Source organism: Desulfofundulus thermosubterraneus DSM 16057, assembly GCF_900142025.1.
Classification (GTDB): domain Bacteria; phylum Bacillota; class Desulfotomaculia; order Desulfotomaculales; family Desulfovirgulaceae; genus Desulfofundulus; species Desulfofundulus thermosubterraneus.
This window is the reverse complement of the sequence record NZ_FQZM01000007.1, coordinates 57,672-103,593: the sequence shown is the minus strand read 5'-3', so window position 1 is coordinate 103,593 and position 45,922 is coordinate 57,672. Positions and strand designations below refer to the sequence as shown.

At 53.1% G+C, this 45,922-nt stretch carries 44 protein-coding genes, 1 pseudogene, 1 riboswitch and 1 other annotated feature (1 of these 47 running past the window's edge); of the genes and pseudogenes, 9 read left to right on the top strand and 36 right to left on the bottom strand.

Annotated elements, in window-relative coordinates:
* The 5 genes from BUA65_RS03495 to icmB all read left to right on the top strand — a co-directional run.
* Positions 1–365 (top strand): acyl-CoA dehydrogenase family protein (locus BUA65_RS03495; RefSeq protein ID WP_278246262.1); only part of this gene is annotated, 365 nt, incomplete at its 5' end.
* A 47-nt stretch (positions 366–412) separates the two neighbouring features.
* On the top strand, positions 413–952 hold the full coding sequence (cobO, locus tag BUA65_RS03490) for a cob(I)yrinic acid a,c-diamide adenosyltransferase (RefSeq protein WP_072867376.1): 540 nt from the start codon (positions 413–415) through the stop codon (positions 950–952).
* A gap of 11 nt (positions 953–963) precedes the next feature.
* Positions 964–1,908: a methylmalonyl Co-A mutase-associated GTPase MeaB gene (gene meaB / locus BUA65_RS03485; protein ID WP_072867375.1), complete on the top strand. Its 945-nt coding sequence runs from the start codon at positions 964–966 to the stop codon at positions 1,906–1,908.
* Complete coding sequence (locus tag BUA65_RS03480; protein WP_072867374.1) at positions 1,905–3,566, top strand: acyl-CoA mutase large subunit family protein; 1,662 nt, start codon at positions 1,905–1,907, stop codon at positions 3,564–3,566. The genes meaB and BUA65_RS03480 overlap by 4 nt, the downstream gene beginning before the upstream one ends.
* A 69-nt stretch (positions 3,567–3,635) precedes the next feature.
* Positions 3,636–4,034 (top strand): coenzyme B12-dependent isobutyryl CoA mutase small subunit, encoded by a 399-nt coding sequence (gene icmB / locus BUA65_RS03475; protein ID WP_013822304.1) that lies wholly within the window; start codon positions 3,636–3,638, stop codon positions 4,032–4,034.
* A 67-nt stretch (positions 4,035–4,101) separates the two neighbouring features.
* On the opposite strand, the gene BUA65_RS03470 is transcribed toward icmB, so the two are convergent.
* On the bottom strand, positions 4,102–5,280 hold the full coding sequence (locus tag BUA65_RS03470; protein WP_072867373.1) for an aminotransferase class V-fold PLP-dependent enzyme: 1,179 nt from the start codon (positions 5,278–5,280) through the stop codon (positions 4,102–4,104).
* Positions 5,281–5,491: 211 nt separating this feature from the next.
* A complete protein-coding gene (locus tag BUA65_RS03465; protein WP_072867387.1) occupies positions 5,492–7,084 on the bottom strand; it encodes an ASKHA domain-containing protein in 1,593 nt (530 codons plus the stop codon).
* Positions 7,085–7,269: 185 nt separating this feature from the next.
* On the opposite strand from BUA65_RS03465, the gene BUA65_RS03460 reads away from it, so the two are divergent.
* A complete protein-coding gene (locus tag BUA65_RS03460; protein WP_072867372.1) occupies positions 7,270–7,671 on the top strand; it encodes a YckD family protein in 402 nt (133 codons plus the stop codon).
* A gap of 169 nt (positions 7,672–7,840) precedes the next feature.
* Here BUA65_RS03460 and BUA65_RS03455 read toward each other — a convergent pair whose 3' ends face one another.
* The 3 genes from BUA65_RS03455 to BUA65_RS03445 all read right to left on the bottom strand — a co-directional run bounded on the left by BUA65_RS03455 (position 7,841) and on the right by BUA65_RS03445 (position 11,658).
* On the bottom strand, positions 7,841–9,466 hold the full coding sequence (locus tag BUA65_RS03455; protein ID WP_072867371.1) for a sensor histidine kinase: 1,626 nt from the start codon (positions 9,464–9,466) through the stop codon (positions 7,841–7,843).
* Positions 9,463–10,149: a response regulator transcription factor gene (locus BUA65_RS03450; protein WP_072867370.1), complete on the bottom strand. Its 687-nt coding sequence runs from the start codon at positions 10,147–10,149 to the stop codon at positions 9,463–9,465. The genes BUA65_RS03455 and BUA65_RS03450 overlap by 4 nt, the downstream gene beginning before the upstream one ends.
* Before the next feature lie 108 nt (positions 10,150–10,257).
* Positions 10,258–11,658, bottom strand: coding sequence for a phage-shock protein (locus tag BUA65_RS03445; RefSeq protein ID WP_072867369.1), 1,401 nt, complete (start codon positions 11,656–11,658; stop codon positions 10,258–10,260).
* A 326-nt stretch (positions 11,659–11,984) separates the two neighbouring features.
* On the opposite strand from BUA65_RS03445, the gene BUA65_RS03440 reads away from it, so the two are divergent.
* Positions 11,985–12,635, top strand: coding sequence for a GNAT family N-acetyltransferase (locus BUA65_RS03440; protein ID WP_072867368.1), 651 nt, complete (start codon positions 11,985–11,987; stop codon positions 12,633–12,635).
* Between the two features lie 51 nt (positions 12,636–12,686).
* Here BUA65_RS03440 and guaB read toward each other — a convergent pair whose 3' ends face one another.
* Positions 12,687–14,144, bottom strand: a complete 1,458-nt coding sequence (guaB, locus tag BUA65_RS03435; RefSeq protein WP_207543845.1) for an IMP dehydrogenase — start codon at positions 14,142–14,144, stop codon at positions 12,687–12,689.
* Between the two features lie 237 nt (positions 14,145–14,381).
* Here guaB and BUA65_RS18980 point away from each other — a divergent pair, with 237 nt between their 5' ends.
* Positions 14,382–14,702 carry an alpha/beta-type small acid-soluble spore protein gene (locus tag BUA65_RS18980; RefSeq protein ID WP_072867366.1) on the top strand — a complete coding sequence of 107 codons (321 nt, stop codon included), beginning with the start codon at positions 14,382–14,384 and terminating at the stop codon, positions 14,700–14,702.
* Positions 14,703–14,789: 87 nt separating this feature from the next.
* On the opposite strand, the gene BUA65_RS03425 is transcribed toward BUA65_RS18980, so the two are convergent.
* From BUA65_RS03425 to BUA65_RS03315, 22 genes and pseudogenes are all read right to left on the bottom strand, one after another.
* Positions 14,790–15,014, bottom strand: a complete 225-nt coding sequence (locus tag BUA65_RS03425) for a helix-turn-helix domain-containing protein (RefSeq protein WP_013822292.1) — start codon at positions 15,012–15,014, stop codon at positions 14,790–14,792.
* A 152-nt stretch (positions 15,015–15,166) separates the two neighbouring features.
* Positions 15,167–16,429, bottom strand: a complete 1,263-nt coding sequence (gene eam, locus BUA65_RS03420) for a glutamate 2,3-aminomutase (RefSeq protein ID WP_072867386.1) — start codon at positions 16,427–16,429, stop codon at positions 15,167–15,169.
* A gap of 136 nt (positions 16,430–16,565) precedes the next feature.
* Positions 16,566–16,742: riboswitch (cyclic di-AMP (ydaO/yuaA leader) on the bottom strand.
* Between the two features lie 72 nt (positions 16,743–16,814).
* Complete coding sequence (locus BUA65_RS03415) at positions 16,815–17,612, bottom strand: sporulation protein (RefSeq protein ID WP_072867365.1); 798 nt, start codon at positions 17,610–17,612, stop codon at positions 16,815–16,817.
* 37 nt (positions 17,613–17,649) lie between these two features.
* The gene (locus tag BUA65_RS03410) at positions 17,650–18,918 is read right to left on the bottom strand and encodes a (Fe-S)-binding protein (protein WP_084062008.1); all 1,269 of its coding nucleotides are present in this window, start codon (positions 18,916–18,918) and stop codon (positions 17,650–17,652) included.
* Positions 18,915–20,297 (bottom strand): FAD-binding oxidoreductase, encoded by a 1,383-nt coding sequence (locus BUA65_RS03405; RefSeq protein WP_072867364.1) that lies wholly within the window; start codon positions 20,295–20,297, stop codon positions 18,915–18,917. The genes BUA65_RS03410 and BUA65_RS03405 overlap by 4 nt, the downstream gene beginning before the upstream one ends.
* A gap of 145 nt (positions 20,298–20,442) precedes the next feature.
* Positions 20,443–20,760 (bottom strand): hypothetical protein, encoded by a 318-nt coding sequence (locus BUA65_RS18040; RefSeq protein WP_131821453.1) that lies wholly within the window; start codon positions 20,758–20,760, stop codon positions 20,443–20,445.
* Positions 20,761–21,500: 740 nt separating this feature from the next.
* The gene (ileS, locus tag BUA65_RS03395; RefSeq protein WP_072867362.1) at positions 21,501–24,296 is read right to left on the bottom strand and encodes an isoleucine--tRNA ligase; all 2,796 of its coding nucleotides are present in this window, start codon (positions 24,294–24,296) and stop codon (positions 21,501–21,503) included.
* A gap of 66 nt (positions 24,297–24,362) precedes the next feature.
* Positions 24,363–24,604, bottom strand: a binding site (T-box leader).
* A gap of 170 nt (positions 24,605–24,774) precedes the next feature.
* Entirely contained in the window at positions 24,775–25,935 is a 1,161-nt protein-coding gene (locus BUA65_RS03385; RefSeq protein WP_084062006.1) for a M20 family metallopeptidase, read from the bottom strand.
* 2 nt (positions 25,936–25,937) lie between these two features.
* The gene (locus tag BUA65_RS03380) at positions 25,938–26,786 is read right to left on the bottom strand and encodes a carbon-nitrogen hydrolase family protein (RefSeq protein ID WP_207543844.1); all 849 of its coding nucleotides are present in this window, start codon (positions 26,784–26,786) and stop codon (positions 25,938–25,940) included.
* Between the two features lie 38 nt (positions 26,787–26,824).
* On the bottom strand, positions 26,825–27,769 hold the full coding sequence (locus BUA65_RS03375) for a methyl-accepting chemotaxis protein (protein ID WP_072867359.1): 945 nt from the start codon (positions 27,767–27,769) through the stop codon (positions 26,825–26,827).
* Positions 27,770–28,022: 253 nt separating this feature from the next.
* On the bottom strand, positions 28,023–28,457 hold the full coding sequence (locus BUA65_RS03370) for an acyl-CoA thioesterase (RefSeq protein ID WP_072867358.1): 435 nt from the start codon (positions 28,455–28,457) through the stop codon (positions 28,023–28,025).
* A 29-nt stretch (positions 28,458–28,486) separates the two neighbouring features.
* Positions 28,487–28,618 (bottom strand): annotated as a pseudogene (locus BUA65_RS19415) (porphobilinogen synthase); the annotation flags it as partial.
* Between the two features lie 171 nt (positions 28,619–28,789).
* Complete coding sequence (locus BUA65_RS03360) at positions 28,790–29,569, bottom strand: enoyl-CoA hydratase/isomerase family protein (protein ID WP_278246261.1); 780 nt, start codon at positions 29,567–29,569, stop codon at positions 28,790–28,792.
* Positions 29,570–29,632: 63 nt separating this feature from the next.
* Positions 29,633–30,475, bottom strand: a complete 843-nt coding sequence (locus BUA65_RS03355; protein WP_072867356.1) for a 3-hydroxybutyryl-CoA dehydrogenase — start codon at positions 30,473–30,475, stop codon at positions 29,633–29,635.
* A gap of 33 nt (positions 30,476–30,508) precedes the next feature.
* Complete coding sequence (locus tag BUA65_RS03350) at positions 30,509–31,690, bottom strand: thiolase family protein (protein ID WP_072867355.1); 1,182 nt, start codon at positions 31,688–31,690, stop codon at positions 30,509–30,511.
* Positions 31,691–31,823: 133 nt separating this feature from the next.
* On the bottom strand, positions 31,824–33,149 hold the full coding sequence (locus tag BUA65_RS03345) for an MFS transporter (protein WP_072867354.1): 1,326 nt from the start codon (positions 33,147–33,149) through the stop codon (positions 31,824–31,826).
* 79 nt (positions 33,150–33,228) lie between these two features.
* Positions 33,229–33,483 carry an SDR family oxidoreductase gene (locus BUA65_RS19160; RefSeq protein WP_207543843.1) on the bottom strand — a complete coding sequence of 85 codons (255 nt, stop codon included), beginning with the start codon at positions 33,481–33,483 and terminating at the stop codon, positions 33,229–33,231.
* A gap of 144 nt (positions 33,484–33,627) precedes the next feature.
* Positions 33,628–34,392 (bottom strand): SDR family NAD(P)-dependent oxidoreductase, encoded by a 765-nt coding sequence (locus tag BUA65_RS03335; RefSeq protein ID WP_072867353.1) that lies wholly within the window; start codon positions 34,390–34,392, stop codon positions 33,628–33,630.
* A 117-nt stretch (positions 34,393–34,509) separates the two neighbouring features.
* A complete protein-coding gene (locus tag BUA65_RS03330) occupies positions 34,510–35,823 on the bottom strand; it encodes a phenylacetate--CoA ligase family protein (RefSeq protein WP_072867352.1) in 1,314 nt (437 codons plus the stop codon).
* Positions 35,824–35,940: 117 nt separating this feature from the next.
* Positions 35,941–36,276 (bottom strand): hypothetical protein, encoded by a 336-nt coding sequence (locus tag BUA65_RS03325; protein ID WP_072867351.1) that lies wholly within the window; start codon positions 36,274–36,276, stop codon positions 35,941–35,943.
* A 5-nt stretch (positions 36,277–36,281) separates the two neighbouring features.
* Complete coding sequence (locus tag BUA65_RS03320; protein WP_072867350.1) at positions 36,282–37,727, bottom strand: 4-hydroxyphenylacetate 3-hydroxylase family protein; 1,446 nt, start codon at positions 37,725–37,727, stop codon at positions 36,282–36,284.
* A gap of 244 nt (positions 37,728–37,971) precedes the next feature.
* Entirely contained in the window at positions 37,972–39,960 is a 1,989-nt protein-coding gene (locus BUA65_RS03315) for a sigma-54-dependent Fis family transcriptional regulator (RefSeq protein ID WP_072867349.1), read from the bottom strand.
* A 208-nt stretch (positions 39,961–40,168) separates the two neighbouring features.
* On the opposite strand from BUA65_RS03315, the gene BUA65_RS03310 reads away from it, so the two are divergent.
* A complete protein-coding gene (locus BUA65_RS03310; RefSeq protein ID WP_072867348.1) occupies positions 40,169–41,017 on the top strand; it encodes a flavodoxin family protein in 849 nt (282 codons plus the stop codon).
* 91 nt (positions 41,018–41,108) lie between these two features.
* On the opposite strand, the gene BUA65_RS03305 is transcribed toward BUA65_RS03310, so the two are convergent.
* The 8 genes from BUA65_RS03305 to phoU all read right to left on the bottom strand — a co-directional run.
* Positions 41,109–41,402 (bottom strand): DUF167 domain-containing protein, encoded by a 294-nt coding sequence (locus BUA65_RS03305; protein ID WP_072867347.1) that lies wholly within the window; start codon positions 41,400–41,402, stop codon positions 41,109–41,111.
* Between the two features lie 15 nt (positions 41,403–41,417).
* Entirely contained in the window at positions 41,418–42,152 is a 735-nt protein-coding gene (locus BUA65_RS03300) for a YlmH family RNA-binding protein (RefSeq protein ID WP_072867383.1), read from the bottom strand.
* 72 nt (positions 42,153–42,224) lie between these two features.
* Entirely contained in the window at positions 42,225–42,488 is a 264-nt protein-coding gene (locus BUA65_RS03295; protein ID WP_072867346.1) for a YggT family protein, read from the bottom strand.
* A gap of 12 nt (positions 42,489–42,500) precedes the next feature.
* Positions 42,501–43,331, bottom strand: coding sequence for a pyrroline-5-carboxylate reductase (proC, locus tag BUA65_RS03290; protein ID WP_341349599.1), 831 nt, complete (start codon positions 43,329–43,331; stop codon positions 42,501–42,503).
* 5 nt (positions 43,332–43,336) lie between these two features.
* Positions 43,337–43,768, bottom strand: coding sequence for a cell division protein SepF (locus tag BUA65_RS03285; protein ID WP_072867344.1), 432 nt, complete (start codon positions 43,766–43,768; stop codon positions 43,337–43,339).
* Complete coding sequence (locus tag BUA65_RS03280) at positions 43,746–44,468, bottom strand: YggS family pyridoxal phosphate-dependent enzyme (RefSeq protein ID WP_084062018.1); 723 nt, start codon at positions 44,466–44,468, stop codon at positions 43,746–43,748. Before BUA65_RS03280 ends, BUA65_RS03285 begins: the two co-directional genes overlap by 23 nt.
* Positions 44,469–44,486: 18 nt before the next feature.
* Complete coding sequence (locus BUA65_RS03275; RefSeq protein WP_072867343.1) at positions 44,487–45,413, bottom strand: biotin/lipoyl attachment domain-containing protein; 927 nt, start codon at positions 45,411–45,413, stop codon at positions 44,487–44,489.
* Between the two features lie 107 nt (positions 45,414–45,520).
* Positions 45,521–45,922 carry the 3' portion of a phosphate signaling complex protein PhoU gene (phoU, locus tag BUA65_RS03270; protein ID WP_072867342.1) on the bottom strand. It continues 258 nt past the right edge of the window, so only the last 402 of its 660 coding nucleotides appear in the window; its start codon lies beyond the right edge, outside the window; its stop codon occupies positions 45,521–45,523.

Sequence of the window (45,922 nt, the reverse complement as noted above, 5' to 3'; positions counted from 1 at the left end):
ACGTGGCCTTGGAATACTCCAAGCAGCGGGTGCAGTTTGGCCGTCCCATTGCTGAATTCCAGGCCATCCAGTTCATGCTGGCCGACATGGCCACCCGGATTGATGCCGCCCGGCTGCTGGTTTACCGGGCCGCCCGGCTGAAGGACAAGGGGCTGCCCCACTCCAAGGAAGCCTCCATGGCCAAGATGTACGCCACGGACACGGCCATGTTTGTCACCACCAACGCGGTACAGATCCTGGGCGGTTACGGCTACTGCAAGGAGTACCCTGTGGAGCGGTACATGCGCGATGCCAAGATCACCCAGATCTACGAGGGCACCAACCAAATACAGCGGCTGGTCATTGCCAAAAACCTCCTGAAATAGGAACGACTCCCACCAGCGAAAAATTTATTTTAGAAAGGAGACATGCTATGAACCGCCGGCGACTGGAGAAAGGATTCGTGCACGTGTACACCGGCAACGGCAAGGGCAAGACCACCGCCGCCCTGGGGCTGGCCCTCCGGGCCATCGGCCACGGCTACCGGGTGTTCATGCTTCAATTTATGAAGGGGAGCAAGGAATACGGCGAGATTAAGGCGGCTGAAAAGTATTTACCCGATCTGACCATAGTGCAATCGGGCCTGGAAACTTTTGTGGATAAGGAAAATCCTTCTCCGGAAGACATCGCCCTGGCCCGGCAGGGTCTGGATATGGCTCGCAAGGTGATCATGGAAGGTAATTATGACCTGGTTATCCTGGATGAGATCAATGTGGCTGTTGATTTTGACCTGATCCCTCTGGATGCAGTTTTAGACCTGATTCGAAATAAGCCGCCCCACGTGGAGTTGATCCTCACCGGCCGGTATGCCCATCCCAAAATCATCAAGGCGGCCGACGTGGTAACCGAAATGCACCTGATCAACCATCCCTATTATGACGGCGTTGAGGCCCGGAAAGGCATTGAATACTAGGAGGGGATCCCATGAACAACCTGGTAGAAAAAATGCTGCAGGGCGACCGGCGCAGCGCGGCCAAGCTAATCACCTTGATTGAAAATGATGCACCGGAAAAAAGGGATGTTTTAAAGCAAATATATCCCCATACCGGCCGGGCCCATGTGGTGGGTATCACCGGGTCCCCGGGGGCAGGCAAAAGTTCCCTGGTCGACGAACTAACCAGGGAAATCCGCGGTGAGGACCTGAAGGTGGGCGTGATTGCGGTGGATCCCACCAGCCCCTTCTCAGGTGGAGCCCTTCTCGGAGACCGCATCAGAATGCAGGAACATGCCACCGACCGGGGAGTGTTTATCCGCAGCATGGGCACCCGGGGCAGCCTGGGAGGGCTGGCCGAGGCCACGCGGGATGCGATCAGGGTGCTGGACGCCTTTGGATGCGACGTTATCCTGGTGGAAACGGTGGGGGTTGGCCAGTCGGAACTGGACATAATGCACCACGCGGATACTACCCTGGTCGTCCTCACCCCCCAGGCGGGAGATCACATCCAGACCATCAAGGCCGGGATCATGGAAATTGCCGATATTTTCGTGATCAACAAAGCCGACCTTGAGGGGACCCGTAAAATGGTCACCGATATTGAAGCTATGCTGGACTTAAGTCCGCTGGTGAACGGGTGGCGTCCTCCGGTGGTGACCACCATTGCCATAGACCACCGGGGCATCCCGGAACTGTGGGCTACCATTAAAAAACACAGGGCCTGGCGTAAGGGTAACAAGGGCGAAACAAACAGGGAAAGGGTGCGCCGGGAGCTGACGGAAATAATTCAGCGCCAGCTTGCGCACCTGATTTCCCGAAATCTGGACAGGCATTACGAACACCTGGTGGAAAAAGTGGCCGCGCGCCAGCTGGATCCATACTCGGCAGCCATGGATATAATTAGACAATCCTGGAAAGGAGGATTAACGCAATGAACGATCAACCGAAAGGGATCAAGGAGGGCCTGGAAAAATGGCGGGAATGCCGCTGTCAGATGAAGGACCGGGACTTCCGGTTTGAAACCGTTTCCGGCATGGAAGTTAAAGACCTCTACACTCCTCTGGACATCGAGGATCTTGACTATGAGCGGGATCTGGGGTTCCCCGGTGAATACCCCTTTACCAGGGGGGTTTACAGGAATATGTACCGGGGCCGGCTGTGGACCATGCGCCAGTTTGCCGGCTTTGCCACGGCCAAAGAATCCAACAAACGCTATAAGTATTTGCTGGAAAAGGGGCAGACAGGGTTAAGTGTAGCCTTTGACATGCCCACCATCATGGGTTACGACAGCGACCATCCCCGGTCCCTGGGTGAAGTAGGCCGGGTGGGCGTGGCCATTGACTCCCTGCAGGATATGGAAACCCTTTTTGACGGCATCCCCCTGGATAAGGTGAGCACCTCCATGACTATCAATGCCCCGGCTGCCGTCATCTGGTGCATGTATATTGCCACCGGGGAAAAACAGGGCGTGCGACCGGAAAAGCTTACCGGCACCATCCAGAATGATATTTTGAAAGAATACATCGCCCAAAAGTCCTGGATTTTCCCGCCGGAACCCTCCATGCGCCTGATCACCGACATATTTGCCTATGCCAGCCGTCACGTCCCCAAATGGAATACCATCAGCATCAGCGGCTATCACATCCGGGAAGCCGGCTCCACAGCGGTGCAGGAACTGGCCTTTACCCTGGCCGACGGTTTTGCCTACGTGGAAGCCGGCATCAAGGCGGGGCTGAATGTGGATGACTTTGCCCCCCGCTTGTCCTTCTTCTTTAATGCCCATATCGATTTCTTTGAGGAGATCGCCAAGTACCGGGCCGCCCGGCGCATCTGGGCACGGCGGATGAAGGAAAAATACGGCGCCAAAGACCCCCGCTCCTGGTTGTTGCGTTTCCACACCCAGACGGCTGGTTGCAGCCTGACCGCCCAGCAGCCGGAAAACAACATTGTACGCACCGCCTACGAGGCCCTGGCTGCCGTGCTGGGAGGCACCCAGTCCCTGCATACCAATTCCATGGACGAGGTACTGGCCCTGCCCACGGAAAAGGCGGTACAGATTGCCCTGCGCACCCAGCAAATCCTGGCCTATGAGACTGGGGTGGCCAATGTAATTGATCCCCTGGCCGGTTCCTATTACGTGGAAGCCCTGACCAACAAAATGGAAGAAGAAGCGGAAAAATATTTTGAAGAGATTGAAAAGCGTGGCGGTGTCCTGGCCTGCATCGAACAGAACTTCTTCCAGCAGGAAATTGCCGACGCCGCCTACCGTTACCAGCGGGCTCTGGACAGCAAGCAGCGGATCCTGGTGGGTGTAAATGAATTTGTCAATCCCGATGAAAAGCTGGAGATCGAAATCTTAAAAATCGATCCCAAAATTGAACAGGAACAGGTGGCCCGGTTGCAAAAGCTGCGCCGGGAGCGGGATAACATCCGGGTCAGGGAAACCCTGGAGGCCCTGCGCCGGGCTTGTGAGGGGACGGAAAACGTCATCCCCTACATCCTGGACTGCGTGCGGGCCTATGCCACCGAGGGGGAAATAATCCAGGTCATGCGGGAAGTGTTTGGGGAGTATAAAGAGAAACCAACGTTCTAGCAGGAGGCAACAAGGCAATTTTCCTTTCAACCCATACCGAATACTTGACTGGTGAAGGAGGGCAAGTAAATGGCCAGAAAGATCAGAGTGCTGGTTGCCAAACCAGGCCTTGACGGCCACGACCGCGGTGCCCGTGTTATCGCCCGGGCGCTGCGGGATGCCGGTATGGAGGTAATCTATACCGGTTTGCACCAGACACCGGAACAAATCGTAGAGGCCGCAATCCAGGAAGATGTGGACGTGGTTGGTTTAAGCATTCTTTCCGGGGCCCATATGACCCTTATTCCCAGGGTGACACAGCTGCTCAGGGAAAACGGTGCCGATGATATCATTGTCATTGGAGGAGGTACCATCCCCGAGGACGATATAAGGGCCCTTAAGGAAGGCGGTTGGGTTAAGGAGTTGTTTACTCCCGGCACCCCCCTGGAAGCCATCGCCGAATGGATCCAGTCCAATGTAAAGGTTTAATTTATCATAAATGTTCAGTTAAACCGGGGGAACCATACATTTTACGGTCCCCCCTTTTCGATGTCCACTAGCACCCGCAGCCACTGCTGCCTTCGGGCGCTGGTATGTCTTTTTCCACAATCTCCAAAAGACACCTGAGGGCATAATCCACCTCGTCAGGCCGGTTAAAATACGAAAAGCTGAAACGGACCAGTTTTTGTTCAAAAGTACCCAGTGTCCGGTGGGCGTCGGGGGCGCAGTGCAGCCCGGCCCGGCAGGCAATGTTATACTTTTGGTCCAGAATGGTGCCAATATCCCCCGCCGGCCGATTTTTTACGGCAAAGGAAACCACCGGAACCTGGCGTGCTGCATCCCGTGGTCCGTATACCCGTATGCCTTCAATTTTCTTGAGTCCTTCCAGGAACTGCCCGGTCAAATCCTGCTCGTGCCGCCTGATTTTCTCTATACCCTCCCGACGGATAAATTTAACCCCCGCCCCCAAACCGGCCAGGCCCACCGTGTTCAGGGTGCCGCTCTCGTAGCGCTCGGGCAGCACCTCCGGCTGGCCTGGCACATCCGAGTGGCTGCCGGTCCCCCCTTCTTTTAACGGCGTCAGTTCCAACCCCCCGGCCACATACAATCCCCCCGTCCCCGGCGGGCCGAACAGGCTCTTGTGGCCGGGAAAAGCCAGTAGGTCAATATGCATCGCCTCTACGTCAACATCCAGCACCCCCGCCGTCTGAGCGGCATCCACAATGAAGCGCAACCCCTTTTCCCGGGCCAGGCGGCCGACTGCGGCCACGGGCATGATGGTTCCGGTCACATTGGAGGCATGGGTCATGATAATGGCTACGGTATCAGGCCGAATAGCGGCGGCCACATCTTCCACCCGGATGGCCCCGGTATGGTCGCAGGGCACCTTGGTTACCTCCACCCCCCGCCCCTGCAGGACATGGAGGGGGCGGGTAACCGAATTGTGTTCCATGGAGCTGGTAACCACATGCTGCCCGGGCTTTAGCAGCCCCTTGATGGCCAAGTTCAGGGCTTCGGTGGCATTTAAGCCAAACACGATGCGGTCGGGATCCCGGATGTTGAACAAAGCGGCCAGTTCCTTCCTCGTTTCATCCACCAAGCGGTTGGCTGCCAGGGCCAGTTTGTGCCCCGCCCGCCCCGGGTTGGCCCCCACTTCCCGCAGGCAATGCTCCATGGCCGCCAGCACTTCCGGCGGCTTGGGCCAGGAGGTGGCCGCGTTGTCGAAGTAAATCAATTTATTTTCTCCCCCTTTTCCCCCCTGGTGAAATGGCCTTGCTTTTTTAATATAGCCGTTTTACTGACCAGTATATGCAATAACCCTGGGGCAAATAGGGGGCAGGGAATTACCCATCCTTACGCCTTAGCCCGCATCCCGCAAGTAGCGTTACAGTCGTGTTCGAAAAGCAAAATAACATTAACAAAAAACGAACCGGCGGATTTCACATCTAACCTTCCACCAGCCCCCGCTCAATTAACTTTGCCTTTACCGTGGGGTAATAGTCAAGGTTGGTGTGGGGTAGAAATTTGCTCCCGATGAATTTATTCATAAAGACCTGGTTGGCGTTGAGCTCGAAATAAGTGATGTTGCGGGCAATGGCCTCAGCCTCCGCGCGCTTCCGGTTGGAGAGCAGCACCAGCCGCGCCCCTTCTCCCGAAGCGTTGCCCAGGCGTACCATTTTATCCCGGGGCAAATCGGGGTAAAGGCCGATGGTGATGGCCGACTCCAGGTGCAGGTACTGGCCAAAGGCGCCGGCAGCATAGAAGCGGCTGATGTCGGAAAGATCGCAGCCCACACTTTCCAGCAACAATTCCAGGGCAGCATTAACCGCCCCCTTGGTGCGCATGAGATTGTTGATGTCCACCTGGGTAACCACAATGTCCTTGCCGGTAGCCGATTCCGACGCGGGCACCACCACGAACTCCCTGCGCCCGTCCTTGAAACGCCCCGCCCGGTCGACGATACCCACCAGCAAAAGTTCCGCCAGGCAGTCCACCAGCCCGGAGCCGCAAATGCCCATGGGGGGCGCACCGCCGATGGTTGTGTAGCGGACCTTGCCACTTTCGGGATCGATAGACACGCTGTCTATGGCCCCCGGCTCAGCACGCATGCCGCATTCCGCCACACCACCCTCCAGGGCCGGCCCGGCGGCCCCGGCGCAGCCCACCAGCCAATCCCGGTTGCCCAAAATAATTTCCCCATTGGTACCAATGTCTACAAACAAAGAGAGCTCCGGCTGCTGGTGCAAACCACTGGCCAGTACGCCGGCAATCACATCCCCGCCCACGTAACTGCCCACGGAGGGGAGGCAGTAGACGGGCGCCAGGGGGTTAATTTCCAATCTCAGCTGCCCGGCAGGTATAAGGCCCGGGTTGTTTACCACCGGAATGTACGGGGCCATGCAAATGCGGGAGGGGTCCAGCCCCAGAAACAGGTGAACCATAGTGCTATTGGCACCTACGGCAACGGCGCTGATCTCGCGCCCGGCCAGTCCATGCTCGCCAGTTAACCGCCTGATCAAACCGTTCAGAGTATCGAGGATGGCCCGTTGCAATTGCTCCAAGCCCCCGGGCGTGCCCGCCAGGTATATGCGGGTGAGGATGTCCTCCCCCAGGCCAACCTGCCCGTTGTAATCCGCTGCCGTGCCCATAATTCGCCCGTCGTGCATGTTCACCAGGTAAACCACCACGGTGGTCGTGCCGATATCTACGGCCAGGCCGTAATGGCGTTTGACGGTATCTCCGGGCTCCACATCCACCAGGTTCCATACCCCGGGAGCCCCCGCCCCTACTGTGACTGTTACCCGCCAGTCCGCATCCCGCAAAACAGTGGGAATGCGGCGCATTGCCGCCAGGGGCACAACTACCGGCCCCAATAACTTCTCTAAAGCCGCTGCCAGCCTGTCCACATCGGCCCGGTTATCTTCCAAACTTGGTTCCGGGAGCTCCAGGTAAATTTTCCTGGTCAGAGGATCTAAAGCGATCTCTTCCCTGGACACACCGCCAGTTAAAATCACCACTTTGTCCGCCACGTTATACACCTCGTTTAACCACTCTGATGCCAGAATTATAACATAACTCTCTTGGGAAGAATGATTTCTTTTCTTGATGTTGATCATTAGATTTGTTCTTTGTAACAAAATCGTAACAGTTTCCCAACTACTTTGTGATAATTGAAGGGTATAATAAACCCAGATAAGAATTCCAGCTCAAGGAGGTGAATCCCATGAAAAAGAAACTGGTGATCATCCTAGCCACCATCCTGGTCCTGGCCATGGCCGTCCCGGCCCTGGCAGCCACGGTATCCGCCGCCCTCACTCCGGAGCAGGCCAAAGAGTTGAGCGCCCTGCATCAGCAAATAATCAACCTGAGAAAGCAAATGATAGACAAGTACGTGGAATATGGCCGGCTCACCCCGGAACAGGGGCAGCAAATTAAGGCCAACCTGGACGCCAGGCAGAAATTCTTTGCCGAAAATCCCGACCGTTTTGCCGGGTACGGCCCGGGCGTCTGCCCTGGTTTCGGCCCCATGGGCGGGAGGGGCGGTTGGGGGAAGGGTCCCGGCTGGGGGATGATGGGCGGTTACTGGAACAGTAACCCCAACCCCGCACCCTCCACCGGCAGTTAATACCGGAAATAACCAAGGAGGGCTGGTACCTCAAAGGTACCGGCCCTCTTTTTTCATGTACCGGAATCCCCCGGTCCCCGGTTGTCCCTTGCTGTAAAAGAGCTCTCCAGGATAACGGCCTGCATATGCAAGTTATGGGTCCGGCGAAGAACCTTTAAAACAGCATTTTTCATGTATCCATCAGAGCGGCTTCCAGGGCGATGGTAAAGGTAGCCCCCTGCCCCGGTTCGCTATCTACCTTGATTTCCCCGCCATGCAGGTCGATGATCTGTTTGGCAATGGCTAGGCCCAGGCCGCTCCCACCCCCAGCACGCCGGCGGGAGGGGTCACCCTTATAAAACCGTTCCCAAATGAGAGGTATTTCATGGGCGGGAATCCCCGGCCCCGTATCTTTTACGGCAATTTCCACCTTGCCGGCCACCTGCCGGGCCGCAACTTCCACCCGGCCACCGGCAGGCGTAACCCTCAGGGCATTATCAATCAAGTTATATAGCACCTGGGCCAGGCGATCGCCGTCGCCGCAAACCGGCGGCAAGTCATCCGGCAAATAAACTTCCAGGAGTGTACCCTTTTCCCCGGCCACGCCGGAAAACCGTTCCACCACTTGGTTAACGAGCGCTTTTATATCCACCGGCTGTTTGCGCAGGGTGATCCGCCCTGATTCCATGCGACGAAGATCCAGGAGGTCATCCACCAGGCGACGCAGGCGTAAAATTTCTTCCAATATGTTTTGCAGGTATTCCCGGCGCTGGCCTTCATCCCGAGCCAGGCCGTCCAGGATGGCCTCGGTATAACCCTGCATAATGGTCAGGGGTGTGCGCAACTCGTGGGAAACGTTGGCCACAAATTCCTTGCGTGCGGCATCGAGCTTTTGTAAAGCGGATATTTTTTCCCGCAATTCCCGGGAAAGGGTGTTAAGTGATTGGGCCAGGGCCCCGATTTCGTCCCTGGAACGTACCGTCACCTGGCGGGTAAAATCTCCCCGGGCCATGGCCTGAGCAATCCGATTCATTTCCACCAGAGGCCTGGCCAGGGTGCGGGAGAGGAGGAGGCCGAGCAATGTAGCCATTACAGCCCCCAGGGCCAGGGCATAAAAGCTGGATTGCTGTAAGGCCTTAAGGTTTGCGGCTAGGGGAGCCACCGGAGCATGAATAAACAGCGCTCCAAAGACCTGTTTTCCCTTTTGCAGGGGAATGCCGGCTACCACCACATCGGCATTAAAAAAGGGGTTATATTCCCGGCGCACAACCCTTTCACCGGCCAGCACCCGTTGGATCTGTTCCCGGTCAAAGGGCATCATGGCGGCCAAACCCCCCCCTTCACCGCGACTGACAGGCGGTGTGGGGCAGGGCACACCATTCATTGCCTCTTGGCCAAACCGGAATTGAAAGGATTGCTCCTTACCCGGAGATGCCCCGTCGCTTGCTCCACCTCGCCAGGGCGCTCCCTGACCCCGGCCACCCCCGGACCAGGGGGCTCCCCCCATGTGGGGCATCATGTGGCCCATGCCCATGGCCTGCCAGTGCTCGACGTAGCCCCGCGGGTCAACCACCATCACGCTGGCATTCATCAACCTGGCCAGTAAGTCCACCTGCCGGGCGGCCAGGTAGGGATCCTGCTGTTCTACCAGGATCTCCGCCAGTCTTTCCCCTTGTACCACCAACCTGGCCGTTTGCTGTTCGTAATAGATTTTTTCCAGAATACCGGCCTGGATCAGCGCGGATAACCCCAGAACCCCTACCACCAGGACCAGCATGGCCAGCCAGAGTTTCCCTACAATTCCCCGTACCTTCATTTGTTCACCTCGAATTTATATCCCACACCCCATACGGTGACAATGTACTGGGCTGCTCCTGGAACCCGGGATAACTTTTCCCGGAGCCTGGTTATATGGGTATCCACCGTCCGCATTTCACCAAAAAAATCATAACCCCAGACCTTTTCCAGCAACTGTTCCCGGGTAAAGACACGGCCTGGTGATAGGGCCATCGTATAAAGCAAGTCGTATTCCTTGGGAGTAAGGTTCACCACCTGTCCGTTTACTTCTACCTTGCGAGAAGAGGGGTCGATGGTCAACCCGTCATAAACGAGAACCTCCGGCTCGTTTTTTTCCCCGCCAAAACGGCGCAAGACCGCCTTCACCCGGGCCACCAGTTCCCGGGGGCTGAAAGGTTTAACCACATAATCATCGGCCCCCAGTTCCAGCCCCAGCACCCGGTCAATCTCATCCCCCCGGGCGGTGAGCATAATGATGGGCACCGGGTTATCCTGTTTGCGGATCTCCCGGCATACCGTCCAACCATCGGTATTGGGCATCATAAGATCAAGAATCACCAAATCAAAATGTTCCCGGGCGAGGTAATCCAAAGCGGAGGCTCCATCGGTGGCCTCCGTTACTTTAAACCCTTCCTTTTCCAGATACATACGCACCAATTCTCTGATCTTAGCCTCATCATCGGCTACCAGGATTTTTTTCATTTAGATCCCCCCGGAAACAATATAACATAAAAACATTTAGGCATAAAACTAAGGCATAAAACTAAGGCATAAAATTGGGGCCCACCACTTCCGGTGCGGCCCCGGGCTTTAAATCGGCTGCCCTGTCGGTCCCCCAAACCAGGAACAAAAACGGATGACCAGCCTAACCAGGGGATTTTTCAAACTACCCTGCAGGCGACGGTATTGTTCCTGGCAGCGCTGCAGTTCCTTCTGGGTAAAGCGCAGGGAACGTTGTGCTTCTTCCCCCTTTTCCAGCGCCTCTTTCAAGTCGTTGCTTAAAAGGCTGATTTCTTCCCGCAGCTGTCTTTCCTCCTGTAAGGCCATTTCCTGAGCCCGCTCCAGTTTTTGCCTGAGTTCGACAATTTCCGTCTGCAGCTCCGCCACCCTGGTGGCATGCTGTTCCTTGAGCTCAGCTAATTTGCTCTTGTTTTCCCGGTCCCGCTCTTTATATTGCTGCAGCTTGGTAAACATGGTTTCCAGACTGGCCTGGTTCTTGGCCAGCACCTGGCGCAACTGGGTGATTTCCTGTTCGCCGTCCCGGGCCCTTTTTACCCAAAGGCGGCATTGATGCAGAATACTGTTGGCCTTGGCCTCCAGCTTGTTGATGTGCTCCCGGTAGCGTAATATTTCCTTCTTGCGCAGGGAAAGGAGCAAATCCTTTTCCGCCATCTGGGTCACCAGGTATTCATGATGGGCCACTTCCTCTGCCCGCTGGGCAAGGGCCGCCGCTGCCTCCCGGTAGGCGGCATTGACCTCTTGCAGTTGCTGCTCCAGCGTGCTGATCTTTCTGCGCCAGCGCTCCCGGTCCCGGTGCCAGCGTGCCTTTTGACGGTTCAAAGCGGCCAGGTAGCGTTTCGTCAGGGCCTCGTAGGCCGACTGTACACCGGGGTTGTAGGTCCATACCCCTTCCCCCACCAGCTCGAAATAGGGAAACTTCCGGAGCACCCCCTCGATGGCTGTTACCGTGGTTTGGCGCCAGGCATTGACCACTTCATAAATCTGCTGCAGGCTTAAACCCTGAGGATGGGTTTTTAGAGCCTTGATCACCAGATGTTTCAGGGCGTACTGCCCGGCCTCCACCTCCCATTCGGTCAGCCCCCAGTAACCGTTGTCCAGCTGAATAAAGCGCCCATCGGAAATGAGGCTGGCTTCCTCGGCCACCAGGCGCTTGTTTTTCTTGTTTTTACCCCAAGCGGCACCCTTGAGCTCCTTTAAACTCATGGGTTTCTGGCGCTTGAGCAGCAGGGCGTAAAAAGCATCATTTTCCCGGTTCCCTTCCAAATCCAGGTGCCAGGCGTTACGGTTATCCACAAAAAAACAGGAATGTTGACGCAAACAAAGCACGACCTTTTCTTCCACTTGAGAGAGGGTGTAATCGCGCATCATCCGCTTGTGCACGTAGGGAGTTAATTCCGCTACGGTTAAGGAATCAAAGAAAAACAGTGTCTTCTTTAAAACATCGGTCAGGGAATAGAGTTTTCCTTCCATGGCAAAAAGACCACCTTCCTCCTAACTTCTCTAGAAATAATGGATCTATTCCCTGACGCATATTGTTTCCCCTGCAAAGATATGCCACTTTTTACCACTTTTTTCCTGCACAATTCTACAGAAAAATTTCTGTTGTCAGCTAGACGACAGGTAGGTTATAATTGGATCAAGCAAACGGTTGAATTAAGGGGCTGAATGGTCAAATACAACCCTGAACGTTTTCGAGCATGATAATCTCCACCCACTGGTTTTAGGACTGAATGGTCAAATACAATCCTGAATGGCTGGATGGTCATTCCGGGCAAAAAACATCGGAGGTGAACATCATGTGCACCGCCTGTGCGGAGACAGTAAATACGTTCCAGGTAATTATTCCCCACGGGGTAGCCGTTTTAGAAGGACCTGTAAGCGGTGATTACCTGGGCACATTAACCTTCGATGAAAAATTAAATAATTTTCGCCAGCCGGAAAAACAAAAAGCTGCTCTGAAGGAAATAGCCGATCTGCCGGAAGGCATGGTTTACATTGTGCGCGTAGGATCAAAGGTCGTCGGTTATGTCACTTTTCTGCCGCCGGACCGCCATAGCCGCTGGAGCAAGCACCCGCGGGTGTTGGAGCTGGGAGCTATTGAAGTCAGCCCGGACTGGCGTGAATATAAACTGGCCCGGAAGCTTTTAGAGTTGGCCTTTTCTAACCCGGTAATGGAGAGCTATATTGTCATTACCATAGAGTTTTGCTGGCACTGGGATCTGCGGAACACGGGCCTTGACGTGTGGCAGTATCAGAAAATGCTGGCTAAACTTTTTGGCTCGGCAGGAATGCAAAAGGAACTCACCGATGATCCCGATATCCTGGAACACATAGCCAACGTGCTCATGGTTCGCTACGGAAAGCGGGTACCCCAGAAAGATATTGAACTATTTAAGGAAATGCTCTTTATGCGGCAAGGGGTGTTCTTCCGGGAGCAGTGTAAATAAAGGTTAAAAAAGAGTTAAAACCTCTCCCGCTGGTGGAAGAGGTTTTTTCGTTTACTTAAGGCTGTAGTTGGGAGCTTCCTTGGTGATAACCACATCGTGGGGATGGCTTTCCCGCAAGCCGGCCGGTGTGATGCGCATGAACCGGGTTTTGGTTTTGAGTTCGTGGATGTTCCGGCAACCACAATAGCCCATGCCGGCCCGCAAACCTCCGATAAGCTGAAAAACAGTTTCTGACAGGGGTCCCCGGTAGGGAACGCGCCCCTCCACTCCTTCCGGAACCAGTTTGAGCTGGTGCTCCTGAAAGTAACGGTCGCTGCTGCCTTCTTTCATCGCCCCCAGGGAACCCATGCCCCGGTAGACCTTATAGCTGCGTCCCTGATAAATTTCAATTTCCCCCGGGCTTTCTTCCGTTCCGGCAAACAGGCTGCCAATCATCACCACGTCCGCCCCGGCGGCGATGGCCTTAGTAATATCCCCGGAATATTTAATCCCGCCATCGGCAATAATGGGCGTATTGTGCGCCATGGCCTCCTGGGCGCATTCATAAATGGCGGTAATTTGGGGTACTCCCGCACCGGCCACCACCCGCGTAGTGCAGATGGAACCGGGCCCGATGCCCACCTTGACCGCATCGGCGCCGGCCCGGATTAAATCCCGCGTTCCTTCGGCGGTGGCCACATTACCGGCAATCACGGCCACCTCGGGATATTTGCGCTTGATTCTGGCCACGGTTTCCAGCACCCCCTTGCTGTGGCCGTGGGCGGTATCCACCACAATGGCGTCCACACCGGCACGAACCAAAGCATCTGCCCGTTCTTCCGTATCGGCGCTGACGCCCACCGCCGCCGCCACCAGAAGCCGTCCCTTTTTGTCCTTGGCCGATAAAGGATACTGGCGCGCTTTTTCGATATCCTTGATGGTTATTAGCCCCCGCAGATTAAAATCCTCATCGACAATGGGCAATTTTTCCACCTTGTGCCGTCGTAAAATTTCCTTGGCCTGCTCCAGGGTTGTCCCCACCGGAGCCGTGACCAGGTTGTCCTTGGTCATTACTTCCCCTACCGGTTTACTGAAATCCCGCTCAAACCGGAGGTCCCGGTTGGTCAGAATACCTACCAGTTTACCGTTGACAGTGATCGGTACCCCTGAAATGCGATAACGTTCCATTAACAGCAGGGCTTCACTGATGGGGCTTTCCGGGGACAGGAAAATGGGATCGGAAATTACTCCGTGTTCCGAGCGCTTGACCCGGTCCACTTCCAGGGCCTGCCGTTCAATGGACATATTTTTATGGATTACCCCGATCCCGCCTTCCCGGGCAATGGCAATGGCCATGCGGGATTCGGTCACCGTATCCATGGCAGCGCTCATCAGGGGGATATTTAGCTTAATATCCCGGGTGAGGTAAGTGGTGGTGTCCACATCCCCAGGCAATACCTCGGATTTTGCCGGAATAAGCAAAACATCGTCAAAGGTAAGGCCGAACTTGGCAAATTTTTCTGGGTACAGCATAAATCCCTCCTCAATTCTTGCCCTTTTTATATTCGTTTATTATAGCACAACCCGTCCTTTCTGTGCGAGAAAGTATAGTTAAATTTTTTTACATAAAATACCATGGTCCTGGGTTGACTTTATTATAGACCCAGGACCTTTTTTAAAGAGGGCTCTAATTTGTAATTCTCCCTCAAATTGACAGGATGATCGTCTATATGGACGGAAACAATAAGGTTGAGGAGGTGTTGCCGCATGCCAAACCAGAACCAATTATTGGTACCGGCAGCTGACTTCCGCCTGGATGCCTTGAAATATGAGATAGCCAATGAACTGGGGTATCCGTTGCATGTTGGTGAGCGCGTGGCCACTCCCCAGAACTGGAACCGCATTTTAGATCAAATGAAGTACGAAATCGCTCAAGAATTGGGACTCACGCCACACATTAAAAACGGTTACTGGGGAGACTTGAGCTCCCGGGCCTGCGGCGCCGTAGGTGGACGTATCGGCGGCAAACTGGGCGGCAATATGGTCCGGCAGATGATTCTGTTTGCCGAACAAAACCTGCTCAAGTAGTTGTTGGCCGGGGAGGTGGCCTAACCACCTCCCTATTCTCTTCCACAATGGAATCTGTTTGAAGAACAGAAAAAACAAAATCTGGTCCTAATCCTGCCCCATAATGGAACCAATACCATACCGTTCGAAACGGTCGCGCAAATGATAAATAAGTTTTTCGGTCACCCCAAATTCAGCAGCCATTTCCGCATCGCTCTTGCCGTCTTTCAACCCTTCGATGAATTCATCAAAATCTATGCCCACTTCCCCGGTCTTTGTTTTAAGGCTTGGTTCGGTACTCCATGGGACGCGGGAACGGATGTATTCCTCCATGGCCATCACTCCTGGTTGCTTTTTTATATTGTCCCATGGGTGATGTTTTTTATTACTATAATAAATTTAAGCCGCCCAAATTTTGTGGAATCCGAAACCTAATAACTATACTATAAGCCGGCACGGTAAACCCGTGCCGGCACGTTTTTCCCCTAGTGGCGGTTGGGGTAAGAAATGATCTTTTTTTCCCAGGTGCGAAAGACCACCTGCTTGTCGTCCCGGAACACCATATACTTGGGTAACACGGGTGTTTTCCCTAGGCCACCCGGGGCGTTGATGATATAGGTTGGTACGGCCAGCCCGGAGGTGTAACCCCTCAGTTTTTCCATAATCTCAATTCCCTCATCCACGGAGGTAATAAAGTGCCTGGTTCCTTTGACCTCTTTGGCGTGAAAGATGTAATAGGGACGGACGCGGATGCGCAAAAGGGTTTGGTTCAGTTTTTTCATCACATGGGGATTATTGTTGACCCCTTTCAGCAATACGGCCTGGTTACCCAGAACCACACCCGCCTTAACCAGGCGATCACAGGCCTCCTTTACTTCCGGTGTGATCTCCAAGGGGTGATTGAACTGGGTGTTGATGTATATGGGCGGGTGCTTTTCCAGGATGGTACACAGCGCGGGCGTAATGCGCTGGGGCATGGTCACGATGGCCCTGGTCCCGATACGCTTTATTTCCACGTGGGGGATGGCATCCAGTTCGCTCAATAACCAATCCAGGCAACGATCACTTAAAAGCAGGGCATCGCCGCCGGTAATCAGCACGTCCCGGATTTCCGGATTAGCCCGGATGTAATCCAGTGCTGCCTTGAGGACTTCCCTGGGCTGGTGCCGGTCTATTTCCCCGATATTGCGGCGCCGCTGGCAGTGGCGGCAATACATGGCACACTGATTGGTTACATTGATAATCAGGCGGTCGGGGTAACGGCGGGTAATGGCCGGTGCCGGGTTGGTAAAAGCCTCGGCCATGGGATCTTCACTGCCACCACTATCGTTTAACTCGGCCTCCTGGGGCACTGACTGCAGCCAGATGGGGCCACCCGGACGGTCAACGGCCAGCAGGCTGGCGTAGTAAGGAGAAATGGCCCACCGGAAACGTTTTCCCACTTCAGCAACACTCTGCCGTTCCTCAGGTGTTAAGTCCACGATCTGGCTCAACAGCTCTACATTGGTAATGCGGTGGGCCATTTGCCAGTGCCAGTCTGCCCACTGCTCTTTCCCGGCATTGAAAATAGCCAGGATTTTTTCCCGGGCTGCTTCCAGCGGTTCTGCCAGATCAAGACCGGTTAATATCTTATCTTTAACCTGCAGGTAATCGCGAATACGCTCTTTTAGCTCCCGGGCCCGTTCCAGGGAGATGCGACGTTTTTCTTCGGAATCAAATCCAGCCGGAGGCATTGGAAAAATTGCCATTTTTAACCCCTCCTTATGCAAAGTTTTACCAAACACGTAAAAAACCCCCAGGAATTTTTCCTGGGGTGGAAGACAGCAAGCAAATACCCAGCTCCGGCACACAGGCACAGAAAAAGCCGTGCGCCAGCCCAAGCACATGTCCTCCCTTCCACGCTTACGAAGTTAGCTGACGGGTTCGGGTTGAAAGGATAACCCTACCCCCGGGAAACTTGGTAAAACGCCACGCATCACGGGCGCCTCGTTTCCAGGGGGATTCACCCCAGGAAAATGGGTCCTCCGCTTCTTTGAGTAAAGAATTAAGCGTTCAGGACATAAAATATTTAATTGTTAATTTCCTTAAATTGTATCATCTTTAGAACAAATTGTAAATAGCTTTTGAGTATAATCAGCAACTGGGTTCCTTTCCGGTTAAGTGGCTCTTGCCCACCGGCCTCAAAGCGTCCCATAAACGCCGGATAATCCTTTCACCAATACACTGATGAGCCGGCGTACCATCGAAACGGAACATTTCCTGATAGGGAATGAAAAGGGTGAAATAATTATCGGCATCAAGATTGCCTAACAGGTCAACCTTTGCCTTCATGTGAATGCGCAGTCCGTCCTCTTCGTTTACAAAAATCATTTCAACGTGTTCAATGTGCCGAAAATCGGTGGGTGTACCGGGACCGGAACAAAATTTAAATGCCTGCTGCCGGGAGGTAGAGGTAAGGCCACAGGAGGCAAAACCCAAATGCCAGGACAAGGCTTCCCATACGGCAGTGATGGCCGGGGAAGGCCTTATGGTCAGTTCGATCATGCGGGTGACATCGGGGGCAAAGGCAATCACCACCTGCACACGTAAAAAACAACGGTGGTGATCACTGCTGATGGCCAGGTTCAAGGGCAGGTGCAAGGTGAAAGGCAATTCCAATACTTTGCCCGGATCTACGGTCACTTCCCTGGCCAGGTCCATTTTGGCCGCGGTTTCCCTTTGCCGGTGACGTCTCTTCTCCCCTTCCTCTCCCTCATGCCATTCCTCCAATAATTCCAGCTGTATCCCCTTGATGCGCCGGGAAGTTTTTACCGCTTTCAAAAGAACTTCCCCTTGTATCGTCCCTCCCTGGACATACTCCAGGGACGGCAAACGCACATCCAGGGAGAGATCGGGGAAAACTTTCCTTTTTAAGTTATCCCATAAACTCAAAAACCCCCACCCTCCCCCCCAGTAAATTGGCCATCTGCTAATTATTCGCTGTGGGGGCAACTAATTCCTGCCGTTGGCAAACAGAAGGTAAGGAAAGGGAGGCGTCGGCCAGGCCGTAAACCCGGCTCAACAATTCCACCGTGTGCATTACGGGAATAAAAATACCCGCCTGGTTCAGGCCGTACTCAATTTGCAGGCGGCAGGAAGGACAGCCCGTAACCACCGCTTGGGCACCGGTAGCCTTGATGTTTTCTACTTTACGCTTGAGTATTTTCATGGAAAGCTCGTAATGGGTAATGCCGAAGGAACCCGCCGAACCACAGCACCGGTCGCTCTCAGCCATTTCTTTGAGGGAAAGCCCCGGAATTGCGGCCAGAATTTTTCTCGGTTCCGACGAAATGCCCTGACCCCGTTTCAAATGGCAGGGGTCGTGGTAGGTGACAACCAGGGGTAGTTTTCCGGCAGGTTCCCGGAAGCCGACTGTATGCACCAGAAAATAAGATATATCCTGGACTTTGTAGCTAAAGTCCCCTGCGGCATCTTCCCCAAGCAACTCTCCGTAACTTTTCAACATCTCGCCACAGGTAGGGCAATCAGTAACGATGCAATCAACACCCGTTTTCATAATACTTTCCACATTGCGCCTGGCCAGTTCGCGCACTGTCTGGCTGTCTCCGGCAGTCAGGGCAGGCATCCCGCAGCAGTACTGCTCGGGAAGCACCACCTGGACGTTGTTTTCGGCTAACACGTCCAGCACGGCCAAACCCGTCTGATGATACACGTACTGGGTCATGCAGCCGGTGAAATAAGCAACCAAAAGTGAAGGTTTTTCCAGCTTTTTTATTTGCACCAACCGCCTGAAAGGGGCTACACGGGCAGGCGGCAAAAGGCCTTCCTTTTTGGACAAACGCAGGCCCGTTGCCCGGTAAGCCGCTAAAACCCTGGCTAATAGTTCGAGCCTGTGATTGTAGCGCAAAACGTTGCGCAGAATTGACTTCTTGATGAAAGGCAGCCCTTGTTTGTGCGCCGCCTCCTGCCTGGCCCAGAGGACAAGCTTATCTACTCTTACGCCGTTCGGACAGTGAGCAACACAGGCCTTGCACAGTAGACAGCTTTCCATAATCTCCCTAAACCGCCGGGAAAAATCAATTTGACCTTCTATAGCAGCATTGGCCAGCTGCACCCTGGCCCGGGCCACCCAGGACTCGCTCCCCATCTCGGAAAAAACGGGACACACTTCCCGGCACGACCCGCATTTACTGCAGCGGTTTATCTGGTATTTGGCGGCGCCAGCATCGTCGTTCAACTGCTGATCCCTCCAAAGATTTTGCCCGGGTTTAGAATGCCCAGAGGATCCAGGGTTTCTTTAATCCGTCGCATCACTGCTACACCCGCTTTGCCAAATTCCATTTCCAAAAAGGGAGCCTTGAGCAGGCCTATTCCGTGTTCACCGGACAGCGTGCCGCCCAGGGAAAGGGCCAGCTTGAACATTTCCTCAATAGCTGCTTCCGCCCGTTCCATTTCCTCCGGGTTGCTTTTATCTATTAAAAGATTGGGGTGCAAATTGCCGTCTCCGGCATGGCCAAAAATAGCAATAACCAGGTCGTGTTTCCTGGCAATCTCCTTGATACCCCTGATCATAGCCGGGACATTGCTCCGGGGGACGGTGGCATCTTCGGAAATTTTGGTAGGCTTGACCTGCACTACAGCCGGGGAAACGGCCTTCCTTGCCCTCCACAGTTCCGCCCCTTCCGCTTCTGTTTCGGCTACCTTCACCCTGGCAGCACCGTGCTGCCGGCACAGGGCGGCTATGGTCTTGACCTGGCCGGGCAGGGATACCGCCGGGCCGTCCACCTCCATCAAAAGAATGGCTTCCACATCAAGGGGCAAACCAATATGCAAAAAATTTTCCACGCAGCGAATGGTCACATCGTCCATTATTTCCAGGGCAGCGGGAATTACCCCGGCGCCAATTATGGCGGTTATGGTCTTGGCCGCATCTTCGATGGTTTTAAAGTCCGCCCGGATGGTTTGCCTGGCCTGTGGTTTCGGGAGCAGGCGCAAGTTAGCCCGGGTGATAATGCCCAGCGTACCCTCGGAACCCACGAAAAGACCGCGCAGATCGTATCCGCAGACATTTTTTACTGTCTCGCCCCCGCACTGAATTACTTCCCCGCTGGCTAGAACCACCTGGACACCCAACACATAATCCCTGGTCACGCCGTATTTCAACCCCCGGGGGCCCCCCGCGCACTCGGCAATATTGCCCCCAATGGTAGAAACATTGGCACTGGAGGGATCGGGTGGGTAAAAAAGTCCCATATTTTCCACCGTTTTGTGCAGGTGGGCGGTAATGACACCGGGCTCCACCACGGCCAGCATCTCAGCGGGGTCTATTTTAACAATCCTGTCCATGGCCGTCAGGTCAATGACCAGGCTCCCTTCCAAAGGCACGGCACCACCGCTCAAACCGGTTCCAGCCCCCCGGGGTACCACAGGAATTCTCTCTCGAGAAGCCAGTTTCACCACCGCCGCCACCTCTTCGGTTGACGAAGGGCGTACCACCACCCCGGGAACACCGGTCTTAAAAGTGCCATCGTAGGAATAGCAAAGGCAATCTTCCGGGGAGGTAAAAACCTTTTCTTTGCCCAGGATCCTTTTCAGGTGTTTAGCAAGATTTTTCATGCTCCTATACCTTTCCAGCAGGTAAAGTCCCCATTACCCCATTCCCATAACCAATACGATGTCACCCTACCTTATCCTGCTTTTTTCTTTTTCTTAAAGCATCTTGAAACAAAAAAAACCTGCCGGGAAGGCAGGTTTAGTTCGGTTAAGCCGTCACCCGGAATGAGCGGGTGGATTCCAGGGGTTCTACCACCGTCACCCGAGAGCCGTGTTCGGCCGCCCAGAGAATCTGAGATACGAGGGTGCCCACGTCTCCTTCCCAAATGATCTTGGCAGGCAAGGCCAGGGGAAGGCAGAACTCCGGGCGGTCGCCATAGCGCAGGCACACTTGCATGTGCAACCGCTCCCCCACGGAACGAAGCGGAGCAACGCGCGTTATCCGCCCATCCCGGGACGACAGTTCGTCCTGGACCTGAGCCAGCAGGGCATTCAGGCTAGAGTCCCACAGACTACTGCTGTACATAAAAGACACCTCACTTACTACTCTGGGCTTTTTTTATTATATTAAGAGAGCCACGGCGGGTAAATTTTCTAAAGGCCAACAACCAAAATGAAGCACCTAACTGACATCAGAAAAGCTAAGTGGTAAACTTTGAGGGGGCCTGGCCGCAATAGTCTCTTCTTTTGCCATTCAACCGGCTTTAAGGCAGTTTTAAAGGAAAAAGGTAATTTGGTTTTATTTACCATTGAAGTAGTTGCATATAACCTGATGAAAGGGTAATAATACGAACAACAGGGTCGGTAATGGCCGAGCCAAGACTGCTACAGGGTCGCAAATGGCTCTGTAGCAGTCGGCCAAAGGTTGATATCGGGTCGCATAGGCTCGATATCAGCCGGCGGGCAGATCAATGGATGTTCCGGCAGGCTCGGTAGCAGTCCGAAGGATTGCTACCGGGTCGTAAGGGATATCCCCTGATCGAGCTAAGATCAGTACAGGTGCCGGAAGTATTTTTGTCGGTTTACGACCAAAATAGTGAGGTCTGGTGCAGTCGAGAGATTGCATCCGGCTTCCCAGGTATCTGTACTGGTCGAGCAAAGGTCATTACGGGTTCCGTAATGGTCCGCGGTAGCCGAAAGGTTACCGTAGGCTATGCAGGGATGCGTAATGGCTGTAGCGCAGGTCATTACCGGCTCGAAAAAGAAACCCTTCTCCAATGGAGAAGGGTTTCTTATTTGAACTAATGCCGGTACGCTGGTCTCCGCTCACACCAGTGCTCCGCCCCGGCTCCTCAGGACCTTCACACAACGGGGGCACAAGGTGGGATGCTCCTGATCCCGGCCAACTCCAGGATGATACATCCAGCACCGCTCACATTTTTCTCCCGGCGCCCTTTCTACCACTACCGCCAGCCCCGGGATTGTTTCAGAAACCACCGCCTTTTCCGGCAGGTCCCCGGTCCACTTTTTCAGCTCCACGGCCGAAACGATGAAAATTGTAGGCAGATCCCGGGCCCTGGACAGAAAATCGTACATTTCCTCCCGGGCGTACAGGACCACTGCGGCCTCTAAGGAGTTGCCAATCACTTTTTCCCGCCGGGCCGCCTCCAGGGCCCGGGTAACCTCTCCCCGCACCGCCAGCAGGCGCTCCCATTTGGCTTCCAGTTCCACATCCAGATAATCCTCGTTCACCTGGGGCATGTCGGTTAGCTGGACACTTACCGGCGCATCCTTTTCTTTCGGGGCATAGCGCCAGATTTCCTCCGTGGTAAAGGCCAGAATGGGTGCAAGCAAACGTACCAGGGCATGTAATACCTGGTAGAGCACAGTCTGGGCCGCCCGGCGTTCCGGGGATTGGGCGGGGGTGGTGTAGAGCCGGTCTTTAATCATATCCAGATACAGCGCGCTCATATCAATGGTACAAAAGTGATGAATGGTATGGAAAACCACGTGGTACTCGTAATCCCTGTAGGCAGCTAGCACCCGTTCCATCATCCGGTGCAGGCGCAAAAGAGCCCAGCGATCCATCTCGGGAAGCCGGTCATAGGGTACCTGGTCGCCGGGTCCGAAGTCATACAGGTTCCCCAATAAAAACCGGCAGGTATTGCGGATCTTGCGGTAGGCTTCGGTCATTTGCTTGAGAATGTTCTGCGATACCGCCAGATCACCCCGGTAGTCGGCAGAGCTCACCCACAGGCGCAAAATATCGGCACCCATTTGATCGATAATCTTCAGGGGATCGATAACATTACCCAGGGATTTGCTCATCTTGCGGCCCTGCTCATCAACCACAAAACCGTGAGTGAGCACAGCCCGGTACGGGGCCCGACCCCGCACCGCCACCGCCGTGGACAGGGAACTGTTAAACCAGCCCCGGTGCTGGTCGCTGCCTTCCAGGTAGAGATCCGCCGGCCAGCGCAGTTCCGGCCAGATGTCCGGTTGCTCCAGCACGCCCACGTGGGAAGTGCCGCTGTCAAACCAGACATCCATGATATCGGTTTCCTTGGTAAACTCGCCGGCTCCGCAGGACGGGCATTTGAACCCCGGGGGAAGCAGTTCCACTGCTTCCCGCATAAACCAGATATCCGACCCGTGCTCCTTAAACAACTCCTGCAGGTTGGATATGGTTTCTTCGGTAATAATTTCCTTACCACAACCGGTGCAGTAAAAGATGGGTATGGGTACGCCCCAGGTCCGCTGCCGGGAAATGCACCAGTCGCCGCGGTTGGCCACCATATTGTAAATGCGCTCTTCTCCCCAGGCCGGGATCCAGCGCACCTGGCGGATGGCCTCCAGAGCTTTCTGGCGAAAGCCCTCAATAGAAGCAAACCATTGTTCCGTAGCCCGGAAAAAGACCGGTTTTTTACAGCGCCAGCAGTGGGGGTACTGGTGGTTTATGGTATCGCTTTTGAGCAGTTTACCCCTGGCCCTTAACTCGGCAATGATACCCTCGTTGGCGTCCGTATAAAACTGCCCGGCAAACTGCCCCGCTTCCCCGGTAAAACGCCCCCGGCCGTCAATGGGAGACAGGATGGGCAAACCGTAGCGCTGCCCCACCAGGTAGTCTTCGTGGCCGTGGCCCGGAGCAGTGTGCACGCAACCGGTACCGGCATCCAGGGTAACGTGATCCCCTAAAATGACCAGGGAATCCCGTTCAATAAAGGGATGCCCCAGAACCACGCCCTCCAGGTCGCTGCCGGCAAACTCTTCTTTAATGGTCCAATCATTGAGTCCCACAGCCCGGGCAAAAGAAGGCAGCAGTTCTTTAGCCACCACATATTCCTCTTCCCCGGAGGCCACCAGAACATAGGTAAAATCGGGATGCAGGCAAACGGCCACGTTGGCAATTAACGTCCAGGGGGTGGTAGTCCAGATGACCACCTGGCTGCCCGCCGGCAAACGCCCTTTTCCATCCTTTACGGGAAAACGAACATAGATGGACGGGGACTTTTTATCCTGATATTCCACTTCCGCCTCAGCCAGGGCCGTTTCACAGGTGGCACACCAGTAAACGGGTTTTAAGCCTTTGTAAATGTAACCCCGGCGGGCCATTTCCCCGAAGACGCCAATTTGCGCCGCCTCATAGTGGGGCATCAGGGTGAGGTAGGGATGCTCCCAGTCTCCCCGTACGCCCAGGCGCTTAAACTCCTGCCGCTGGACGTCCACAAATTTCAAGGCGTATTCCCTGCACTTGTGCCGGAACTCCACCGGGTGAACGGCATGCCGGTTTAACCCCAGGTTTTTAATGGCCTGCTGTTCAATGGGCAACCCGTGGGTATCCCAACCGGGCACATAGGGGGCATCGTAACCGGCCATGGAATGATACTTGACCACAATATCCTTGAGTACCTTGTTCAGGGCAGTTCCCAGGTGGATGTGCCCGTTGGCGTATGGCGGCCCGTCATGCAGAATAAACTTGGGCCGGCCGGCATTTTTTTGCTGCACCAACCGGTAAATATTAATTTCATCCCAGAACTTTAAAATTTCCGGTTCCCGCTGGGGCAGATTGGCCCGCATGGGAAAATCGGTTTTGGGCAGGTTTAAGGTCTGGCTGTAATCCATCAGTAACCACCCCAGTTTACTTATAATAGTTCAAGTGTCTCCGGCTAAAATAGAAAAAATCCCGCCCCAAGGGACGGGATCTTCCCGCGGTACCACCCTTATAGACAGGTTAACGTTCCCTAACCTGTCCCCTCGTTTTGCCGGTAACGGCGGCCAGCCGTCCGGGCCTACTAAACGGGGATAACCCCGCCGTTCAGCCGGCACCTCCCGGGTGATTTTCGCCATGGCTTCCTGTACCCGGTTTCCAGCTTCCCCGGGCTCTCTGCAACAGGAGGGACCTGGCTACTCGTCCCGTTCACAGGCTTTGCAACATAAGCTTTTGCAACATAAACAAGAAGTATTATACACAAAAAATAGGGGTAAGGTCAACATGCCTATTCCCCAGTAGAATCTCCAAGTTTTGGTCAATGGCCTAACTTTGCTCCCACCGTTTATATGGACCTCGTACTTCAATGCTCATCCTTGGATTCTGAATTTTTTATCTCAAGTATTCAATAGCAAAATTACAATAAAAACTTATTGCCTCCAGGAGCTTTGAAATTTCTATATACTCATTTGGCTGATGTGCCAGCCTGGCCTCTCCCGGCCCGAATATGAAGAAGGGTAGTTTTGTGGGAGGAATTAAGACTGCCGCATCAGTATAGTAGCTAACCCCCTCTATTGCAACTTCCCTCCCCAAGGTCTGGCTGGCAACTTTTTCTCCCATCTTTACAAGTTCATGGTTCATAGGGGTATCAACGGAAGGCCTATCATTTATAATTTCTACTTCAGCTTCAAGACCTTGTTCTTCCAATATGTCCTGTATGTCCCTCAGTATTTCCTGATGAGCCATTCCCGGTACAGTACGTATATCCACCGTCAGCACACACTTATCGGGAACAACATTGGTTTTTATACCGCCGGAGATTGTCCCTATATTTAACGATGGTTTACCCAATAAAGGATGCTCCATGAATCTGAAATTATATCGTTGTAGTTCGTTAATCAAAGTGTTCATCATCAGGATGGCGTTTTTCCCTTCCTCAGGCATAGAGCCATGGGCGGTCTTACCGTAGGTAGTTATCTTTAACCACAAGGCCCCTTTCTCCGCAACATAAATATTGTTATTGCTAGGTTCACCAATTATTACTGCCCCTACTTTATTCAAAACACCGCTCTGCAGGAGACGCTTGGCGCCCACGCTATCCACCTCTTCGCCAGCGGTGCCGGCCACAATGAGATCTCCAGCCAGTTCAACCCCTGCTGCTTTGAGTATACCGGCAGCCATGATCATAGCCACTAAGCCACTCTTCATATCAGCGGCTCCCCGCCCGTAAACTCTATCCCCAACAATTTGACCAGACAGTGGATCATATTCCCATCCTACGCCCCCCGTAGGAACAGTATCCAGATGGCCGTTATATAAAAGTGCCGGTTTATCTCCTCGCCCCTTCAGTACCCCTACTACATTGGCACGATTTTTTTCTAGGGACTCGACCATAACTTCTAGACCTATCCTCCTCATTTGTTCGGCTAGGTACAGGGCGAGGGGTTCTTCATTTCCGGGAGGGTTTACGGTATTTATTTGTATAGATTTTACTAGAACATCGAATATTTTTCCCTGGTCCATGTATTCACTAGCCAAAATGTGTGAAAACATTTTTATACCTCCATACTTTTTAGATTTAACATGTCAGCAAAGCCTGCCTTTGACAATTTCTTCAAGACGAGGAACCTTTTCAGATCTTTGAGATAAGGGATTCTTCTACGTTGCTCTGCTATCTCAGCCAAATCCACGGTGGCAACAATTGCCTCATCATCGTTTTTAGCCTCCGCTAAAACCTTACCCTGTGGGTTCACTATCCGAGAGTGACCGGCAAACTGGGTATCCTTTTCCTGACCAGATCTATTGGCGGCAATTAAAAACACCCCGTTTTCCAGCGCTCTGGAACGGGTAGCAAGATCCCACGCATACAACCTGGGCAATCCAAAGGCCGACGGATAAAGGAGCATATCTGCCCCCTTTAAAGTAAGGATGCGAGCGCTTTCGGGGAACCCTACCTCATAACATATCTGTATTCCGACCCTGCCAAAGGGAGTAGGAAAAACCGGGTATTCCTCGCCACAGGCCCACCGCAGTTGCTCCCTATCCCAGAGGTGAACTTTGCGATAAGTGCCGATTAGCCCATCGGGGCCAATTAAAAAAGCCGTATTATAAACTACTCCCCTCTTTACACCTACTTCCATGATGGTACCAGCCAAGAAAACCTTCTTTTCCCGAGCATACTTTCCTAATTGTTCTACAGCGTACCCCGGTATGGTCTCGGCCAGGGCAAGATCTTCTTCTTCAACACGGTAACCTGTTAAAAAAAGCTCAGGCAAAACAATAAGCTCTGCCCCCTTACTCCGGGCATCATCAATCAAAGTTAATGCTTTTTGCAGGTTCTTTTCTTTATTTCCCGGGAAACATTTCATTTGTACCGCTGCTACCGTTATCGGATTGGCGCTCAAACTTCTCATCCCCCTCTTTACCTATTAAAGTATTCGCCTTAACGAACCAGTTCATTAGCCTGCTTTTTTAAAACTACTGCCAAATTGCTCAGTTCATTAACTGCAGCACTTATCTCTTGAGTTGAAGCAGCCTGCTGTTGAGCCGCCGCCGATATTTGTTCAATCGCATGCGTCAAATCCAGAATAGAGCGTTGTATTTCCTGCAGTGCTTGCATAACTTCTTTTGCCGAACGCTGTGTATTTTGAGAAAGGTTACGTATTTCCCCTGCTACTACATTAAAGCCACGTCCTGCATCACCTACCCGAGCTGCTTCAATAGCCGCGTTTAAACCCAGCATGTGAGTCTCCTCGGCAATATCCCGTATTAGGTTCACTATGCTATCTGTTTTTCTGACTTCATCCTTGAGAGCTTGAGCGGTACTATTCAAGTTTTCCGTAGTGGCCGCCAACTCCTCTGTAGTAGCGGAAAGATTAGTTATAGCCGTTGCAATAGTGTTAACCTGGTCTTCCATCTTCTCCGCCGCTGCCATCAGATCTTCCTGGCGGTCAATGGGAGAGGTTATGGCTAGCGCACCAACTACTTTACCCGTAGCGGGGTCAGTTATAGGATATGCTATGCCAATATACGGAATACCGTAAACTTCTTTTCTCACACGCATGACAATCCTTTGCCTTTTTTTCAAAGCCAGAGCTGTTGCACTCCCCTCTCCAAAGGCATCTCCCGCCTTTAAAGGAAGGCGAACGCTACCGTGGTTACAGTATATGCACCGTTCCAGGTTCGAAACATATAACCCAACTTCCTCGCCCAAAAGCCCCTTGATAAAGGGTGCCAGCTCCAGCGCATAGGAAAGGAGGTCACGCGATGGTAATGATAGCGAGCCTTCATTTTTCTCTTCAACGGAAACATGTGAAAAATTCTCTTCTATTAAAGGTTCTGCTTCTTGTGTTTTAGGTGCCTGTTTATAGAAAAATGAGAAAAACATAAATGGAAGCACCCTCCCTCTGAAAAAATAAAAGCACGGCCGCCGGAGATGGTTAACCTTTGTAAACTATCCCGGCAACCCCATAGGGATATGCTGTATACAGCACCGCTTTATGCTCGAGGCTCTGTACTCTCATCTTTTGATGGGTTTATCCGTTTACCCCTGGTAAAGATCTCTTCCCGCGGCGGATAGTACCATTCTTCTTTGTACAACGCTAGTTGGAAAAATGAAACAGATCGGAAGAAAGTCAAGGCTATCTTGTTGTTAAGCCTTCAAACTTTTCTACTGCAGCACGGAAGAAATCAGGCACCGGTTCTGCAGTTCGTGTCGCGGGATCATAGTTTACATAAACTGTTTGCCCTTTAAGCACTAAAACATCAGAATCTTTCTTATAGATCTCAAAGTCCACAGTATAACTTTTATTCCCAATATTAGCAACACGAACCCCTATTTCCAGAACTTCATCAAAAAAGGCGGGTCCCTTGAATTCGAGGCATGTTTTTACCAAGGCCATATCCATTTTACCTTCCTGGGCCAGTTGCTTGTAATCAAAACCAAGGTAGCGAAAATACTCCGTAATAGCCACGTCCAAATAAGTCAAGTAGTGGGCGTTAAAAACAATCCCCTGTGCGTCAACTTCGGAATAGCGAACCCGGAGTTGATGGAAAAAGCGAAAGTCAGAACGCATAAATTTTGGTTCCTCCCAGAATGCCTCGCGCGCGTTTGGGGGGCCATTTGGTAGGAGCGGCAGTCTCCAAATTTGGGTGCAGAATCAGCCGCTTCTCGAAAGGGGCCGTAGAAGGCCGAAGCGTATTTAACTGTGTTAGACATGATAGAGACATCTTGGAATTATGTAAACTATAATCCTGCAACACGCTCCGCAGAACCGGTACCCGATTTCTTCAGAACTGTGGAAAGCTTCGACTGTTTTAGTTAATCACCGTCGGACACATCCCATTAAAAGGGATCCGCTCCCTATTTGGAGAGCGGATCCCTTTTTACTTCTAAAGCAGTTAACCCTCAAGCACCCCTAAATTGAGGTGACCGCTTTTCCAGGAAAGCTCTGGCTCCTTCTTTCTGGTCTTCCGTTGCACAAAGGCTGCCAAAGAGATCTGCCTCTGCTTCCAGCCCTTTGTCCAGCGGCAAATCCAAACCACGGTTGATGGCCTCCTTGGCCGCCCGTACAGCCAGCGGGGCTTTACCGTCAATGACGGCCGCCACCCTTAAAGCCTCTTCCAGGGCCTTTCCCTCAGGCACCACCCGATCCACCAGCCCTATACGCAGCGCCTCTTCCGCTAAGAGCGTTTCACCGGTAAAGATCAGTTCCTTGGCTTTACCCGGGCCTACCAGGCGCGCCAGGCGCTGGGTACCACCATAGCCGGGGATCAGTCCCAAATTCACTTCGGGCTGTCCCAGACGGGCATTGGCTGCCGCTATCCGGATATCACAAGCCATAGCCAGCTCCAGCCCGCCGCCCAGGGCATAGCCGTTAACGGCCGCAATTACCGGACAGGGGAGGAAAGCCAGTTCCTCGAAAATAACCTGCCCTTCCCTGGCCAGCTCCCGACCACTGACGGGATCAAGTTCTAGAAAACGGGTGATGTCCGCTCCGGCCACGAAAGATTTCGGCCCATTACCGGTAACGACCACCGCCCGGACGTCACCTGCTTCTATTTGCTGCCGCAGCTTTTGAATTGCTTCCCTAAGTTCTTTTAATAACGCTGCGCTCAGGGCATTCACTGGCGGGTTATCTAACCGGATAATTGCCGTTCGTCCTGCATATTCAAGGTGGACAGGCACGATTTATCACCTCACAACTCTTCAGTGCAAGGGGTAACCTTTCCCATAAACCGCCCCGGGAGTTTAATAGGTATAAAAGCCCTTACCGGTCTTCCGTCCCAAGTACCCGGCGCGGACGAGCTTTCTCAGTAGAGGACAGGGACGGTACTTGGCATCGCTGAATTCGGCGTACAGAGTTTCCATCACTGCCAGGCATACATCGATGCCGATCATGTCCGCCAGGGCCAGGGGACCTATGGGGTGATTGGCACCCAACTTCATGGCCGTGTCTATATCTTCGGCACTGGCCACACCTTCCATAAGGATGTACGCGGCTTCATTGATCATGGGTACCAGCATGCGGTTCACAATGAACCCGGGTGCCTCATTAACGGCCACGGCGGTTTTGCCCAGTTTTTCCACCATAGCCTTGATGGTGGCAAAGGTTTCCTCGCTGGTAGCGGACCCCTTGACAACCTCAACCAGTTGCATGACCGGTGCCGGGTTAAAGAAGTGCATACCGATGACCTTTTCTGGCCGGGAAGTAGCAGCGGCCAGTGCACTAATACTTAAAGCCGAGGTGTTGCTGGCCAGAATGGCCTCTTTCCGTATGGTACGGTCTAGTTCCCGGAACACGTTTGTCTTTAGTTCCAGGTTTTCAATAACCGCTTCTATAACCAGATCAACATCAGCCCCGTCAGCCATATTGGTGGTAGTTTTTATTCGCCCCAGAATAGCTTCTTTATCCGCAGCCGTTATCTTCCCCTTTTCCACCTGACGGGCCAGGTTTTTCTCAATTAGAAACACACCCCTTTGTACAAAACGATCTTCCACATCGCATAAGACAACAGAAAACCCGGCCTGGGCAACCACCTGGGCTATACCCGACCCCATGGTGCCTGCTCCCAAAACCAATACCTTCTTCATGGTAGTTTTTCCTCCCTCTTTTTGTTTCTGCCTTTAGGCAAGCATTTCGATGACCGTAGCCATGGCCGGGCCGCCACCCACGCACAGGGAGGCCACCCCGTAGCGTGTGCCACGACGGCGCAGTTCGGACAGAAGAGTGACGATAATTCGGACCCCAGTGCACCCCACCGGATGACCCAAAGCAATACCGGAACCGTTAGCATTTACGCGCTCCATATCCAGCTTCAATTCCCGATTTACGGCCAGGAATTGAGCAGCAAAGGCCTCGTTGATCTCAAAGTAGTCGATGTCTTCCAGTTGTAGTCCCGCATACTTCAATGCCCTGGGAATGGCATAGGCCGGCCCAATGCCCATAATCTCGGGAGCTACACCAAAAGAAGCGGTAGCAATAATTTTTGCCAGGGGCTTTACGCCCAGCTCCCGGGCTTTTGATTCAGCCATCAAGATAAGTGCTGCCGCAGCGTCATTGATCCCGCTGGCATTACCGGCCGTTACGGTTCCCCCCTCTTTGAATACAGGTCGGAGTTTTGAAAGAGCATCCAGGGAAGTGTCTGGCCGGGGATGTTCGTCGGTGTCTATCACCACAGTTCCCTTCCTGGTCTTGACCTCTACGGGGACGATTTCCTCTTTAAATTTTCCTTCCCGGATGGCGGCTACGGCGCGCTGGTGGCTTAACAGGGCCAGTTCGTCCTGTTCCTGGCGGGTGATACCGTATCTTTCCGCCAGATTCTCCGCGGTCACCCCCATATGGTAACCGTGGAACGCATCATGCAGCGCATCGTATAGCAGGGCATCCTCTACTCGCCCGGGTCCCATCCGGTATCCCGTACGCGCCCCCATCAGCAGGTAAGGCACCTGGGACATGCTTTCCATACCCACTGCCAGGCTAATACTGGATTTCCCGAGCATAATCTGCTGGGCTGCAACCTCCACCGCACGCATACCGGAGGCACACTGCTGTTCCACGGTAACCGCAGCGGCCTCCACCGGGATTCCGCACTTTAACTGCACCTGCCGGGCCGGGTTACCTTTCACGCCTTCCTTATATACCATCCCAGCCACTACATCTTCAACCTGTTCGGGGCTAACCCCGGCACGCTCCATGGCCGCTCGGGCTGCGATTACTCCCAGATCTACCGCTGAGACATCTTTCAAGCTGCCGAGAAAATCACCAATGGGAGTACGGGCCGCACCTGTAATGACGACACTTTCCACTGCTTATCCTCCTTGTATACTGACAGAATTTCTTTTAAGGCAATCTTGTCCTGCTGGCTTCACACCTGGAACGGGTAAATGACGGCGGGGTGATGACTTTTAGCGTCATCACCCGCCATGCGTCGTATATTACTTATGCTTTTACTGTGGATTCGGATTTCGGCAGGGTAGCGGTCAGCGGTTTCTCACTCAGGAAAAGGGTAAGCACGGCAGCAATCACGGCCATCGCCGAAAAGAAGATAAACACGTTAGTGTAAGAAGCCCCTCCGCCAGCCTTCTCCACCACCAGATAACCGGCAATGAGCGGAGCCACAAAGGAACCGAACTGGCCAAACCCGTTAGAAATTCCTACCGCACTGCCCACAACCTCTCGCGGATAACGGATCTGCGGATAGGCGTAAACCGCCCCGAAGCTTAAGTTTACAAAGAAACCCATTAAGACCAACATAGCTATAATTGTGGATACATGGCCTTTGGGAATCATTCCCATATAGAGCAAAACCGGTATGCTTACGATATAAGACATTAGCAATACAGGACGCGTTTTGTTATTAAACACGTTGTCTGTAAGCCAGCCGCCCACAATCATAGCCACAAAGGCTACAGCATAGGGCAGGGAAACCAGGGCACCCATAGTTTTCAGGCTAAAACCGTGCTGTTCATAAAGGAAGGAGGAAATCCACGTGGTGCTGCCCCAGTAGATTGCCAGGTTCATGAACAAAACGATGCAGTACATCCAGAAGTACACATCCCTGGCTACGACAGCCAGCCCACCTTTGGAACTTCCCTTTGCTGACTCCGACACCACACCAGCTTCAATATAGTCAGCCTCCGCCTGGGTCATCCGGCCCCGCCTGACCACTTCTTCCGGCCTGTCAGCCACAAAGTACCAGAGCAACAGGATACCGATAATCCCCGGAACGGCCAGCCAGAAGAATACCGGTCGCCAGCTTCCATAATACGCCGCTAACCATGTAATGATAATCGGTATAACAGCGGGTCCTACAGCCCAGGAAGTTGAGAAGAAACCGGCAGCTCGACCCTTTTCCTCCTTGGGAAACCAGTTAGCAATGACCTTATGAGAAGGAGAGAAATGATGACCCTCGAAAAAACCAAGACCAAGACGAACAAGGATAAAATGCGTGAAATTGCGGATAAACCCTGTTACAAAGGTAACGCCCGTAAAGGTGGTGATGGCAATATACATCACCTTCTTCGGACCAATGCGGTCAGCAAGCCACCCGCCGGTAAACTGAGCAATAGCATATGCGAAGAAAAATAAGGATGCCCCAAGACCAGCCTGTGCCGCCGTGAGACCCAGATCCTTTCTAATCAGCGGCAGAAAAGTAAGTACCGAAGTACGGTCGAAATAGTTAATAATGTAAACTAACCAGATTACAATAAGTACTACCCAACGATAGCGGGATACCTTACCTAATTTGTCTCGTGCAGTTTCCATCGTTTAACCTCCTTGCAACCATTGTTGCACGTTTGGCCCGACACCACTTTTTGTTTCAGATAGCCCCATAACTACACATTTAGACGGAACCTCCAAACCAATGCCAACCGCCATCTGGCAAGATGAGACTGCCGGTTATAAGACTGCTGGCATCTGAGGCAAGAAAGACTGCAGGACCCACGACTTCCTCTGGTTTTCCAAACCTTTTGAGCGGATTCTGTTGCCTTACTTTTTCGTACCATTCCCTGTTCTCCATGACTTGCTTAACTAGAGGGGTTACCCCTTCCAGAATGTGTATATCAGAACCGCAGATTCCAGTAGCTTTGACATCCAATAGTTAGTACATCATCGGGACCTATTTGTGGTACAGGGATTTGTTCCAATCGTAATGGCTCATGTGGCATATAAAAACGTGCTGCTTTCATAACATCCACCCCCCCCTGTAGGCATATAAATTTATGGTAATACTCTGATTTTGTTACTGGGCCGTCCACCCCCCATCAATGACCAGGCACTGGCCAGTCATATAACTGGCGGCATCCGAGGCCAGGAAGACTACAGCTCCTACCATGTCTTCAACCTGTCCCAGGCGGCGCATCGGAATGTTTTTGATAAGATGGTTATAAATTTTTTCATTCTTGAGGTCAGCTTCATTCATCGGGGTAATAACATAACCCGGACAGAGAGCATTGACGTTGATGTTGTATTTGGCCCATTCCAGTGCCAGTGCCCTGGTCATCTGGATGACACCACCCTTGGCCACGCAATAGGGCAACACCTGGCGTTCACCCACCAGTCCGAGGATGGAGGCCACGTTGATGATTCGACCGCCGCCCTGCTTGATCATCTGCCGGCCCACGGCCTGGGCCACAAAAAAGACCGCCCGCTGGTCAAGGGCCACCACCCGATCAAAATCCGCTTCCATCAGGTCTTCTGCCCTCTTCGTAATGGCAGTACCGGCGTTGTTCACCAGAATATCAATCCTACCATATTCCGCCACGGTCCTTTCCACCAGTTTCTGCACCTGATCATTTTGGGTTACATCGGTGGCGACACCTATAGCCCGGCGGCCCATGCCACGAATTTCATCGGCCACACGGTCGCAATCGGCCTGATTGCGACTGACTATAACGAGATCTGCTCCTGACTGGGCCAAGGCCAAAGCAATGCCGTAGCCAATTCCCTTAGTGGATCCTGTCACCAGAGCCACCTTACCGTTTAAACTGAAGGTGGGTAAGTTCATGCCAATTTCCCCTTCTCCGAAAATGTTTAGACAATGTTCATAGAAATGCAGCAGTTTCGCTAATGAAGTAATTTGTTAATATTTGAAATTCTTTGGATATAATGAGTTTAATTGGATCTACTTCTTTCTCAAATCATATAACCTTTTTGCTTTAAAAGCGGTACGCTCAATGTACCCATAAGGTTGTATGGAAACCTCAGGAGTAACCATAAGTTCTTCCTTTAGTGCCTTTTTTAGTTTAGGAACAAAATCTTCCTCAAGAATTTCCTTGGTTCTTTCGACCACCACAGTACAGATGTCAACTCCCCTTTCCTCATCATGGGTCAACTCAATACGGTATTGATCACTAAGGCAATCAAAGCTGCGAATTACCTTTTCCACCTGCGATGGGTAGAACTTGGCTCCCTTATATACCACAAGGTCGTCAGCCCGTCCTAAAATACCTCCCGGTGACCGAGCATGGGTCCTCCCACAGGCACAAGGTTCAGTGATCAATTTGGCCAAGTCGTTGGTCCAATAGCGCACCATTGGCGTGGCCTCCCGGGTCAGGTGGGTAATCACCAGCACACCAATTTCCCCTTCGGCACAGGGCTCCATGGTTTCGGGATTAATAATTTCAATGAGATAATGGTCTTCCGCCCAGTGCAGGCCAGCTTTTGCGGTGCATTCTGCGGCAAAGGTGGGGCCAATTTCCGCTAGTCCATAAAAATCGTAGGCATCAATGCCCAGGCCGGATTCAAGCCGGGAACGCGTAGAAGCATTTTGAGTACCGCCTTCTCCGCCAAAAGCTCCTATCCGCAAGGGAATTTGATCCGGAGATAATCCCTCTTCAGCCATCTTTTCGGCAATATGTAGGGCAAAAGACGGAGTACACAAAAGTACATGGGATCCGGGATTTTTAAAGTACTGTATTTGCTTATTAGTCATCTGGGCACCGATGGGTATGACAAAGCAGCCCAACTTCTTTGCCGCATAGTGGCTTGACATACCCGCCACCCACAAACCATAACTAAACCCGTTTTGAACGATGTCCCCAGGCCTGACGCCAAAACCCCACATCATGCGGGCGGTTACGTCGGTAATATTGGCTACATCTTGCTCGGCCCAGATAGTGTTGACCGGGTTACCAGTAGTACCTGAAGATGGGTGTAATTCCCGCCAAAGGTTTTGGGGAGCCATGGTGAACCGGCCGAAGGGGGGATGCTGGGCCTGTTCATCCCGCAGCTCATTCTTGGTTACTACTGGAATATTTCTGATGTCAGCAAGAGTTCTTAAATATCTCGGCTCAAATCCCGCTTTCTGCCACTTTTCCCGATAAAAAGGGGAATTTTGATAACACCGGTTGACCTGCCACTTCAAACGCTCAAACTGCAACTCTGCCAGTTCCTTCCTGGACATAGTTTCTATTTCTTTTTGATAATAATCTGCCATAATGCTTCCTCCCTTTACTCTACAAATAACTATCATTTGTCAGGTACACAAAGACAACGCAAATACTAAACTTCACTTCCAGGGTCTAACCCTGGGCTTTACATTTAGCACCCGGGATTATTCAGCCCGGTCGGCTTGAAACCGGAAGACTTTGATGCCCTCCTCCAGACAGGTCTGCAACAAATGTTCCGCCGGATGTCCTGGCGGTACCTGCCAGTAACGCACTTCGCCGGCGGCCACTTCTATGCGGGGACCGTTAAAGGCCGGCCGGGTGGCACAGTCGGACGGGCAGGCACTTACCACCAGCAGGACGTCATAGGTCCGGTCATTCCAGGGAACCACCTTCAGTTCCGGAAGCCGGCTCTGTAATTTACGAACCAGAGCCGGGCCGTCCTCCTGCGGGTTGCAGTGCCCGCAGTACTTTACACCGGCCGTCAGCTTCCTTTCTGTCAAGGGGATCAGTCCCTTTCCGGTATACCAGCCAGGATGCTGGCCAGTTTCTTCTTCTGCTCCAGGTTACCCTGGCGCATGATCATTACACGCTGTGCCTGGGGAGAACCGGCTCCGTGCATACTTTCGGCCAGGGCGGTACCGCCGGTCATGTTTTCAATCAGCCGGGCAATCCGGATCCGGTCCTCCGTCGGGACACTGGCCACACCCCGGAAATATTTCTCTACATAGGGGCCAACTTCTGGACAGCGAAGATCCTGCTCCGAGGGCAATGTGGCAATGAATCCGCCCGCAATATCGTGGCTGAGACGACAAATCTCATAGATAAACCGCGTAACGTTTAGCTTGGTGATGTTAGCCAGCAATGGATCGACAAAATAGGCGCCGGAAGGGGTGGGCCTGCCTTCGGCGGAACAGGCAATGGAACCGGCATAAAGAGTTTCCGTTAGATGGATCATCTCCGTGAGCTTGTCCCGCACATGGGATGCTTTGGCAACGCCATTATAGTCCGCGATAAGTGCTGTAGCCCCAATAATCACGTCACTTACGCCACCTTTACAGCCCCCGTAATTCTGCCGGTGGTATGAGGCAAAACGCTCCACCAGGGTACCGGCAAACTGCCACTCGCCACACATAAACACACGCTCCCATGGAACAAAGACATTTTCCAGAACTGTCAGTGCTTCACCTCCCACTATACCATAACGGGCATTCCCCTGGTCAATCTGACCATTCTTACGGGAGTCATTGGTCTGCCGTCCAAAGATGTGAATGACACCGGGGGCATCTACCGGAATAGCACAGGCTACGGCATACTGGGCGTCCTCGGCCGTCATGGCTGTGGTGGGCATGATGAGCATTTCGTGGGAGTTCACAATTCCTGTCTGGTGGGCTTTGGCACCTCGGATAACGATGCCTTTTTCGTTCTTCTCCACCACGTGTACATAGAGATCCGGATCCACCTGCTGCGAGGGCCGGAGACTGCGATCCCCCTTGGGATCGGTCATGGAACCGGCAACCATAATGTCCGTATCCTGAACGTATAAAAGGTACTCTTTGAAACGTTCGTGATAGTTGGTTCCCAGGTTCTGATCCATTTCATAGGTAACGGAATACAAAGCATTGAGGGCATCGAACCCCACACAACGCTGGAAACAGGTACCCGTACGCCGGGCAATCATGCGGAGCATCTTTACCTTTTTTACGAGGTCTTCCGTACTTTGGTGGATGTGGGTGAAGCGGTTAATACGCTTACCGGTAAGGTGAGAAACGGCCGTCACCAGGTCTTCGGCTACTGGATCATGAGCCATGTCATAAGTTACTGCTGCCGCGTTGATGTGGGGCCGGAATAACGGGTTATCGACCAGGTCCGTTACCCGCTCCCCGAAGGCGTATACCTTTGTTTTAAGTCTGCGCAAGCTTTCGATGTACTCGGAGCCTGTTTTCATGACCATAATCTCCTCCTTATTTCTTGCCGGGATAGACCTTGTTATTCTTTTTCAGGCAAGTCCTGTGCCAGCCTACCAGCTCGACACATCTGTCTTCCCTAATCCCGAAAACTAAAAGCAAAAGAGGCGTTCAGGTCATACGCCTCCTTTGCCTAACACCCTGGCTTAACCGGGATAAATGTTTTGGATCGCTACAGCGTAGCGTTTCGCTACAAAACATTTCTGTCCTGGGTACTCATAAACCTGCTCACTATTGATTTGTCCGGTTATATTGATCCCGATCGCAACGCAGTCCGTATTTGGCCATCCTCCGGTACAGGGTAGTCCGGGCTATGCCCAATTGGTTCGCCACCCGTGAGAGATTACCCTTATTTTCCTCGAGCAATTTCAAAATTACCTGCTTTTCGTAGTCCGGTACTGGTAAAAGATCCTTTCGTGCCTGCAGGTTGTCTTGGACCCTGCGGATTTCCTCCGGCAGGTGTTCCGGTCGCAACGTCAGACCACCGGCAAGGTGCAGGGCCCTCTCCACCACATTTTGCAGCTCACGGACATTGCCGGGCCATGGATAGGCTTTAACGAGGGGCCAAACCCTCTCATCCACCGAAAGGACATGTTTTCCCATTCGCTTACCCAACCGCTCCAGGAAATGCCACAGGAGAAGTTCAATATCTCCTTGGCGTTCTCTGAGAGGAATCAGTCGGATGGTAACCACGTTCAAGCGGTAATACAGGTCCCGCCGGAAGTTTCCCCGTTCCACCTCTGCAGCCAGGTCCCGGTTGGTAGCCGCAATGACACGTACATTGACAGGCAATACCGTAGAACCGCCAATACGGGTAATGGCCTTTTGCTCCAGTACCCTGAGAAGGGTAGTTTGCAATTCCAGAGGCATATCCCCAATTTCATCCAGAAAAATGGTTCCCCCGTCCGCCAGTTCGAATTTACCGGGACTCCCTCCCTTCCTGGCGCCGGTGAAGGCACCTTCCGTATAGCCAAAAAGCTCGCTTCCAATCAGGTCCCTTGGAATGGCCCCACAGTTAATGGCCACAAACGGCCCCTTCGCCCGTTGACTGGCGTTATGAATGGCTTGAGCCAGGATATCTTTACCGGTGCCGCTCTCCCCCAGCAGCAATACCGTGGAGTCACTGCTCGCTGCCGCACGGGCAAGGCGCAAGGATTCTCGGAACTTGTGATCCTCACCCACCATATCGTCAAAGGTGAGCCTGGCCACTGCCCCGCTCATTCTTTGAGTTAACTTCCGGGCGCGGGTAATTTCATTCAGAATCATAACGATACCCTCACATTGCCCGTCGTTACCACGAATGGGCCGGGAAGTCACGGTTAGCTTTACGGTCCCGAAAGGTGTGGTCACATCCAGTTCCCGGTCGGTGATAAATTTCTGCCCGCTTACAATTGATTCCCAATCCGCCCCCTCACCACCCAGGACCTTCCAAACGTCTACCCCTACCGCTTTTTCTTTTTTTGTACCTAAAAGGCGAGCAGCCTCCTGATTCATGTGTATGACTCTTCGATTGCAATCCGTGGCCAGGATTCCTTCTGAAATTGATTCCATCAGGGCCTCCCGAACCCGGTTGGCCAGGTCCCGCTCCCGCCAGGCCCTTTTCATGGCCATTTGCCGTTCAATGGCATCCGCACCTGCCACCACCATTCCCAGTGTATGGGGATGGACCTTTTCAAAGGACCCGGTCATATCCAACACACCAATCAGATTGCCATCCGGATCATGAATGGGCGCCGCAGAACAGGTCCACCGGTGGGAACAGATGCAATAGTGTTCGTAGCTGAAAATTTGTAATGGTTGATTCATAATTAGTGCAGTGCCAACGCTATTGGTACCGGCGCTCGGCTCGCTCCAATTGGCCCCTGGTACGAAATTCCCTTTTGCAATAGCTTGAACTACTTCTGGATCACCAATTACTTCCAGCAAGTAGCCTTCACAGTCAGCGACTGCAACCACAAAACCCGACCCGGCAACAAACCTGTATAAGGTTTCCATTACCGGGCGAGCAATTTCCAGCCACTCCCTATTTTTTTCACGGCGCGCCGCCAGAGCTTCCGGATCCAGTACGGTGAGAACCACCTTTTGATATGGGTTAACACCGGCGCGCCGACAGCGTTCCCACGACTCCCGCACGACAGGCCTTAGCATTTGTAAGCCATCTTCGTTCCCAGCAACAAAGGCATGCCAGGCGGCCCGCAATTCTTCCTGAACCGGAACCATCACTGGTGCACCCCTCTAAAATTTGATAATTAATACTTATCTGTATTATTCAACAACAAGCTAAAAATCACCTTTTATTTCTTTACTTTATACTTAGATAACAAAATATTGATTAATTTTTCCATAAATGGTATATTAACTTCAGTTAACTATCTAAGTTTTAACAAACTCCGCCATAGTAATCGCTAATTTGGGAGGTTCGCAAACAATGGCCACCATACTTGGCATTTGCTGTTCCCGGCGTCCCCTGGGAAATAGCGAGGTACTCCTGCGCGAAGCGCTGGACGAGGCTCAAAAAACTGGTGCGGCTGTATCCTTTTTACGCCTGCCCGACCTGCGATTCGAACCCTGCCGGGGTTGCCTGGCCTGTGTCTACAAGGGGTCCTGTGCCATCAAAAATGACGACTTGGGGGTTTTACTGGAGAAAGTCCTGGAGGCCGACGGGTTAATCATCGCCGCACCCACCTACCTTTTGGGCCCGGCAGGAATAGTCAAGCTGGTAACGGATCGGGCCCTCAGCCTCTCCCCCCACCTTGAAGATCTGGCCGGTCGTACCAGGGTGGCCGCCACCATCAGTGTAGCCGGCAACAGAAAGTGGAACCCGCTGGGGGTAGAACTTCTAAACCTTTTCCCACTGGCCTACGGCTACCGGGTCATCGACTACCTGGAAGCGTATGCTCCCGGGCCCGGGGAGGTTCTGTTGGAACCCGAAAACGTTACCCGGGCCCGCGAGTTGGGCCGGCGGGTAGCCAGGGCCCTATCCGGAGAAATCGAGGCACGTCCTCCGGAAGAGCAGCAGTGCGGCAACTGTTACAGTCGCGCTTTTCGCCTCAACGGGCAGGACAGGATTACCTGTGTGGTATGTAATACCACAGGACGGCTGGTTCCAGATGAAAGCGGCCTGCGCTTCGTAACCGACCCGCCGGACCCCCATGGCCATTTCTGGACGGCAGAACATCGTCGCCACCATCTCAATGAGTGGATTGTTCCCAGCCGCGACCGTTATTTAGCCCGGCGGGAGCAGATCAAGAAACAGCTGACCAGGTATAAAACGTAAGTGGAAGAGGTAATGCGCCTCCTTAACACGGTGCATTACCTCTTCCACTCTTTTAAAGAATGAAGCTTTTGGTTGATGCGATTAGCCGAGCCTATCTTTGGGCTGACATCAAAGAGCGCACCTTTTCGACAGAAACCCCCTGCACCCGCACCAGCTTGTTACGCCCGGCATGTCCGGTCACGATTTCCACCCGGGCTCTGGGCACTCCCAGCAGCCGGGCAAAAAAATCCCGGCAGGCTTCGTTGGCCTCCCCTCCCACCGGGGGCGCCGTCAAACGGACCTTCAGGGCGTCTTCAAACACCCCGGCCAACTCATTTCTAGCCGCCCGAGGCTGAACGCGCACCTTAAATACTACTGCTCCCTTTTCTTCCAGCAGGAAGATCATAAACCCGTCACCCCGTCAGACATAACGGTGTAGGATGAGTGCCAGGCGGCCGCTTTTAGTGGTTCCCGTAACCCGGGTCACCTGCACCCGGCCGCGTCCCCGGGCGGAAATAATGTCCCCTTCCCGCACCGTATGGGAGAGCTCACTGCAGATCTGCCAGTTCAGGCTAACTCGCTGGGCAGTAATTTCCCGGGCCATGCGGGTACGGGAAGTACCAAAACCGGCAGCAGCCACCACGTCCAGACGCAGGGAAGGCACAGTGGCCTTGATTTCCCGAACCCGGCGGGGGGGAGGATAGAGTTGCTCTCTGAAAATCTGGTGCACGGTCACGGAAATGCGACCCACCCGGGCAAGCTGTGACCGAATGAAGGGAGCTATTTCTTCTGTCACAACCACCTGGGCCTGGTCGTTATGCAGGAGGATGTCCCCAATTTTCTCCCGGCGCAAGCCGAGGGCCAGCATAGCCCCCAGAAAATCCCTGTGGCTAGGCATCTGTTGTTCAAAGGAACCCTGGATGGATAAAAATGCCAATCGCCAATCCTCCTCCCGGGGCTCTAGATAATCGGGATAAATGAGAATACGCACCCGCTCGGCGCCCGGGTAACCACCATCACTCCGTACCGCCAGATCGGGAACCCCTTCTAAAGCCATAAGCACAAGACCGGCATGATAAGGATCAAGGAAATCGGTTACTCGCGGCTGGCGGGTACGCAAAACTTGCTGCACCAGGTCATAAACCCGGGACAGCATTTCTTTTTCCTCCTGGGTTTTGGCACGGTATAGCAAAAACTCCTTGTCTAGCACTTCCTCACCCCTTCAGGACTACAACCCCAGGGCTCTAATCACGTTGAGAATTACCTGACGCAGCAACTCAAGGGCAAAGAAAGCCACAAGGGGCGAAAAATCCAGCATTCCCACGGGAGGAATAAAGCGCCTGAAGAAACCCAGCACAGGTTCGGTAATTTCATAAACGAAGCGGATCAGAGGATGATAGGGGTTATGACGGATAAAAGACAAAATAATGCGGATAAAGATCAGCCAGGTATATACCTGGAAAGCCACGTTTATAATGCGTTCTAGACTCATAGCGCTCTCCTTTTATTTTAATCCACTGGACAGTTCCCGGGAACGGCGGGTCGCTTCTTCCACCGCCCGCATGAGGGTTACCCGCAATCCTCCCTCTTCCAGGGCAAAGACACCTGCAATAGCCGTACCCCCCGGTGTGGTAACCATATTTTTCAGGCGACCAGGGTGTTCGTTGGTTTCTAAAACCATCCGGGCGGCTCCCAGCATGGTCTGGGCGCTGAGCAAAAGGGCTACATCCCGGGGGAGGCCCACCCGTACTCCCGCGTCGGCTAGCGCCTCCAGGATAACATACATATAGGCAGGCCCGCTGCCGCTAAGCCCTGTCACGGCATCCATCAATCCTTCCGGCACTTCCACCGCCCGACCGACGGCGCTGAATATCGCCATGGCCCGCTCGCGATCCCTAACACCGGCGTGGGTACCGAGACAAAGGGCACTGGCACCGGCTCCCAAAAGGCAGGGTGTATTGGGCATGACGCGGACTACCGGTACCGGTTGGGCGAGAAAACTTTCAATAAACTGAGTGGTAATACCGGCGGCAATGGAAATGAGGGTTTGCTGGGGCTGAAATATGCCCCCTGTTTCTTTCAAAACCTCCTCTACTACTTGAGGTTTAACCGCCAGAATAACCACATCTGATTCCTTAACCAGATCCTTGTTGCTCTCCCGCGTATGTACACCCAGCTCCCGGTGTAAAAACTCCAGTCGCTCCCGGCGGGTATCGCTTGCATACAGATTCCGGGCCTGAATACCGCTTTTAATTAATCCTGTGAGCAAGGCCTGGGCCATGGCCCCGCCCCCCAGGCAACCAATGGCAAGTCCTGTCAATGACAATAGGAACACCCCCGTTACTCGCCCATCCAGGGGAAAATCCCCCGCTCTCCATATTCTTTAATGTCACCGGCTATATCCATATTACTTGGCACAAAGAGAAAAATTCCGTTGCCTACCTTTTGCATGCTCCCGTTCAGGGCGTATGTAGCTCCACTGACAAAATCCACTACACGCCTGGCCAGCTCGCTTTCAGCCCGCTCCAAATTAACCACTACCGGGCGGCGGTTTTTTAAATGTTCAGCAATGCTCTGCACATCTTCAAAAGCCCGGGGTTCTGCCACAATGACCCGCACCTGGCGCTGGGTGTGTAAGCTGAATACCTGCCCCTTGCGCTTTACCTGGGGCACAGAATCTTCCTCCCGGAAGCGCTCCCTTTCCTCTTCTTCCAGGGGCTCCTCTTCAAAGCCCATTAAACCGAGGACTTTATCCACCAATTTTTTCGCCATGGTTATCCCTCCTTAGGTTTGGTCGAGGTCCAAAAATGGCGCTACCCACCCGAATTATATTAGCCCCTTCCTCTACGGCCACCGTAAAATCGTTGCTCATCCCCATAGACAAAAAATCCAGCGGTAACTCCGGCAGCTCTTGTTTAAGCCAGCTGGCCATTTGATACATTTCCCTAAAAACTGGCCTTACCTGCTCGGGATCGGGAACCAGGGGAGCAATGGTCATTAACCCGCGCACACGAATACCGGGAAGCCCTGCCACCTCCGCAATAAAGCTCCTCACCTCCCCGGGGGGTAAACCGTATTTGGTTTCTTCCCCGGATATATTTACCTGCACCAGCACTTCCACCGTTAAACCCCGCTCCTGGGCCCGGCGGCTGATTTCCCGGGCCAGGCGCCAGCTGTCCAGGGAATGGATCAGGTGTACCTTGCCAATAACATATTTAACTTTATTCGTTTGCAGATGACCGATAAGGTGCCATTCCACATCAACCGGCAGCTGGGGTTGTTTGGCCACCAGTTCCTGCACCCGGTTTTCCCCAAAGGCATTTATTCCTGCTGCCAGCGCTTCCCGCATAATGTCGACGGAAACATTTTTGGTCACTGCTACCAGCTTAACCGAGCCGGAATCCCGGCCGGCCTTTTTAGCCGCTTTTGTGACCTGCTCAATTACATGAGAAAGGTTTTCCCTGACTCCCAATATCTTTCCCCCCAGCACTCATTCCAGCCTGTCTCCCTCCCGGACCCACAAGGGGTTGGCCACATAGCGGGTGCAGGTAGATAGACCCCGGCCGGAAATAACCACCCGTCCTGACGTTTCGCCCAGGACCTGAACGGGCACCCAGGTGGCCCTGCGCCGGGAAATGACATAAATCCCGGGGTGCCCGTCCCGCTCCACCACCGCCCGGGGAAGAACCAGATAACCGGCCACTTCTCCTGCCACCAGCTCAAGCTGGACATGGCGCTGTTGGACAAGGTCGCCGGGATAAACGGGTAACAGAAAAAGCATCTCTTTCCCGGTAATTTTCTCCAACCGGGCGCATATTTGCTGCCCCCGCCATAGAACGACCACCTGTTGCCCGGAAGACCATTTTCCAGCATTGGTTTCCTCCTGGGGAACACGGCACCAGTACCACATGCCGGACAGGTTATCCACCAGCTTACCTACCGGCTGCCCTTTTTCCACCCGGTCACCCGTAGCGAGGGAAAAGGACTTTGCCCCCAGTTTTTCCACGGCTTCCATTTCTAATGCATTTCCAGGCCGCAATACCTTTTCCAGTCCATCGATATGGTTGCAAAAAACCCCTCCCCAGGGTGCATAAACAACCATCTTTTTTTTGACGTCACCATTATCAGACAGAAGGATCTCTGCCACTGCTTCTCCTGCTCGCACCCGCTGCCCATCACCCACCAGCAGCCTTAACTGGCCCCTTCCCGGTGAGTGTAGCAGTCGCTCTTCCTTAATCAGCCAGCCGGAGGTGGTAATGGTACGGGAAACCTTGTCCTCCTCCAACCATTCCAGCCTGACCTGCCGTGTCTCGACCAGGTTCCACACCCGGTTACCCAGCCACCAGATGGAAAAAAGAACCGCCGACACAAGGATCACCAGGGGAAATATTTTGCTGGCCCGGAACAGGGAAATCAACCCCGTCACCTGCCAAGATTAGATGGAGATACGTAACTTGTCCTATTCGACGGCTTGTGGATTAAATCCTGCGAAAAAGCACCGGCAACTGGCGCCCGGCTAAGAAATTAGTTTAGTTCCCGGCGTTCACCCGTGACCAAGTAAATGACGGCCTCCCCGATATTGGTGGCATGATCGGCAATCCTTTCCAGATAGCGACTGACGTAAAGAAGGTAGGCCGATTGCATCACTGTTTTAGGATTCTCCATCATGCCGTTGATCAGTTCCCGGAAGACTTTAGCAAAGATATAGTCCACTTCGTCATCCAGGGCACACATCTCCTTGGCCTTTTGAACATCACCATTAACATAGGCGTCCAGTCCATCTTTAACCATCTGCTGGGCAAGCCGTCCCATTTGAGGGATATATTCCAGGCATTTTACCGTCAATGGCTGCCCGCTCAAACACATGGTGGCCCGGGCAATGTCCACCGCATGGTCGGCCATCCGTTCCAGGCTTAAAAGAATTTT

What these genes read in the sequence shown, in the direction of transcription:
- icmB (WP_013822304.1), top strand. Translation starts at nt 3,636, where the DNA reads ATGGCCAGAAAGATCAGAGTGCTGGTTGCCAAACCAGGCCTTGACGGC.
- BUA65_RS03335 (WP_072867353.1), bottom strand. Translation starts at nt 34,392, where the DNA reads ATGAACTTACCCACCTTCAGTTTAAACGGTAAGGTGGCTCTGGTGACA.
- BUA65_RS18040 (WP_131821453.1), bottom strand. Translation starts at nt 20,760, where the DNA reads ATGTACAGCAGTAGTCTGTGGGACTCTAGCCTGAATGCCCTGCTGGCT.
- meaB (WP_072867375.1), top strand. Translation starts at nt 964, where the DNA reads ATGAACAACCTGGTAGAAAAAATGCTGCAGGGCGACCGGCGCAGCGCG.
- BUA65_RS03330 (WP_072867352.1), bottom strand. Translation starts at nt 35,823, where the DNA reads ATGGCAGATTATTATCAAAAAGAAATAGAAACTATGTCCAGGAAGGAA.
- BUA65_RS03450 (WP_072867370.1), bottom strand. Translation starts at nt 10,149, where the DNA reads ATGAAAAAAATCCTGGTAGCCGATGATGAGGCTAAGATCAGAGAATTG.
- BUA65_RS03310 (WP_072867348.1), top strand. Translation starts at nt 40,169, where the DNA reads ATGGCCACCATACTTGGCATTTGCTGTTCCCGGCGTCCCCTGGGAAAT.
- BUA65_RS03440 (WP_072867368.1), top strand. Translation starts at nt 11,985, where the DNA reads ATGTGCACCGCCTGTGCGGAGACAGTAAATACGTTCCAGGTAATTATT.
- ileS (WP_072867362.1), bottom strand. Translation starts at nt 24,296, where the DNA reads ATGGATTACAGCCAGACCTTAAACCTGCCCAAAACCGATTTTCCCATG.
- eam (WP_072867386.1), bottom strand. Translation starts at nt 16,429, where the DNA reads ATGGCAATTTTTCCAATGCCTCCGGCTGGATTTGATTCCGAAGAAAAA.
- BUA65_RS03445 (WP_072867369.1), bottom strand. Translation starts at nt 11,658, where the DNA reads ATGGAAGGAAAACTCTATTCCCTGACCGATGTTTTAAAGAAGACACTG.
- BUA65_RS03315 (WP_072867349.1), bottom strand. Translation starts at nt 39,960, where the DNA reads ATGGTTCCGGTTCAGGAAGAATTGCGGGCCGCCTGGCATGCCTTTGTT.
- BUA65_RS03375 (WP_072867359.1), bottom strand. Translation starts at nt 27,769, where the DNA reads ATGTTTTTCTCATTTTTCTATAAACAGGCACCTAAAACACAAGAAGCA.
- BUA65_RS03305 (WP_072867347.1), bottom strand. Translation starts at nt 41,402, where the DNA reads ATGATCTTCCTGCTGGAAGAAAAGGGAGCAGTAGTATTTAAGGTGCGC.
- BUA65_RS03295 (WP_072867346.1), bottom strand. Translation starts at nt 42,488, where the DNA reads ATGAGTCTAGAACGCATTATAAACGTGGCTTTCCAGGTATATACCTGG.
- BUA65_RS03405 (WP_072867364.1), bottom strand. Translation starts at nt 20,297, where the DNA reads ATGAAAAATCTTGCTAAACACCTGAAAAGGATCCTGGGCAAAGAAAAG.
- BUA65_RS03355 (WP_072867356.1), bottom strand. Translation starts at nt 30,475, where the DNA reads ATGAAGAAGGTATTGGTTTTGGGAGCAGGCACCATGGGGTCGGGTATA.
- BUA65_RS03425 (WP_013822292.1), bottom strand. Translation starts at nt 15,014, where the DNA reads ATGGAGGAATACATCCGTTCCCGCGTCCCATGGAGTACCGAACCAAGC.
- BUA65_RS03345 (WP_072867354.1), bottom strand. Translation starts at nt 33,149, where the DNA reads ATGGAAACTGCACGAGACAAATTAGGTAAGGTATCCCGCTATCGTTGG.
- BUA65_RS03285 (WP_072867344.1), bottom strand. Translation starts at nt 43,768, where the DNA reads ATGGCGAAAAAATTGGTGGATAAAGTCCTCGGTTTAATGGGCTTTGAA.
- BUA65_RS03385 (WP_084062006.1), bottom strand. Translation starts at nt 25,935, where the DNA reads ATGTTTTCACACATTTTGGCTAGTGAATACATGGACCAGGGAAAAATA.
- BUA65_RS03300 (WP_072867383.1), bottom strand. Translation starts at nt 42,152, where the DNA reads ATGCTGTCCCGGGTTTATGACCTGGTGCAGCAAGTTTTGCGTACCCGC.
- BUA65_RS03460 (WP_072867372.1), top strand. Translation starts at nt 7,270, where the DNA reads ATGAAAAAGAAACTGGTGATCATCCTAGCCACCATCCTGGTCCTGGCC.
- cobO (WP_072867376.1), top strand. Translation starts at nt 413, where the DNA reads ATGAACCGCCGGCGACTGGAGAAAGGATTCGTGCACGTGTACACCGGC.
- BUA65_RS03370 (WP_072867358.1), bottom strand. Translation starts at nt 28,457, where the DNA reads ATGCGTTCTGACTTTCGCTTTTTCCATCAACTCCGGGTTCGCTATTCC.
- BUA65_RS03455 (WP_072867371.1), bottom strand. Translation starts at nt 9,466, where the DNA reads ATGAAGGTACGGGGAATTGTAGGGAAACTCTGGCTGGCCATGCTGGTC.
- BUA65_RS03480 (WP_072867374.1), top strand. Translation starts at nt 1,905, where the DNA reads ATGAACGATCAACCGAAAGGGATCAAGGAGGGCCTGGAAAAATGGCGG.
- BUA65_RS18980 (WP_072867366.1), top strand. Translation starts at nt 14,382, where the DNA reads ATGCCAAACCAGAACCAATTATTGGTACCGGCAGCTGACTTCCGCCTG.
- BUA65_RS03320 (WP_072867350.1), bottom strand. Translation starts at nt 37,727, where the DNA reads ATGGTCATGAAAACAGGCTCCGAGTACATCGAAAGCTTGCGCAGACTT.